The 57,671-nt window shown below is 42.3% G+C and carries 42 protein-coding genes (2 of these 42 cut by a window edge); 16 read left to right on the top strand and 26 right to left on the bottom strand.

Annotation, left to right across the window (positions count from 1 at the left end):
* From AB4128_RS09450 to AB4128_RS09440, 3 genes are all read right to left on the bottom strand, one after another.
* Positions 1-435 carry the 5' portion of an ABC transporter substrate-binding protein gene (locus AB4128_RS09450; protein ID WP_055025528.1) on the bottom strand. The gene continues 303 nt to the left of window position 1, outside the view, so 435 of the gene's 738 nt are visible here — the first part of the coding sequence; it begins with the start codon at positions 433-435; its stop codon lies beyond the left edge, outside the window.
* Positions 436-580: 145 nt separating this feature from the next.
* Positions 581-2,554: a methyl-accepting chemotaxis protein gene (locus AB4128_RS09445; RefSeq protein WP_372037537.1), complete on the bottom strand. Its 1,974-nt coding sequence runs from the start codon at positions 2,552-2,554 to the stop codon at positions 581-583.
* A 217-nt stretch (positions 2,555-2,771) separates the two neighbouring features.
* On the bottom strand, positions 2,772-6,605 hold the full coding sequence (locus AB4128_RS09440) for a S8 family serine peptidase (protein ID WP_372037536.1): 3,834 nt from the start codon (positions 6,603-6,605) through the stop codon (positions 2,772-2,774).
* Positions 6,606-7,168: 563 nt separating this feature from the next.
* Here AB4128_RS09440 and AB4128_RS09435 point away from each other — a divergent pair.
* From AB4128_RS09435 to AB4128_RS09425, 3 genes are all read left to right on the top strand, one after another.
* On the top strand, positions 7,169-10,816 hold the full coding sequence (locus tag AB4128_RS09435; protein ID WP_372037535.1) for a S8 family serine peptidase: 3,648 nt from the start codon (positions 7,169-7,171) through the stop codon (positions 10,814-10,816).
* Positions 10,817-11,158: 342 nt separating this feature from the next.
* Positions 11,159-13,273 carry a winged helix-turn-helix domain-containing protein gene (locus tag AB4128_RS09430; RefSeq protein ID WP_372037534.1) on the top strand — a complete coding sequence of 705 codons (2,115 nt, stop codon included), beginning with the start codon at positions 11,159-11,161 and terminating at the stop codon, positions 13,271-13,273.
* Positions 13,274-13,427: 154 nt separating this feature from the next.
* Complete coding sequence (locus AB4128_RS09425; RefSeq protein WP_372037533.1) at positions 13,428-15,887, top strand: alpha/beta hydrolase family protein; 2,460 nt, start codon at positions 13,428-13,430, stop codon at positions 15,885-15,887.
* Positions 15,888-15,963: 76 nt separating this feature from the next.
* On the opposite strand, the gene AB4128_RS09420 is transcribed toward AB4128_RS09425, so the two are convergent.
* Positions 15,964-16,911, bottom strand: coding sequence for a LysR family transcriptional regulator (locus tag AB4128_RS09420; protein ID WP_372037532.1), 948 nt, complete (start codon positions 16,909-16,911; stop codon positions 15,964-15,966).
* A gap of 196 nt (positions 16,912-17,107) precedes the next feature.
* Between AB4128_RS09420 and AB4128_RS09415 the strand changes: the two genes are divergently transcribed.
* Positions 17,108-17,530 carry a hypothetical protein gene (locus AB4128_RS09415; RefSeq protein WP_055025535.1) on the top strand — a complete coding sequence of 141 codons (423 nt, stop codon included), beginning with the start codon at positions 17,108-17,110 and terminating at the stop codon, positions 17,528-17,530.
* A gap of 7 nt (positions 17,531-17,537) precedes the next feature.
* On the opposite strand, the gene AB4128_RS09410 is transcribed toward AB4128_RS09415, so the two are convergent.
* Positions 17,538-17,897 carry an HMA2 domain-containing protein gene (locus AB4128_RS09410; RefSeq protein WP_065110374.1) on the bottom strand — a complete coding sequence of 120 codons (360 nt, stop codon included), beginning with the start codon at positions 17,895-17,897 and terminating at the stop codon, positions 17,538-17,540.
* A gap of 387 nt (positions 17,898-18,284) precedes the next feature.
* On the opposite strand from AB4128_RS09410, the gene AB4128_RS09405 reads away from it, so the two are divergent.
* From AB4128_RS09405 to AB4128_RS09385, 5 genes are read left to right on the top strand one after another with little or no spacing between them, the layout of a single operon-like run.
* Entirely contained in the window at positions 18,285-18,587 is a 303-nt protein-coding gene (locus tag AB4128_RS09405) for an HMA2 domain-containing protein (protein WP_144430204.1), read from the top strand.
* Positions 18,584-19,477, top strand: a complete 894-nt coding sequence (locus AB4128_RS09400) for a hypothetical protein (RefSeq protein ID WP_372037531.1) — start codon at positions 18,584-18,586, stop codon at positions 19,475-19,477. The genes AB4128_RS09405 and AB4128_RS09400 overlap by 4 nt, the downstream gene beginning before the upstream one ends.
* Complete coding sequence (locus AB4128_RS09395) at positions 19,474-19,779, top strand: magnetosome protein MamC (protein WP_055025538.1); 306 nt, start codon at positions 19,474-19,476, stop codon at positions 19,777-19,779. The genes AB4128_RS09400 and AB4128_RS09395 overlap by 4 nt, the downstream gene beginning before the upstream one ends.
* A complete protein-coding gene (locus AB4128_RS09390; RefSeq protein WP_055025539.1) occupies positions 19,772-20,086 on the top strand; it encodes a YtxH domain-containing protein in 315 nt (104 codons plus the stop codon). Before AB4128_RS09395 ends, AB4128_RS09390 begins: the two co-directional genes overlap by 8 nt.
* Positions 20,086-22,167, top strand: a complete 2,082-nt coding sequence (locus AB4128_RS09385) for a heavy metal translocating P-type ATPase (RefSeq protein WP_372037529.1) — start codon at positions 20,086-20,088, stop codon at positions 22,165-22,167. The genes AB4128_RS09390 and AB4128_RS09385 overlap by 1 nt, the downstream gene beginning before the upstream one ends.
* A gap of 117 nt (positions 22,168-22,284) precedes the next feature.
* Here AB4128_RS09385 and fhuB read toward each other — a convergent pair whose 3' ends face one another.
* The 6 genes from fhuB to AB4128_RS09355 all read right to left on the bottom strand — a co-directional run bounded on the left by fhuB (position 22,285) and on the right by AB4128_RS09355 (position 30,108).
* The gene (fhuB, locus tag AB4128_RS09380; protein WP_192021702.1) at positions 22,285-24,312 is read right to left on the bottom strand and encodes a Fe(3+)-hydroxamate ABC transporter permease FhuB; all 2,028 of its coding nucleotides are present in this window, start codon (positions 24,310-24,312) and stop codon (positions 22,285-22,287) included.
* Positions 24,305-25,291: an ABC transporter substrate-binding protein gene (locus AB4128_RS09375; protein ID WP_372037528.1), complete on the bottom strand. Its 987-nt coding sequence runs from the start codon at positions 25,289-25,291 to the stop codon at positions 24,305-24,307. The genes fhuB and AB4128_RS09375 overlap by 8 nt, the downstream gene beginning before the upstream one ends.
* Positions 25,285-26,082, bottom strand: coding sequence for an ABC transporter ATP-binding protein (locus AB4128_RS09370; RefSeq protein ID WP_225442122.1), 798 nt, complete (start codon positions 26,080-26,082; stop codon positions 25,285-25,287). Before AB4128_RS09370 ends, AB4128_RS09375 begins: the two co-directional genes overlap by 7 nt.
* Positions 26,052-26,774 carry a siderophore ferric iron reductase gene (locus tag AB4128_RS09365; RefSeq protein ID WP_372037526.1) on the bottom strand — a complete coding sequence of 241 codons (723 nt, stop codon included), beginning with the start codon at positions 26,772-26,774 and terminating at the stop codon, positions 26,052-26,054. Before AB4128_RS09365 ends, AB4128_RS09370 begins: the two co-directional genes overlap by 31 nt.
* A 72-nt stretch (positions 26,775-26,846) precedes the next feature.
* On the bottom strand, positions 26,847-29,021 hold the full coding sequence (locus tag AB4128_RS09360) for a TonB-dependent siderophore receptor (protein WP_055025544.1): 2,175 nt from the start codon (positions 29,019-29,021) through the stop codon (positions 26,847-26,849).
* A 184-nt stretch (positions 29,022-29,205) separates the two neighbouring features.
* A complete protein-coding gene (locus tag AB4128_RS09355; RefSeq protein WP_080917073.1) occupies positions 29,206-30,108 on the bottom strand; it encodes a helix-turn-helix domain-containing protein in 903 nt (300 codons plus the stop codon).
* A gap of 380 nt (positions 30,109-30,488) precedes the next feature.
* Here AB4128_RS09355 and AB4128_RS09350 point away from each other — a divergent pair, with 380 nt between their 5' ends.
* From AB4128_RS09350 to AB4128_RS09340, 3 genes are all read left to right on the top strand, one after another.
* Positions 30,489-31,043, top strand: a complete 555-nt coding sequence (locus tag AB4128_RS09350; protein WP_055025546.1) for a carboxymuconolactone decarboxylase family protein — start codon at positions 30,489-30,491, stop codon at positions 31,041-31,043.
* A 72-nt stretch (positions 31,044-31,115) separates the two neighbouring features.
* Positions 31,116-31,769, top strand: a complete 654-nt coding sequence (locus tag AB4128_RS09345; protein WP_372037523.1) for a DsbA family oxidoreductase — start codon at positions 31,116-31,118, stop codon at positions 31,767-31,769.
* 186 nt (positions 31,770-31,955) lie between these two features.
* Positions 31,956-32,936: a diguanylate cyclase gene (locus AB4128_RS09340; RefSeq protein ID WP_372037521.1), complete on the top strand. Its 981-nt coding sequence runs from the start codon at positions 31,956-31,958 to the stop codon at positions 32,934-32,936.
* A gap of 149 nt (positions 32,937-33,085) precedes the next feature.
* On the opposite strand, the gene AB4128_RS09335 is transcribed toward AB4128_RS09340, so the two are convergent.
* The 4 genes from AB4128_RS09335 to AB4128_RS09320 all read right to left on the bottom strand — a co-directional run bounded on the left by AB4128_RS09335 (position 33,086) and on the right by AB4128_RS09320 (position 38,864).
* Positions 33,086-33,787 carry a haloacid dehalogenase type II gene (locus AB4128_RS09335; protein ID WP_372037519.1) on the bottom strand — a complete coding sequence of 234 codons (702 nt, stop codon included), beginning with the start codon at positions 33,785-33,787 and terminating at the stop codon, positions 33,086-33,088.
* A gap of 100 nt (positions 33,788-33,887) precedes the next feature.
* Entirely contained in the window at positions 33,888-34,484 is a 597-nt protein-coding gene (locus AB4128_RS09330) for a TetR/AcrR family transcriptional regulator (protein ID WP_372037518.1), read from the bottom strand.
* A 207-nt stretch (positions 34,485-34,691) separates the two neighbouring features.
* Positions 34,692-37,778 (bottom strand): efflux RND transporter permease subunit, encoded by a 3,087-nt coding sequence (locus AB4128_RS09325; protein ID WP_372037516.1) that lies wholly within the window; start codon positions 37,776-37,778, stop codon positions 34,692-34,694.
* Positions 37,779-37,781: 3 nt separating this feature from the next.
* Positions 37,782-38,864, bottom strand: coding sequence for an efflux RND transporter periplasmic adaptor subunit (locus tag AB4128_RS09320; RefSeq protein ID WP_372037514.1), 1,083 nt, complete (start codon positions 38,862-38,864; stop codon positions 37,782-37,784).
* 229 nt (positions 38,865-39,093) lie between these two features.
* Here AB4128_RS09320 and AB4128_RS09315 point away from each other — a divergent pair, with 229 nt between their 5' ends.
* Positions 39,094-40,038: a LysR family transcriptional regulator gene (locus tag AB4128_RS09315; RefSeq protein WP_055025551.1), complete on the top strand. Its 945-nt coding sequence runs from the start codon at positions 39,094-39,096 to the stop codon at positions 40,036-40,038.
* Positions 40,039-40,110: 72 nt separating this feature from the next.
* On the opposite strand, the gene AB4128_RS09310 is transcribed toward AB4128_RS09315, so the two are convergent.
* Genes AB4128_RS09310 through AB4128_RS09290 form a run of 5 tightly spaced genes read right to left on the bottom strand, consistent with a single transcriptional unit; the run spans position 40,111 to position 44,324 of the window.
* On the bottom strand, positions 40,111-40,416 hold the full coding sequence (locus AB4128_RS09310) for a hypothetical protein (protein ID WP_055025552.1): 306 nt from the start codon (positions 40,414-40,416) through the stop codon (positions 40,111-40,113).
* Positions 40,417-40,420: 4 nt separating this feature from the next.
* A complete protein-coding gene (locus AB4128_RS09305; protein ID WP_282167170.1) occupies positions 40,421-40,612 on the bottom strand; it encodes a hypothetical protein in 192 nt (63 codons plus the stop codon).
* A complete protein-coding gene (locus tag AB4128_RS09300; RefSeq protein ID WP_282167171.1) occupies positions 40,605-40,733 on the bottom strand; it encodes a hypothetical protein in 129 nt (42 codons plus the stop codon). Before AB4128_RS09300 ends, AB4128_RS09305 begins: the two co-directional genes overlap by 8 nt.
* A complete protein-coding gene (locus AB4128_RS09295; protein ID WP_372037512.1) occupies positions 40,730-43,291 on the bottom strand; it encodes a hypothetical protein in 2,562 nt (853 codons plus the stop codon). The genes AB4128_RS09300 and AB4128_RS09295 overlap by 4 nt, the downstream gene beginning before the upstream one ends.
* Positions 43,281-44,324: a hypothetical protein gene (locus AB4128_RS09290; protein ID WP_055025555.1), complete on the bottom strand. Its 1,044-nt coding sequence runs from the start codon at positions 44,322-44,324 to the stop codon at positions 43,281-43,283. The genes AB4128_RS09295 and AB4128_RS09290 overlap by 11 nt, the downstream gene beginning before the upstream one ends.
* Positions 44,325-45,009: 685 nt before the next feature.
* Between AB4128_RS09290 and AB4128_RS09285 the strand changes: the two genes are divergently transcribed.
* A complete protein-coding gene (locus AB4128_RS09285; RefSeq protein ID WP_372037510.1) occupies positions 45,010-46,233 on the top strand; it encodes a family 16 glycosylhydrolase in 1,224 nt (407 codons plus the stop codon).
* A gap of 76 nt (positions 46,234-46,309) precedes the next feature.
* Positions 46,310-47,524, top strand: coding sequence for a hypothetical protein (locus tag AB4128_RS09280; protein WP_372037509.1), 1,215 nt, complete (start codon positions 46,310-46,312; stop codon positions 47,522-47,524).
* A 121-nt stretch (positions 47,525-47,645) separates the two neighbouring features.
* Here the strand turns inward: AB4128_RS09280 and AB4128_RS09275 are convergent, their stop codons facing one another.
* The 3 genes from AB4128_RS09275 to AB4128_RS09265 all read right to left on the bottom strand — a co-directional run bounded on the left by AB4128_RS09275 (position 47,646) and on the right by AB4128_RS09265 (position 52,605).
* Positions 47,646-47,945 (bottom strand): DUF3144 domain-containing protein, encoded by a 300-nt coding sequence (locus AB4128_RS09275; RefSeq protein WP_055025560.1) that lies wholly within the window; start codon positions 47,943-47,945, stop codon positions 47,646-47,648.
* Positions 47,946-48,200: 255 nt separating this feature from the next.
* Positions 48,201-50,351, bottom strand: a complete 2,151-nt coding sequence (locus AB4128_RS09270; protein WP_055025561.1) for a bifunctional 2',3'-cyclic-nucleotide 2'-phosphodiesterase/3'-nucleotidase — start codon at positions 50,349-50,351, stop codon at positions 48,201-48,203.
* A gap of 1,084 nt (positions 50,352-51,435) precedes the next feature.
* The gene (locus tag AB4128_RS09265) at positions 51,436-52,605 is read right to left on the bottom strand and encodes a BamA/TamA family outer membrane protein (RefSeq protein WP_372037508.1); all 1,170 of its coding nucleotides are present in this window, start codon (positions 52,603-52,605) and stop codon (positions 51,436-51,438) included.
* Between the two features lie 375 nt (positions 52,606-52,980).
* Here AB4128_RS09265 and AB4128_RS09260 point away from each other — a divergent pair, with 375 nt between their 5' ends.
* A complete protein-coding gene (locus AB4128_RS09260; RefSeq protein WP_372037507.1) occupies positions 52,981-54,270 on the top strand; it encodes a carbohydrate porin in 1,290 nt (429 codons plus the stop codon).
* A gap of 228 nt (positions 54,271-54,498) precedes the next feature.
* Here AB4128_RS09260 and AB4128_RS09255 read toward each other — a convergent pair whose 3' ends face one another.
* The 3 genes from AB4128_RS09255 to AB4128_RS09245 form a co-directional block, all read right to left on the bottom strand.
* The gene (locus AB4128_RS09255) at positions 54,499-55,746 is read right to left on the bottom strand and encodes an OprD family outer membrane porin (protein WP_192021713.1); all 1,248 of its coding nucleotides are present in this window, start codon (positions 55,744-55,746) and stop codon (positions 54,499-54,501) included.
* Positions 55,747-55,798: 52 nt separating this feature from the next.
* Positions 55,799-56,149, bottom strand: coding sequence for a cytochrome c3 family protein (locus AB4128_RS09250; RefSeq protein ID WP_055025564.1), 351 nt, complete (start codon positions 56,147-56,149; stop codon positions 55,799-55,801).
* 78 nt (positions 56,150-56,227) lie between these two features.
* Positions 56,228-57,671, bottom strand: partial view of an FAD-binding protein gene (locus tag AB4128_RS09245; protein ID WP_055025565.1) — the 3' portion only. Its footprint extends 218 nt past the window's final position; only the last 1,444 of its 1,662 coding nucleotides appear in the window; its start codon lies beyond the right edge, outside the window — the gene reads right to left on this strand; it ends in the stop codon at positions 56,228-56,230.

Here is a 57,671-nt window from a genome sequence, read left to right as displayed (position 1 = left end):
GTTTACGTCAATTTGTTCGGTATGTTTAACACCACGGATCACTCCCACATTGACATCGACGATATCTTTTAGCGAGTAAATATTGAGGCGATTATCACTGCGAACCAGTAATGCCGTTTTTAAGTGGTAATAAGGAGTGGGAACACGAATGAGATCGGGATTATCAATGCCATATTCCCATATGCGCATGATTTCACCGGCACTTTTAGCTTCGCACACATTAAGCTCAGCTCGGCTTGCTGGCAACATTTCAATTTCACAATTTAATTGGTACTTTTTGCAAAATCCATCAAATAATCTGGCACCGACTTCTTGCTCTGCTAGCCCTTGGATGCCTACAAAAGAATAGGGTTTTGCCATCGCACCAGCGACAGGTATTAGCCAAATGAACATACAAAGAAACTGAAATAAGAAAACATTAAGAAACACTTTCATGGCAATAAGTCCTTTTGCCGCGACCGATATACACCGGGATATGATTGTTGCTTTACCTGTACCTATGCCAATTTAACGAGCACTTTCATAGAGGTAGATTGTAGCCAGCCACAACCACATCACCTGAGTTATATCGATAACTCCATTAGTGAGTTTCTATTATAGTAAATTTATCACTCGCAGCTTTTAAATTGGTACTTAAGTGCGACAGTCCTTGAGACTGTTCAGAGACTTCATTAGCAATCATACCCACTTGTTGGCCAACTTCATCTATTTGCGCCAAGCCTTCTGTTAATTCCGACGTTGCTAACGCCTGCTCCTTACTTGCCTGAGCGATAAAATCTTGCTGCTCTGCTGAATAACTCATGTGAGCCACAATATCGTTGAATGCGAGGCCAGTTTGCTCTGCAACGAGATTACCTTCATCCATTTTAGTTAACGACACTTGCACTAACTTCACGGTTTTATCAGCCGCTTCAGCGCTGCGACTTGCTAAGTTTCTTACTTCATCTGCCACCACAGAAAACCCTCGACCAAACTCTCCTGCCCGTGCCGCTTCAATGGCTGCATTAAGTGCAATTAAGTTAGTTTGTTCAGCAATCTGGGTAATTTCTCGCATGATAGTGGCAATTTGTTCACCTGAAACATGAATATCTTGTAAAGCGACCCTCAAGGCTTGCATTCGATCATTACCTGCTTTAGCAGCTAAATAAGCGGATTGACCTTTTTGGTTCATTTCTTCTGTTGCGTTAGCTGTTAAATGGATCTGGCTGTCTATTTCTTGCAACGCTGCACTGATCGAGCCTACTGACGTTAGCTGCTCAGTGGCACTTTGTGCCAGACTGTTGCTGTGGTGATTCAGATCTTCTGTCTCACTGATAATTTGCTGGGTATTTTGCTTTACCGATACCGTCAACAAGGTGAGGTTATGCACCATTTCAACCAACGCATGCCCTAACAGATCTCGCTCACCGGCTACCGACGGCTGACAAGTTAAGTCACCAGATGCGATAATTTCAGCCGCTGCAACTTGGCGCTTTTGCATCTCAATTAATTGCTTCATTGACTGGCTCATATGGCCTAGCTCATCAGTGCGTTGTAATAGTGCTTGCCACTTTTTGGCATCAAGGTGGGTCAGATTGCTATCTCCTACCGATAAATCATCGACTGCGGTGACCATTGTCCCTAACCCTTTGGTTATTGCATTCACTAACCCTAAAATAAGCCCTGTGATCAATAATGATGAAACTAAGGCCACAATGCTGCTCAGCAGTATTAATTGAGACTGGCTTGCGGCCATAACTTTTTTATCGGTAGCACTGACAATGATCCACCCCGTACTGGCTTGTTGCCTGATTGAGCCAAGATACGCGACCCCATTCTCTTCAAAATCAACGATGCCACCTTGTTGTTTGCACAATGCTTGGTGTGACGCAAACGCTCGCTGACTGTCTATAAATGGGTGAGCAATAAGCTCACATTGCGCTGATAAAATAAACGCATAGCTATGCTCATCATGTTGGCTAATATCAACAAAGTCATGGTAAAAATTATCCAGTGGGATACTGGCAAATAACACCCCTTCACCTTGAACCCGTTTCGCAAAAGTGACCAATAACTTACCGTCTACTCGGCTTTTTCTCGGGTTAGAGATAACAATATCTACTTGGTTAAATGCAGCGTTAACATAAGGAAGCTGCTGATAGCTTTGGCCAATGCGCTGCTGATTACTTGCTGCAATGGCGACACCTTGTTTATTGAGTAAAGCGAGGTTTCTAAATTGAAATTCAGAAGCTAAGGCCGCAAAGTGCTTAGAGAGTTGCTCAGCAACCTGCGAGACGTTATTGCCTGTCGAGATGCGATTGTCTATGTGAGCATTATTAGCTTGTAACGTTTCACGTATATATGGGCTGCGAATGAGTGCGCTAATAATACCTTGGTTATGCTGATACCAACTATCAATGTTCTTTTGCAGCAATGCACTATTACCACTTACTGTATTTTCAGCTGTTTGTTTCATGGTGGCCAAACTAAAGTAAATAGTCAGTGTTGCCAATAACATAAAACCACACACAACCGCTGGCACAATAATGAGATTAAACTTATGTTTTAGCTTCATATTATTTTTCTTATTTATTCAGAACACGTTAAAACCAATAAGACATACAATATGATAAAAACCAGCTAAAAAAGATGATTAAGCTCAATTAATTTAGACTTAATCTGACAGTCCTTATAGATAAAATCACATTAAAGCGTACACAAATAAAAAGCCGCTTCACCATTGAAGCGGCTTAAATATAAAGTTTAGAATTTAGATTAAAGTTGCGCTGAGATTAACTTCTGCGTCTAAGGCCTAACAAGCCCAGCACAAATAACCATAACCCCATTGCACCACCGCTTGAATCAGACTTAGGTTCAGGCTCTGGTGCTATCACTTCAGCAGTCACAGCAATGGTTGCTGTGGCAGCTACCGCTGTTTTAACACCATTACTGACCGTTAGCTCAATCACGGCACTGGCATCAGCATCAACCGATGGCAGCGTTACATCGGTATTCATGGCCATTGCATCTGCGAAGGTCACCACAGGGCCTGACACTTGGTTCCAAGCATAAGTTAACTCATCATCACTATTAGGCGCGGTACTATCACTTGCTGATAAGCTCACTGTCGTGCCTTCATCAGCTGTCAGCGAAATGGATTGTTCACCATTAATTTTGGCAACAGGTACACCACTTAACATTACAGGCGCTAGCATTTCAGTATGACTCACTTCATTAAGAGTATGCGAGACACTGAATACCAAGTCTTGGCTCATCACCAATGCTTGTGTATCAAGTTCCACGACAATCTCTTGTCCAGCTTCATTGGCCGCTTGCACCACTTCCCAAGAAACCATTTCACCATCAACATTCCCTTGATGACTGTCGCTTTCGATAACCAAACCGACTGGCAACTGCGCAATGATTGATAAGGTGCGTTCCTCATCAGTGTCATTGTCTGCAAGCGCAATAGATAATGTGATCATATCGCCAGTATCTGCTGATTCGACATCCAGCTGACTTTGGGCATAGGTTGCTTTTCGGTATAACTCAATTGGCATTAATCCCACGTTATCTGCAGCATCTACACCGGTACCAATTTCAAGTACAGTCGTATAAAGCGTGTCAGATTTAAGTGTTTTATCCCAGTTAAGGACTAACCCAATATCCTCATCGGCTGCCACAGCAGATTTAAAGTCAACAGTGACACTTTCATCATCTTTGCCAATGACAGCGAGTTCAATCACCACATCATCTTCGACATCTGACGGCGCAGACGTATCACCATAGTTGTGCACTGTGACATAGTAAGAACCTGGATCTGGGTCATTGATTTCACATGACTCATAAGCCGTTTCTGTTGCGCTCATACACGTTAAAGGATCCATTTCCCGTGCATTATCAGGCTTACCGTTATAGTTACTATCACGGCCAATATATAAGTCTAAATCCGGTGAACTGGTATGTTTAACACGTGCAATAAGACGCTTAGTGTTCGGCGTAATGTTCACTAATTGCGAATAATACTTACTGCTATCGTTATACACATTCGTTGGCCAGTTCGATGTATCGCTGTCGTCTCGAGGTATGGTTGTTTCAATCACTTCAACTTCAGCTAACTCAAAGACCCCAACCTGAATATCACTTGAGCCGACGGTCTTAATGCCAGAAATCGCAGCACTGCCTTTATTCTGCCCTGTGGTTAACTGCGCTATTTCAGGCATACTACCAGCAACAAAGCTCCCCACTACCGGCATCTTGGTGGGAGTTAGCGCAGTATTTTCTGGCGTTAATACTAAATAACCCATGCCATATTCTGACGCATAGCCTTCACCAATGGTTGCAGTGATATCTAAGCTAATACTTTCGCCAGCTGCAAGGGTAAAACTTGAAGGGGTTGCAGAGATAGACAAACCAGGGGTTTGAGATAACTCGCCCACAGTCCATGTTGACGATGCTGTTGCTGTGAATGTTCTTGTCCACGAACACGCCATCATACAGTTATTCATTAATGCTGAAGGTAGGTTCAATGACTCGGGTGTGCCGTCTAAACTAGGATCTGCTAACGTATAGTCTTCATGCGATACATCCATCACCAAGCCAGCGTTTAACGCATCTGCGACACGTGCGCTGCCAGCTCCACCTGTAAATAAACTGGATGGCGTCACACCGTCTTCCATCCATGTGTTTGTTTCAGCACTGAGCATTAAAGCAGATTGAGCTTGAGCCGGTGTCCACTCCGGTTTTAAAGCAGCAATTAAGGTATACACACCTGCAATATGCGGACTCGCCATAGAAGTACCGCTCATAAAGGTCGTCGGAGATTCTGTTTTATCTCCAGTATCTCGCCACGGTTGGTACTCTGTATTCGCCCCGTAAATTTCAACGCCAGGAGCAGAAATATGCGGCGTAAGCCACCGGTTCATTATTGACTCAGGGCCTCGTGAGGTAAATTCCGCCGCAATATCTGCTTTAGCAGGATCGCTTTCAAGTACTGACGCATTAAAACTCACAGTATGATCAGAACCAGACGATAGCCAATCCGTCAGTAGTGCACCTTGATCAGCATCTAAATGTACTGCGGGTAAGACGTGTAAATCAGCATCGACTGTCTCAGCGCCACCCTCTAAGTTAATCAAGACTAAACCAGCAGCGCCACCAGCACGAACATTAGTCCCCTTAGCTACCCTTGCTATATCTCCTCGCTCGCATACAACAATTTTTCCGGTTACTGTGTCAGCGTCAAAAGGCTCAAGACAGCCTGCCATGCCTAAATCTGCAGCACTAATGATTTCGCCAGAGATACCGCTTGTTGCGCCTTTACCTGTTAATGGCTCAAGATCGTAATCTCCGCCTGTAAAGGTGACTTCCTTGTCTGTGAAGCTACGATCATGTGTATAAGCGGCGACGGTGGTAAGCCAAGGCGCATTACCCGGTGAACCAACGGTCTCAGCGCCTGGGCCGTCATTACCTGCTGCGACCGCAACATGGATACCCGCTTCTCGCGCAGCAAGAAATGCTAATGCATCTGTGTCATTCCATGGGTCACTTGCTCCACCACCGACTGAATAGTTGATAACTTGAACGCCATGTTCAATTGCGTGCTCAACCGCTAATGCAGTGACATCAGGCCAACATCCTGCATCGGCGGCGCACACTTGATAAGACACAATATTGGCATGAGGGGCAACACCACTAATTTGACCAAAGCTAAATTCAGCTTCTTCGCCAACGGCGTTATAAACCGTCACATCTTTAACGATGTTACCTGCTGTGGTTGAAGCCACATGAGAGCCATGACCATTATGGTCAATACCAATTCGGTCGTCCCCTTCTGGGGTATAGTCGTCTAAAAGAGCTTCATGCGCCCAAATACCAATCAATTTGTCATTACAATAATGCGCTAAATCAGAATCACTACAATGACCTAAGTAGGTACCTTCTCCGAGTGGGTTTGTGTGGTCATAACCATCACCACCAATATCAGCAAAAGAAGCACTTGTATGGTTAATCCCAGTATCCATGATTGCGACGATGACGCCTTCACCCATACTAGAAACGCCTGTTGCTGAGCCATCCCAAGCACTTGGCGCTTGGATATGCTTTGGCCCAGAGTCAGTATTCAAATGACGTAGTTCGACTTTTTGAACGCTTTTTACACCCGCAACAGAAGCCAGCATTTGCGCTTCTTTTTCTGATAACTCAGTACTGAAACCGTTTAAGGCAATTTGATAATCGTCATGCACAGTCAATTGGCGGTTCAATGTTGATTTCGCCAGAGACAATGTTTTACTACGCTGGGTATTAAGGTATTGAATATATTGCTGACTCACTGCACTGTTAACATTCAGCACGCCTGTTTTAGCTCGGGAATTTGATGGGTTAGCTAAAATGCTTGTGGCCTTAAGATCCCCTTTATCACCGTGATAAGTCGCTAGGGGCTGGTCATCTAATAACACTATATAAAGGTTATCAATTTGACGTGGATTCTTGGTCGTTGGTTGGTATCCTCGCTGACCACTATCGGTATCAATACCTCGGGTATCAACCACTTTCGCTTGCAAGCTTGGGCTAAATGCCAGCGTTAGCGCTGCTGCAATTAAGCTTTTCTTATATATCGATGTCACAATATCTTCCTCGTTCTAATTATTATCTATCGCGTCTTTATCTGTTTTCGTTAGCCATTGCTTGGCAATAAATCATGCTGTTAACGACAACATTTCGCAGCAATAACGATGTCTGTAACCTTGATACTCGAAGATAATAATCTGAGGCAAATATACAGCGACTATTCCATTTCATTTAAGCTTCACTTTTATTTCAATTCCTTTTTAATCATAAACTTACAAAAACAAACTGTATCTAAATGTATCCAATTTTAGCGATATATTCTCTTTTAACTCCATAACAGGGCTTCATGACAGTTTTATGGTGTACTCACCAAATTAAACAATATAAAACAGATGCTATCTTATTGTTTATTAAGTAAATGAAAAATTATTGAAAGATAAAAGAAACAAAATCAATGCCCATTTGCTTGAGCTTTGTGGTGGTTTCAATGAAAACCTATGTACGAGTATTGAGCAGAGGACTTCTGACTCAATGAGCCTAAGAGTGCGGCAACTCTATTTGAAATAAAAAGAAATGAAGTTAAGCAAAAATATAAAACAATAATTTGAAGGGAAACCCTATGTCATTTACCAAGTCAAAACTAGCGACGTGCATTGCAATCGCCTCAATGATGCCAGCAGCTAGCGTCGTTGCCAGTCAGTCTGATGTGTTGTCACCTTACTCAGCCTCAGCTCAACAAACCGAAAATGCGACCTTATATGTTTACTTATCTGATAAAGGGTCGTTAACTAAAGCAACTATCAACAACAAAAGTAAATTTGCCCAGCGCCTACAACAAATAGAAGCAAGCCAGCAGCAAGTGATTAATAACATCATGGCACTTGATGGCAATATCAAGACGCTTCCTGGTTCTAAACTCGTAGGTAACTTTATTCGAGTACAAGCCGACAGCAGCTATATTGAAAAAATTAAACAACTTGATGGTGTACAAGCCGTGGTTGTGGCTGCAGCACCTATTAGCGTGCCAACAAATGCACTTCGTACAGCAACAAGTCCTTCGATTAACTCTATCACTCCAGCTTCTGCGCCAGCATTTTCTGACGACATGACAGCGGGTGAAGGCGTTAAAGTTGCCATCATTGGTAGTGGTGTTGATTATACCCATACAGGACTTGGCGGCGATGGCAGCGATGAATCCTATGCAACAGCAATGGAGAATGCCGTTAATGCATTTGATGGTTTTCCAACAGATGTGGTTGTTGAAGGGATGGACTTAGCCAGTGATGCAGGCTGGGGATTAGATCCAAACCCAATCGACCAAAATGTGTATTTTACCCGTGATTACGACGGCGCGACACACAATACAGGTCACGGTACTCGACTTGCCAGCGTTGTTCACGCTTTAGCGCCTGCAGCCAAAATTGCAGCGTATAAAACCTCAAATGTGTCTGATCCATATGGCTACGGCTATAGCTTGTCATCAGAAACTTCAAGCACATTTATGTTGGCTCTAGAATACGCTCTTGACCCAAATCAAGATGGTAGTTTTGACGATCGAGCAGACATCATTGTCGTCGATGCATTAGGTGGTAATGCATTTTATGCTGAGCATGATGATGGCGTATCAGGTGCAGTGATTGAAGCTTATGCAATTGAAATGGCTTCGGCATTAGGTAGCTTAGTGGTAGTTAACGCTGGTAATGGCGGAGAATGGTACGACAATAGTTTTAATATGACATGGCGCGGCGCCGCGCCGAGTGCATTAACAGTTGGTGGCATGGTTGCTGACGAAGAAGGCAATATGATGGTCACAGAAAAGACCCCATATGGCCCAGTTCGTGGTGCATCAACATTCAGTAAACCTGATATGGTCAGCTACGCTGAAGATATCGAAGTTGCCGTTGTGGGTGGTGGCGATGAAATGGACACCCAATCTGACACTGTCATGGCAGCTGGCCGCATGGCTGCCGCCGCTGCGGTATTAAAATCAAAACGCCCTTCATTGTCTATGACTGAAATCAAAGCATTGCTTATGAATACAGCCAACAACAAAGTCATGGATCTAAACAACAAGCAAGGTGAATTAACGCTTATTGGTAGCGGCGCTGAAAACCTTGAAGACGCATTAGCTTCTGCAGCGGTTGTGTGGGAAAAAGGCTCATATCAGCCTAACCTCAGTTTTGGCTTTTCAGAAGGCACTGGCACGCAGCGTTATACCAAACAAGTGCAGCTTAAAAACCTTTCAGAAGAAACCGTCACATACGATGTTGCCCTAACAAGCATGGGCAAAGATGGCGACATGGCGCTGACTTGGGAGCACCCAGCCAATATCAGTGTCCCTGCAGGACAAACGGTCGTTTTCCCAGTCACTATGGTTGTTGATTACACCAAGCTGGCTAATTGGCCGATGAAAATGGGCAGTGATTTAACTATTGAAAATTGGCAAAAAATCGAGCTTTCAGGCCAGCTGCAATTAATGGCTGAAGAACGACCAACACTGAGTGTGAATTGGCTTGCCAAACCACGTGCGAAAACTTCTATCACCCGTCACTTTGATACGTATGAAGAAATATACGGTACTGAGTTTACTCAAAAATTTAGCGAAACAGCTGGTGCATATGCACAGCAATTTACCAATGACAGTGAAACAGAAACAACGTTTGCCGTGTTTCCTGCCATGAAACACCAACCCAACATCAATGTCGGCAAAGAGCATACCAAAGGTAACATGCTCAACACGGTTGCTGGTGGTATTTATGATGAAGCGATGTGTTCGTCAGGTAAAAAAATGGTTGTTGCTGGCCGCTTCTTTGAACCGAATGATGTCGGGATGGCGAACCATTTTGATAAAGCGGGTGCTGCACTTGTCTATTGGAGTACTTACCAAGAGCAGTTTGTTATCGACAACGAACTCGATAAAGCAGTTAATGGCGATCCTTATGCATGGGATGAAGCGACTCAAATGGTCATGAGTGGTTTTATTGAAGTTGATGAAAATGGTCAGCCACATTCCTACTACATTGATTTTAACAAAGAGTACGACTGGACCGATCATTATGGCCGCTACACAAAATCTAGCTTACCCACGTATGTTACAGGTCATGGCCAAAACTTTGTCGCACAATACTGTCTCGATGACTTATATCATGGCGAAAACATGGCGAGCTTAGAGGACTTTGACCAAAACCAAGGCTGGCTTTTTGGCACCGACCGCGACGCTTTAGCAAACCTTGGTGAACCCATTATTCTGTTTAATCCGGTCAAATATGGTAAGACAACCACAACTGAGTATTTCGACTGGTTTACCGGCGAAATGGTCGAAACACAAAGTAAAGATGGTGGACTACCATTAATCTCTCGCTTAGTGGAAGAAGGTGAAGCCAAACATTACAGCCCGATGGTCACTCTAGCCGCTGGCGAAACAGCCGAACTTTCGATGGCAAGTGAGTGTAACTTCTCTTTCGGGTTTGGTGGCGGTGGCTGTCAAAATTACGGGATGTTAATCATGAGCCTGGAAAATAACTGGGCAATGGCGACGCCTATGGGCCAAGGTGATTATGCCTTTATTCCACATCCCAAAGACGGCCAAAGTCACAGCATTAATGAAGATGCTGAAATGGGAGAAGTGGTTGCCCATGTTGAACTGGATGCAGAAACCTTCTTTGCTAATGGTCAATATGAAGCAGAATGGTCTCCATACACACTGGCATTAGCCAAAGCAATTCCTGGCGATCCTTTCTCGGTTGCAAACAACGGAGAAATCACCGTCAACAACCCTGATGCTATCGATTATGATGCAGGCCACATGAGCTATGACTTAGAAGTCATTGGCTATCAAGGTAACGCATACACTGCGGTATCGACAGTGACGATTAACATTAATAACGTTAATGATATTGCACCAGCAATTATCGCTGAAATGCCAGCTGTCACCATGGATGCTCAACAAGCGGCTGAAATTGATGCCTCAATGTATTTCAGCGACGCTGAAGGTGATGCACTGACATTTAGCGCGACGGGTCTACCTGAAGGCATCAGTATCGACAGTAAAACAGGTATGATTACTGGTACTGCAGCTGCTGGGACTTATGAGGTGGTAGTAACAGCTGATGACATGGTCAATAAAACCGAAACTAGCTTTACCATGACCATTAATGCACCTGTGGCTGAAGCGGCGCCAGAACCTAAAAGTGACGATGGTGGTAGCTTTGGCTGGTTAAGCTTAAGCTTGCTCGCTTTACTCGGGTTACGCCGCAGACAACACTAACCTTAGATATCATCTAAAATGAATAAAAAGCGCCTTAGGGCGCTTTTTTATTTCCCGAGATACAAATTGAAACATTAATTTAACATTTGAGCAATATAACTTAAGGCGCTGTAATTGTTATAAAAACACTCCTATCAGTAAACCTTATCCAAGATCCCAAAATTCATGGCGTATTTCAAAAAATAATAAATCAGTTATGTTACTCAAAGCTATTTGGTCATGCCTAAAACGCATTAATAAAATATACCAGCACCGTTAAATAATATTTTTAGGCACCATAACCAAATATTACTCTGAACATAATAACGAATAGAAACACGCTCAGGAGTTTATGCTGTTAATATGATTTCCCTTCCTTATCAGCGCTACCAGATTGGTCAATGCATTATCAACTGTTACGACATGACCATCACCTCAGAAAACAATACGGTTGCCTTACCTGCAAAAGTATTCGAATTTTTGAAATTATTGCTGCTTCATCCTCAACAGACAGTCACTAAAGAACAAGCAATTGAAAAAGTATGGCAAGGTAATATTGAAGTAGGAAAGCGTGGAACAGGGAATGCCATTTGGCAGTTACGAAAATCATTTTCTGAGCTTGGACAACAGCCTGAAGATTACTTCAAAACCGTCACAAAAGTGGGTTACCAGCTATTAATTGATCCGGTCCCCATTACTAAGGTGGTCACTCATCAACAGCAAAAATCTGATAATAAAAAGCCCATATTTATAGGGTTTTCTTTGGCGTTAATTGCATGTATTGCATTTTTTGTCAGCCAAACAGCAACCAAGTTAACCCAGCCTCCGATTAATGCTCAGGTTAAACCAGAGCGAATCACACATTTTGAAGGTGTAGAAGAGCGACCATCCATTTCACCTGATGGACGGTTTATGGCGTTTCAATGGCGTAAAAGTGGGACAAAAGGTCAGTTATACATTAAGAATTTACAAGACGAAGATGCCCCACTAAGACAAATTTCAATGAGTCACGATACCGAAGCAACGCCAAGCTGGTCGCCTGACGGACAATCATTGGCCTACCTAAGAACCACAGTCGATAATCAGTGTTTTGTGCATGTTCGTGATCTCATCACAAACCAAGATAAGCAGCTGGATAATGCCTGCGTTAGTAAGGGGTATTTACACAGTCTTGAATGGTCGCCAAACGGTAAAGCTCTTGCGTATGTCAAAGCGACCACAGATGCATCAGCTATTTTTAGCTATCAATTCGATACTCAGGAAGCGGCTCAGTTAACCACCCCATTAGCTGGTGAGCATGACCTAATGATGAGCTGGTCAGCAGACTCAACTCAGCTTGCTGTCATGCGAAGCCAAGATAACATGCAAGCAAAGATCATGCTGTATTCACTCGATAGCAACACCACAACCAACCTCATTTCAGATGAAACCCTTATCATTGGAATGGACTGGGAACATACACAAAATCAATTGTATTTTACTGCGCTAAGGGAAGCAGACTTTGTCATACAACGATACGATTTCGACACTCAAACATTAAGCGCTTTTCACCAAGATGAGACCATCAGCAGCATTACAATCAATGAAGCCAACCAGAGCCTGTATTATGCAAGGCATATTTCACAAGAACACATCACACATCGCTCGTTAAAAGATGGGCAAATCATCAAACAGCTTATCTCTTCATCTCGCGATTTATATGGGCAATACTTTACCGCAACCAACGAATTAATCTTTCTATCTAATCGCTCTGGGAACTGGGAATTATGGCTTAAGCGTCAAAATGAAAATATGATGCTAACCAATGATATCGGTATGATTTCAATCCCTTCCCCTTCTCCAACCAGTTCTCTGTATGCTGCGCCTATTCGCACCCATGGGATTGACTACAATGAACTGTACTTAGGTGATACTCAAAACCAAACCTTAGCAAAGATTGAACAAGTGAAAGGCAATGTGCGCTACGCATCTTTTTCTAATGATGGTAGCGCTATTTATTACTCGGCATTTGTTAACGAACATTGGGGATTTTATCACTTCGACCTTGCCACAAAAAAAGTCAGCCTACTCCTTGATAAAAATATAAAATTTGCCATCGAAGACGATAAAAATGGTATTTACTACACGTTAGATAATGAGCCTGGAATTTATTATTGGGCCATCAGCGATGGGTCAGTTATTCAAGCCGCTAATGATGAAACCCAAAGCACTCACACCAAAGTGAATGACTCACTGAGAGCCAAAGATTGGGGCAGTTTTTTCTATCAACAAAATGCCTTGTATTACCTTGAGCGAAGCGATGAGAATGACCTCATTCAAAAACGTGATGCCAATGGCCAAATCAGTACAGCGTTTACCTTACCAGCAATGAGTATTCGCAATGAACGCAGCCTTGCCAGTAGCACTGACGGTCACTTAATTGTCAGTATGCAGGGTATCAATGATGCTGATATTTATCGTATTCCACTATTAGACTAGCCATGAGATCTAAAAAATTGTGACATATTCTTTTACAAGCCAACTAACTTTAACGAATTAAAACATGGTGCATAAGCGCACAATTTTTGACACACTGTAGCGCTAATTTTGGGTTTAAATTCAAGCAAAGAATTAATAACAACAAGGATGCCCCATGAAAGCACTTTCACTGGTTTGTGCCAGTATCGCTTTGGCGTTTTCAGGATTCAGCCACAGCGCAGAAATCGACCATAGTCATATTCAACAATTTGGCCCTGTCGCCATTCCCACTTCACAATCTTTATCGGCTGGCAGTCACAGTGATGCTCTAAGAGCCAACCTTGCATCAAGCTTATCAGCTAATAGTGATATCGATATCTTTGGTAAAAGCTACCAATGGCAAGCTGTTGATACTAAAACAGCAGCCGGTTGGGTTGGCTATAAAGTCCAGCTTAGTGCAGAGCGATTTACCCAAGGTACATTAACGGTTTCAGGCCTTAATGAGCCGCAGATATACCTTAATGGTGTGCTACTTGAAGCATCTGCTAAAGCTGAAATCGCACTGCAAAGTGGCGATTACCAATTCATGATTTTAGCCGATGGCAGTGATGATGAATCTGAGTTCAGTATTGACTGGCAAGGTAAATCAGATGTTGATAATCCGAGTTTTACAGCAACTAAAACCCATCGAGTGTCTCCTGAGCAGTTGTTTGACTCTGAAGTCGTCACGAGTCTGAACCTATCGCCAAATGGCAAATATTTACTCCAAAGCAAAAGCCATTATCCGGCCAATAATGACAATAAGCCTGTCAGTGTCACCGAGTTAATCAGTACCTCAAGTAAAGATGTGCTTTATCGTTGGCAGCACAGTGCTCCAGCAAGCGCCGCTTGGACAAATAACAGCAAACAATTGGCTTTTGTTGCCGACAATCAAATACAACTGCTCACTGTAGATGGCATTAACCTTAATATCCTCGCTAATGACATGGAAAACGTCTCGGGCCTTCAATGGTACGGAGATAACTTACTATTTAGCTGGGAGAAGCCCTATAAAGCTGATGAGAAAGCCACAAATAAACGCTTCCAAGCCCTGCAAGATAGATGGAGTTACTGGCGTAACAACAGCCAAATTTATCAATTAGATGTTAAATCAGGCTTCATTCGCCAGTTAACCAATGACAAACTCAGCAGCTACTTGCTCGACAGTCATGCCGACAAAGAAACACTCCTGCTGACTCGTTCACCTGTTGATTATAAAGAGCCTGCTCATAGCTTAACTCAACTGGTTGAGCTCAATGTAAAAGACCTATCTGAAAAGCTCATTGGTGAATACCGTACTTTCAATTCAGCCACTTATACTGATGATGGAATGTACATCATGGCCGGGCCTGATTTTATGAACGGTCTAGGGATTCAAGACACTAGCGTGGTTGTCAATAACTATGATGGCCAGCTTTACTGGCGTAGTAACAAAGGTGAAGTCACCGCTCTCAGCAAAGACTTTGATCCTGCTATTGGCGGCGCAGCAAAACTGAGTAATGACGACTTAGTATTGCGCGTTGGCGAAGGCGACCGTGGCCAATTATATTTGTTCGATATTAGCAAAAAGCGCTTTAATAAAATTAATGCAGGCATGGATATGGTTAATCGCTTCAGCGTAGCCAGCGACTTATCAAAACCTGTTATTGCTTATGCTGGCACCTCTGCCACCGTGCCACAAAAAGCTTACTTGATGAAATCGGGTAAAAAGTCAATGCTATTTGATAGCCAAGCAGCCAGTTATGCTGATACACGCTTAGGTGATATTCAAGACTTCGATTTTACCAACAAACATGGCCACAACATTGATGGCCGTGTCTATCTGCCTGTTGATTTTGACGCCAATAAACAATACCCAGCACTTGTTTATTACTATGGCGGTACATCGCCAGTAACCCGTAACTTTACTGGTCGTTGGCCATTTAACCTATGGGCTGCCAAAGGTTATGTCGTGTATGTACTACAACCCAATGGTGCAACAGGTTATGGCCAAGCATTCAGTGGTCGTCACGTTAACGCTTGGGGCGACTACAGCGCTGATGACATTATCGAAGGTACACAAGCCTTCTTGAAGGCACATAACTTTGTCGACCCTAAACGTGTTGGTAACATGGGCGCCTCTTACGGCGGCTTTATGACCATGTATTTAGCCACTAAAACCGATATTTTTGCCGCTTCAATGGCACATGCTGGGATCAGTAATTTATCTGCTTACTGGGGTCATGGTTGGTGGGGTTACGGCTACTCAGGAATTGCGAGTAAAGGCAGTTTCCCATGGAATAACCGTGATTTGTATGTTGAACACAGCCCGCTTTATAACGCCGATAAGATTAACACCCCAATGTTATTGCTGCACGGTAATGCTGATACCAATGTACCTGTAGGTGAAAGCCACTACATGTACACCGCATTAAAGATGCTAGATAAACCAGTTGAACTCATTGAGTTTAACGGCCAAGACCATCATATAAATGGTCGCCAAGCTCGCTTTGATTGGTGGGATGCAACCTTGGCATGGTTCGACTTACATTTGAAAGACGAGCCACAATGGTGGAACACGCTTTATCCTGAAACTAAAGCAGCTGAGTCTGAGTAAGCTTTTATGACAGGACAAACCTAACCAATAAAAAGCCCTGATGATTCAGGGCTTTTTAATTATTCAGACACAAGGATTACTGATATAGCTGTTTGTAGTTGGGGATATGTTCGAGCCAAAATGGCGGTGTACCGATATATTCTTGCACCGCCTTAATGAACTCACTGACTAATAAAGTCTGTTTTCGATGTGGGTATACCGCATATATGCCTGTATCCACCGTTGATAAACCATAGTTAGTCAGTAATGGTACTAACTTAGATTGCGCGATAGGCTCTTCTAAATTAAACAAATCAATCAAGCTGTAACCGAGTCCAGACTTAACTGCATCGATTAACGTTCGCACATCACTGACTTTATAATTACCACGCATTTTATACATTTTATACAAATCGCCATGGGGTGTTTCAGTTAAGCACATCTGATCTAAATTCACGTTACCATTGCCGTAGACCACTGCGGGCAGTTGAATTAGCTCTTCTGGTGTCATAGGCATGCCATGTTCTTGAATAAAACATTCTGACGCCACAATGGCAAAGTGAGTTTTAGCAATTTTCCGTGCAATTAGATTCGACTCAGTGAGTTTGCCAACTCGAAATGCCACATCAAAATGATCAGAGATGATATCAGTGCGTTTATCATCTAAATTTAGGGTGACTTTTACCTCAGGGTATTGCTTCATAAAACGGGTGATCACTGGCTGCAAATATAATTGGCCAAAATACACCCCAGACGTAATGCGAATAATCCCCTTAGGCTTTGACTGGTATGAATCTGCAATATTTTGAACTTGGGATAAGGTATCAGTCAGCTGTAACGCTTGAGCTAAAATCTCTTCTCCAGCTGAGGTTAATGAAAACGAACGTGTTGAACGATTCAATAACTGCACACCAAGTTCCGTTTCTAATTTTTTAATCTGTTTAGACAGCAACGAATTGTCCATGTCATGCAAAGTTGCAGCCTTGGTAAACGAGCCTTGCTGAACGACATCAACAAATAGCGCCAATTGTTTGGTTAAAGACATGAAATTACCGTTAATTTAATTCGATATGTGACTAATAATGACCTAATTAGTCCAACTTAGGGAGTCAATTTATAAATTGTTCTGGGATGAATTACCTTAGCAAGTATAAAAAACCACAACTAAATGAGAATAATATTTATTTACGTTGTAAATTTTGCTATTTTATCATCAAGTCCATGACGTAGTAGGCATTACAGTGAGTTCAAAAAGCGCGCTAAAAAAGCTAAAGAAGAAGTCAAAAAAATTGACCAATAAGTCATTAAAGCAATTGAATGCGTTAACGGCAAACACCAGTAAAGTCACCTTGCTTAATCCGCAACTAAAGCAAGAGCTTAATCAGTTGTCAGGACAAGTTGTTGGTAATGTTGTATCGGAACTTATTCAGCCACTCAATCCAGTTTTATCATGGTTTAATGACAGTGGTCAGCCATCTCATATTGCGCCTGTTAGCCGCGTAAAAATGCCTATCTCTACAGCAAAACCTACAGCGACAAACGCCGTCCAAATTCAGCCACGTTCGATTGCGCAACTGCCGCTAAAAACGCCACCTTGTAAACGCTGTCCAGCACTCGCTGGGGGGAATTGTAAATGTGCGATGAAAAAATTTAATCTGAATTAATAACCCATTAAACGCTTAGAATAACGCGGCTGATTGATGGCCCAACGAGGCGAGATAATGCAATACCTGCCATTCCTTTTACTAGCGTTTTAGTACCCGCAATAACAGCACTCTCAACGAATGATGACTTACCGCTTTCAACTAGCCAATCATGACTTTCTAGAATTTCTAACAAGCTTTCACAATCAAGCTCATTATCATCAAAGGTAATTGCGACTGAACCTGCATGGCATTGGTGTTTAATATGTTTGATAGCATCAATTTCATTTAGCTGCTCAATAAGCTCAACAACTTGATCTTTATTATGGCGAATATATTCAGATCTCACTCTTAATCTTTGCTTTGTTTTATGAACATAAACACTCATCGCACACCTCTATAATTGATAATCATTATCATTACACTAATATTATCACTGACAGCAATTGTACGTAAAGCACTCGATCACATTTTTGACCTTCAAACATTATTTCTTTATCCCTGTTCTGCTTACTTCAATAACATATCCCTTTTCTGCACAATCTTTACAAAACTTACAAAGCCAAGTTTGTTTCAGCATAAATTGATTAAAGCATTAAATATCATTAACTTAATAAAATCAGCCAACCCATTTTGTCGCTCTACTTCAAATTTAAACGGATGATTAACGATCTCTGCCATAAAAATTCACTCAAACGTGATCTTAAACAAATAACTCAAGATTTTCGGTTCGTATAATGCTCGAATGGACAAATATCTAAACAAAGTTATCAAAATGAGACGCTGGGTCATGATAGCTCATCATATTCCCGGCCGAATTCGTCTCAAATACAAGCTTGGGATCATGTCACACCTGATGCAGTTTAATTTGCAAAATGTTGACGATGTGATTGCTCAAGTACCCGCTTTTGTCAGTTATAAGATCAATAAATCGACTGGTAGCATCGTCATTGAATACAACGCCAATCTCGTCAAACCTGAGCTGGTTGATGATCTTTTCGCAGGAACAGATGAGCAGGCAGAACACGCTTATTTCGCCCTTGCTCAGTACTTAAATGCCGAAGGAATTAGAACATGAGCCATAAATACACATCCGAGGGTTATGCCCCACAGTATGCTCAACAAGGCGACAATCAAAGCGTCCCTCAACAAGAGCAAAATCCGCAAGCTCAGCCACAGCAGGCTCAAGTACCACCAGAAATGAATCCTTACCAATCACATATGCCTCCAGGTTATGGTTACGGTATGCCGCCTAATGCAGCCTACCCTCACATGCAACACCCTCATGCTCATATGCATGCCTTGATGCATCCGGGCATGCATCAAGGCATGCAGCATAACCATCCGCATATGCACCCAGGATTTAATGGCCCACACGGGCATCCACACTATCACTCACCCTATGCGCAACATCATCCAATGTGGTCACAACCGCACATGATGCACCCCGCATATTATCCTCACCCTAACATGCCACCTCAGTCAGAACCTGACGCAAATGCAGAGCAAAACGATCCATTTATGGAACAGGCGCAAGCCATGCTCGAACAAGCATTAGGTGAAGACGCAGGCATGTTTAAAGACATATTAGGAAGCTTAGGTATGAACGATAAAGAATTTTGGAAAGGCGCAATGATTGGCGCTGCAGCCGCATTATTACTTAGCAATGATAAAGTCCGTGGCAAGTTAATGGACGTAGTATCTGGCGCAGGTGACATGCTCAAAACGGGTGGCGGTAAAGTAAAAGAAACCGCAAGCCAAACAGCGAGTAGCGTTAAAGAAAACGTGACTAACAGCAGTGAAATCTTTAAAGACACCTACAGTGCGGGTAAAGAAGGTTTTCAAGCATCGGTAGAGCGTCATTATCAAGCACCAGCTGAAGAAGCGACTGCTGAAGCAGAGCCAGCTCCAACTGAAGAAGCACCAGTGCTAGCAACGCAATCATCAGATGAAATGAAACCAGCATGAGTAATACATACAGCCAACTAAGCCCTGCCAGCCGTGCTTTGCTTGTCGGTGCCATGGTAGGCGGTGGCGCCTCGGTCGCCACCCAGTGGAAATCTTACAAACAAGGTGAGATAGAAGCAGAAATGATGGTGTCTAAGGCGACTAAATCAGCTATTCAAGCGGCGGCAATCAGTGGGCTCACCACTTATGCTGCTGGTAAAATGGCTGGCCGTCCAGTCTTGTCATTAATGACGATTTTGGCTGCAGGCGCAGCGGGACTTTACCTCGTCGATCAATTTTCAGGAAAAAATCACCATGAATAATTATCCTCCTTATGGCTATGGTTACGGTTATGGCCCAGCAGGTCAGGCTCAACAGGCACAGTCTGCTCCGACTGAAAACGCTGCACCATATAAAGCACAAAACACCAAAACCCACTTTATGATGGGATTAGCCGCAGGCGCTGCCGTGGCGTATTTGATCAGCAATAAAAAGGTGCAACAAAGTGTGGCATCAACCGGCGAAAAAGCCTGGTCTACAGTACGTGGTGAAGTAGAAGAGCTCAAAGAGCGCCTCGAAGACACACAAGCTGAGTTAGATTATTACCGTAATTTGCATAAAGGTGAATAATGATCCCGTTGCGAATTAAGCACCATATTCCGGGTCGTATACGCTTCAAGCTCAATCGAGCAACCGAGCTTGAAGATACTGGCGAGTGGATCAAAAAAAGCCTCATGGTGATCCAAGGCGTCAGTGCTGTGCGGGTCAATGAAACCGCTCACTCGATTGTGATTGATTACGATGACAACTTGCTTGAGCCTCACACTATCGAGGCTAGGCTAACCCAGATTGATCTTAGCGAAGCTGAGCTTGAAGAGTCTGAGCATCAATTTACCCGTGGCGATATCGCCATGAATGTCATTGGTACTTTATCAGCGGCTTTGCTGCCTAATAAATGGGGTGCTTTGACCACTGCCACTCTGATAGCACCGACCCTTGCTGAAGGCATTTCAGAGCTGAAACAAAAACGTGTATCGGTTGAAGTGCTTGACGCTATCGCCGTAGGTTTATCAGCCTATCGCGGAGATTATCGCACTGCGATGATGACCCAAACGCTCATTAGTCTTGGCGAATTCATGGAGCAAGAAACCTGTCGTAAAAGTGACAAGTTGCTCGCTGATTTGATGATCCCACAAGAGTCTATTGTTTGGCAGATCATGCCTGATGGCACTCGCTTGCAGGTAAGCTCAATTGAGCTTGCGGTGAACGACATTATCGAATTAGTTCCAGGTGACCCTGTTCCGATTGATGGCGTTGTCATTGATGGCGCTGCGCTAATTAATCAGTCAGCGTTGACGGGTGAAAGTGTTCCTATTCGACGAGAACTCGATGCCGTTGTGTATTCAGGTTCTAGCGTGCATGAAGGCACGATTAAGGTCAGAGTTGATAAGGTCGGTAGTGAAGCGACTACCGCTAAAATTGCCCAACTGATTTACGACTCTCTGAGCGAAAAAAGCGAGATCCAGCAAGTCACCCAAGACATGGCGAATCGCCGCGTAAAAATTACCTTAGGGATCGGTGCAGCAGTATTTGCACTGACTCAAGATATTAATCGTGTCGCATCTGTCTTTTTGGTCGATTACTCCTGTGCGCTAAAACTCAGTACTCCAGTGACGTTCAAGTCCATTATGTACCGCGCCGCTCAGCAAGGCATCTTACTCAAAGGCGGTAGCGCCATTGAAAAGCTAGCCGAAGTCGATGTGTGTGTATTCGATAAAACCGGCACCTTAACCCATGGCGATATGGAGGTCACCGACGTGGTGCCATTCAATTGCCAAGGTGAACACTGCGCTCGAGATTTATTGGCCATCGCAGCCTCAGTTGAAGAGCACAGCAACCATCCGCTTTCACAAGCGGTAGTGAATGCTGCTAAGCATCATCAACTGCCACACATTGATCATGGTGAAGTGGAATACGTCATTGCTCATGGGCTCAAAAGCACCGTCAATGACCATTGCCTTGTTATGGGTAGTCGTCACTTCCTAGAGTCACACGAATCTGTCGACTTTAGTGCCTATGAAGAGCAAATTCGTCAATATGAAGCCAAAGGGCGTCATCTGATTTTTATCTCTCATCAAGGCGAACTAATGGGCATGATTGGCCTTAGAGATCACCTACGTGAAGATGTCTATCAAACCCTAGAAGATCTAAAACAGTTGGGCATTAGCCAATTGATGATGATCTCTGGCGATAGTGTCTACAAAGCCAACATGCTTGGAGAAGATCTCAAACTCGATAGAGTGTTTGCAGAGGCGACACCAGAAACCAAATCAACCATCATTGAGTCATTGCAGCAGCAAGGCCATAAAGTGATGTTTGTGGGTGATGGCGTAAATGATGCACCAGCATTAACCAAAGCTAACGTTGGTGTAGCCATGTGCAAAGGCACAGAACTTGCCAGACAAGCTGCCGATGTCGTGTTACTGCAAGATAGGTTATACGGTGTTGCTGAAACCTATCAGCTGTCTCAAATCGCAATGAAGATGATCAACAGCAACATAAAAGTCGCTGAATACGTCAACAGTGGCATTATGCTCGCTGCTGCACTTGGCTGGCTTAATCCAACCATGAGTGCTTTATTGCATAACGGGACAACGTTAGGGATTCTGGCCCGTTCGGTCGCCATCAAGAATGGCCCGCGGATCGGCTAGTTCTCGCCAACCTGCGACCTAAAACATCTTGTTTTAACCACAAAAAAGCCCAGTGTAACTGGGCTTTTTTATTGGCACCTGTTGTCCAATACCAGTTAGTTTTTAACTGATATAAGACTAATTCATCGACCGCCGGCCTTGTAATAGCAGCAAGATAAAGTAAATTCCGCCAACGACAGATACGATAGTCCCAGCGGCAATTTGCGACGGATAAACTAGGTTTTGCCCTAACCAATCAGAAAACACCATCAAGCCTGCACCTAATACCGCAGCTGTTGGTAATTGCATTTCAACTTTTTTGGCACCTAAAATCACTGCCATATGCGGTGCAAGTAAACCAATAAATGCAACAGGTCCCATGGTGGCAGTGACAGCAGCGCAAAGTAATGCCACGCAGCTTAGCAACAAGACAAATGCTTTGGGCACGTTCAAGCCTCTGGCTTTAGCAAATTCTCGCCCCGTTGAAATCAATGTTAACCAGCGACATGTCACCAATGCAAAACCAATTAAACCAATCACCATGGCAACTAAGGTTAATGCCGAGGATGGTGTCACTCGATAGGTTGAGCCAGCCAACCAACTCAAAATGATATAAGACGTTTCATCACCTTTGGCTAACGCAAATTGCACTATGGCTTCAATCAATGCAGTCAGTGCGATACCAATTAAAATAAGCATTGAAGGCGCATACTGATGCCGTTTGCCTAAGACCAATAAAATAGCTAACACCGACATGCTACCTAAAAAGGCAATGGCAGGCGCAGTGCTAAAAATATTTAACCCAACAAAAATCGCACCGCCCACTAGGGCTAATGTCGCCCCGGCAGAAATACCTAGAATATCAGGACTTGCCAACGGGTTGTAAATCAACCGTTGTAGCAATACCCCAGCAACAGCAAGTCCAGCCCCAGCAGAGGCTGCGGTCAGCAACCTTGGCCACTGAATTTGCCAGCCAAAGGCGTCAGGTATTGCCCAAGTCCAGATGATGTCTTGCGCACTCGATACATCTTGAGCAACAGTGACTTGATTAAATACCGTCGTAAATAAGCCGAGTAACACTAAACCAGCAACTAACACCATTAATTTAGCTTGGCTCATCACATAATGACTTTTCGGCATTGAAAAAGACAACTGATCTTGAGCTGATAGTTTACGGCGAGTAAACCAAATCAAAGCGGGCGCACCGATAAAGGCAGCAGCGGTACCCGATGGCACTAAATCAAAGGTTAATACACTTAACCCCACAGCAAGTGCATCGGTTAACACTAGAATAAGACCGCCCAACAACATGCTGTAAAACAGTTCATCTTTTGGGGTTCTTGCTCCCAGCTGCCGAGCAATATTTGGCGCTAACAAGCCAATAAAACTTATCACACCAACGCTGGTAATACTGGCTGCAATAAGCCACAGGCCAATGGCAAATAAGCCTAAAATGGCAGGAATGATATTCAGCCCACGGGCAGATGCACTTGCTTGTCCCATGCGCAACAAGGCTAATATCCGTGGTGCGAATATGAAGATAAGTACTGCTACAGACAACTTAGGCAGTAGCCACTGTATTTGCGCCCAACCATTTTGTGCTAGATCCCCTGCTCCCCATATAAACAGGTTTTTAGCATATTGGTCATTAAGTAGAATAATCGCCGTTGCAATAGCACCCAGTAAGATATTAACCGCCATACCTGCCAACACCACAGGTAAACCAGCAAGGTTGCGAACTCCCGCAATTAGAATCACTAATCCCAATGTCAGCATGGCGCCAATTAATGCCGCTATCGGTGCATAGTCACCCACATACGACGGAAACCACACATTCATCACCACCAGTGCAAGCCAAGCCCCTGAAGCAGTACCCAGCGTCATGGGCGACACTAATGGGTTTTGTGTTAACTGCTGCATTAAACTGCCGACCAGGCCTAACATGGCGCCAACCATGATTGCCATAACAATCCGTGGCAGTTGAGATTCAACAAACATGATGGCATCAAAACTATCTGCCAAAGTGAGTCTGTCAGAAAAGTTCATCAACAATGACAACTGCTCGGAAACAAGGATTTGGGTATCAATCTGCGCCGACATCAATACCGCTAATACCAGTGCAACAAAGGTAAATACGTAGCGCTGCGACATCGCAAGGTTACTCATGCATCGCCCCCTTATGAATCTCAGAGGTTGGCGCAATCGCTAATAAGCTGCGAGTGAGAGCTTGAGCCATGTATTCAATTGAAATGGCCCCGCCATAATTCCATGCAGGTTCAATACTGTTCATCTTGTTGTGACGCACAAAAGGCATGGCATTCCACATGACACTTTCTTCAAGTTCAGCTTCTTGGGCAAAAGGCTCAAAATACAGTGCGACGCCATCACCCACATGTCGAAGTGATTTTAACCTCTGCTGCTTCACGCCCCATTGAGTGGCTTCCACTTCGATAGCAGGTTTGATCCCAAGTAACGATAAAGCATATTGAGCGGTAGAATTGTCACCATACAAATAAACCGAGGTCATACTGGCAAACCTAAAAGTGCTTACATTAGGTAGTTTGCCTTGATATGCCGTGAGTAATTGTTGTTTCTGCTCATCAATCACTGCATGCATTTTGTCAATTCTGGCTTGAGCTTGTGAGGTTTTGTCTAATACTTTTGCGATACTAAAAAAGTTATCTAACGCCGCCTTAGCATTGTCATGATGCTCGCTGTAGGTTTGAAAAAATAATACTGGCGCAATTTGCTCAAGTCGGGGTAATAAATCTAACTGTGGTGATGCAATGATTATCACATCAGGTTTTAATGCAGCTAAACGTTGAAAGTTAGGCTCCACACGAGTGCCAACATCCATCACCTCTTCGGGTACTAACGGGTTCATCACCCACTCTTTGTACCCTGCAACATCTGGCATGGCAATAGGTGTAACGCCCAGCTCTAATACTTGCTCTGCAATATCCCAATTGAGCGCTGCAACACGCTTAGGAGTGCGTGGTAAAACCTGAATACCACGACTATCCTCAATGGTAATTTGGGTGTTTGTTTTACCAGTATCGACAGCGACACTAGGCTCTGCAAACGCTGGCATAATCACAATAAATGCCAATAAATACGACCATAACAAGGCAGATGGTTTTAACATACAATCGCCACCTTATGTGGCTTGTTTGGATGATCAACTAAGGTTACTGGCGTTGCATATAAATCACTTAGCAAGGCTTCATCAAGTAAAATATCAGTATCCCCCTGAAACGCTATCTGGCCTTTCTTTAATGCCACTATTTGCGTGGCAAAACGCAGCGCTAAGTTAAGGTCATGCAAAATGACAATCACCCCAACACCGGTTTCTTTATTCAAGCGACTGAGTAGCTCCATCAATTGATATTGGTGCTGAATATCTAAAGCGGATGTGGGCTCATCAAGGATCATCATTTTGGCCTGTTGAGCTAATAACATTGCCACCCAAGTGCGTTGTCGCTCACCACCTGATAGTTGATCCGCTAACGCATCTTTAAACTCTGTAACCCCAGTTTCAGCCATCGCTTTTTCGATAATTTGTTGATCTTCATCACGCCAGCGCCCTAGCGTGCCACGCCAAGGGAAACGCCCCAAGCGAACAAGCTCTGACACATTTAACCCTGCCACCTCAGGTAGCTTTTGCGGCAAATAAGCAACGGTTCTAGCAAGCTCTTTGGCAGAATATTTTTTCAGCGGTTGGTTATCTAAGGTAATGTCACCCGCTTCTGGCTGAAACTGGTTAGCCAAAAGATTAACGAGTGTCGACTTACCAGAACCATTATGACCCAGCACGACGGTTAAGGCGTGGGGATCTATGTTCAGTTGTTCAATATCAAGAATGGTGCGCTCATCGCGGATAACTTTAACGTGACTCAGTTGGTACATTAAACACTCTTCTGTTTTAACTTGGGGCAATTAGCGCACTTTTGGCCAGTAACGGTTTTATACACGGAGCAACAGCTAGAACGTGTAAACACTAATTGGTTTGTTATAGGTGAAAGCTGAATCTTCGTGATGTGCTCATCAGATAATGACAAAGCATCGAGCCACAACACGGCCTGTTGACGAATAAAAGTAGCAGAGAATTCAGGATTAGTCTGTTGCAATAAGAGTAAGCGAGACAATAATGCATCTGCAATTAAGTGCTCAACAAATCGAGGGCGACAGCGAACAGATTGATCTAGCTCTTGGCGAAAATGCTCGAAAATAGTCAAAAGTTGCTGACCTGCGGCGCTGACTAACTGATGATACTCACCGGTATCGCAGTCAGTACATGAAAAACAAAAACCTGCCACGACACCATCTTGATGACGCTGAGACATATTGCATAAATCAGGCAAGACTTGGCAGTGATAAATCGCAGTAATGGCAACATACAATGGCTGCCATGTCAGTAAATCCCAGCTACGAGTGAGCCAATAAGCTTGACCAGCCTCAGGCGATTGCAGCTTGATACTTTGATACAGTGAGCGGATATTCGCTAGGTTAGAACCATGGTATGAAATCAAAGAAGAATCTGGACGGTCAGAAACCAAAATCTCCCCTTTAAGATAAGGAGAGATTTGTTCACATTGCTGATATATATCGTTAAAAACAGCTAAACTCATGGCCTGACCAATCGATAAATTAGGGCCATAAAGCGAAACGGTTCCGCTTTATGGCAAACACTTCACACTAGATTAGAAGTTATATTTGAAATTTAATTCAATGTTTCGCTCAGCACCGTACCAACAATTCACTGAGTCATAACAGGTGTAGTATTCTTCGTTGAATAGGTTATTAGCCACTAAGTTAACACTGGCACCTAGCAAGCTAGTACTGAACTCACCTAAGTCATAACCCACTGATAAATCAACTAAGGTGTAAGAATCAACTTGGTCTGTGTTCATGGCATCCATTTGCATTTCGCCCACGTAACGCACACCACCACCAATACGCATACCTGCTAACGCACCATCATCAATATGGTAGTTAGTCCATAACGATGCAGCATGTTTTGGCACATAGATAGGCTGTGTACCTTGTAAGCCATTACCACTGTCTTTGGTAATTTCCATGTCGATGTAAGTGTAGTTAACGGCAACATCAAAGCTGTCAGTCACATACCATTGACCTTCAAACTCTGCACCACGAGATTCGATTTCACCGATTTGCAGCTTATCGCCCCATGGGTCATCAGGGTTAGCCATTAGCGCGTCACTTTTCACGATGTTAAAGAATGACAATGCCGCTGTTTTACTTTGATCAGCCGAGCCATATTTTAAACCAAACTCAAACTGTTCACCCATTTCAGGCTTGTAGGTTGAACCATCGGTTTTAGTCCCTGCAACTGGCTCAAAGCTCGTTGCATAGCTAACAAATGGCGAAATACCATTGTCGAACTCGTACATAGCACCAACACGATAAGAGAACTCTTGATGATCAGCTGCTGATTTACTATCGCCGTAGTCATCTGAATATTCACTTGATGAACTGTAATCATCATAGCGACCACCTAAAATCATGATCAGGTTGTTGTAGCGCATTTGGTTTTGGAAATACAAACCCGTTTGCTCAACCATCACATCATCTTTTGCATCATAGGTTGATGACAACTGCGATGGGTCAATCATGTCATTATTTGGGTTGAAGATATTGAACGTACCAAACTGGCTCGTCGTGCCGTACTCTGAGTACGCTGACACACCATCAAGTTTTTGGTAATCCAAACCAAACAATAGGTTGTGCTCTAAGTTACCCGTATAGACTAAACCAGATAACTGGTTATCTATGGTGTAGCCCGTTGAGCTCTCTTCAGTGCTGTAGATGTTACGATCTAAGTCACCTGTCATAGGGTCAAAGTTGTCGCCTAAGTGGTAAGTGTTCTTTTGCGATAACGTCGCATCCATATAGCGGAAGTTTTGTAAGAACGACCAGTTATCGTTGAAATCGTGATTGATTTTATAACCAGCTAACACAAATTCACGCTCAAACTCAGACCAATTCTTATCACCCGCAAATGTCGATGGGCTCGTGCTGCCATTTGGATTGTCGTAAATCATGCCCGATGCAGGTAATGATGAATTCATCCCCATTGACGGGTCATTTTGATAGTACAAGTTAAAGTTAATGTAAGTGCTATCTGACACATTCCAATCGATCGAAGGCGCGAATACAAAACGCTCTTCTTCAGTATGGTCTACTTGACCATCTTTACTGCGTGCTAAAGCAATCACACGGTATGAGAAATCACTATCGCCAATTTGGCCAGTAGTATCAATCGATGCTTCGGTCAGGTTGTCAGAACCCACTGCAACATTCACATCAGTGCTGCGCATTTCTTGTGGCGTTTTGGCAATCATATTGACCATGCCACCAGGTGGCATTGAGCCATAAAGTACTGATGTCGGGCCTTTAAACACTTCAACTTGCTCAAGTGCAATAGGGTCAATTTGTGGTTGTAAGTTCCAGCCTGTTAATGATTGCAGCACCAAGCCGTCATAGTAGCTTTGGTTTACATCAAAACCACGGATATTGAAGGTGTCATACATGGTGACTGCGCCACCTTTTTGCTCAGTAGTGACACCAGGAACATAACGAAGCGCTTGGTTTAACGACTTAACACCTCGTTGATCTAACAACTCACTGTCAATAACCGTCACACCTTGTGGCGTCTCTAGTGGCGTTAAAGACGTTTTGGTTGCTGTGTTTCTGTAGGCTTGGCCGAGAACAGTAATTGTCTCAAACTTTGGCACTTCAATACTTAAGTCATTGCTTTCTTCAGCCAATACTTGCTGGCTATATGCCATTGAAGTAGTGATTGCTGCTGCAACCATGGTGATGTTAAATGACTTCTTATTCTTAGATGAGACCATACCGCCCTCTGCCTTATATCGTTCAATTTCATGTCAACAAACATGAATAGTAATGAGAATGATTATCAAGCGCGAATAATATAGTGTTTCATCCTATTACATTTAACAATTTGGTGCATGAAACGAGGAAATTTGAAATAAAGTATGATTTCGAGAGTAAAATCACAATTCCTAATTAACTGTATTAAGGCAAGGTTCGAATAGGTAACCAATATTCCATATCGGTGGGTGTATCAATATGGGACGTGAGTGGTCCATAATGTTCAAGTTCAAAACCATTCACGCTGTCAAAGCCTGATTGAGGTAACCAATCGCATATTAACCACTCAACCAATTGGCTAAAGCCACTCGCTAAACCATGGTAAGACACCACAGCATAATCTTGGGTAGGGATAACCAAACTGGATAACTTAGCTTGTGTAACATAGGACTGTAATGTTTCAGCAGAAGGTGCATCGATTTGCAATGCCGCCCAATAATGTAAATTGGCATGCTCTGGTGTTTGCTGTTGGGTATCTACAACCCCAACCAATTGCGCTTTACATTCCGTGCTCTCACCGAGTTGACTAAATAAGGTCTCCCATAAATTAGGCACAATTGTTGCCACGTTTGGCGAGGCTTCCAACAAACCGTTTAACGGACTTGAAATACCATAAACAGTAAACTCTGGTCGATGCTCAATACGGGTCTGCAAAGAAGTACTATCAATAAAATGCTCAGCTCGTTGAGTGATAGGGTTTCTTAGACCAACTTTGGTACCCCTTCTACGATATTGACTAGGGCTAAGACCAAACAGTTGTTTAAATGAACGACTAAAGCTGACCTCAGAAGTAAAACCAAATTGATACGCTATATCTAGCATACGATCATGGGTCGTCAGTACTTTTTCGGCTGCTAAACTTAACTTTAACTCCCTGACATATTGGGCCACATTTAAACCAGTTTGCTGCTGAAAAATACGCTGCAATTGCCATCTTGAAATGCCAAACACCTCCACTAAATCATCCAAACCTAAGGTTTGATCGATATGGCGATGGATATATTCAAGGATTCGCTCAACGCGAGAATAAGGCGACTGGCCTCTCATAGATGTCTTTCCAAATAATGATCAAAACTAACGATAAACGGCAAAAATTCTCGAAAATAAAGCAGCTATAGCTACAACTAGTTATAGCAAGCGAATAGCAAAACATAAAGCCCCTCGCCCAACAGCTCCATCAACCAATTCTGATAACGACTAATGTAACACTTTTATCAGCACAATTATTTTGCTGATAGTTTTCATCACCTTAGATAGATAATCAAACCATTTTGAACAATTGTTCAAAATAATACTTGAACGATCGTTCAATTCATTCTATATTTTAACCAAGCCAAGCAAATGTACGCCAACAACATGGTGTATTACTGCTAATAATATTTGAATTAATTAAACACATTTGAATGATATAAATTCTGGAGTACACCATGAGCAAATTTACTATTCACACCTTAGAGACTGCGCCTGCAGCAAGTAAAGATTTATTAGCGCAATCTAAAAAAGCTAACGGCATGATCCCCAACCTACATGGTGTGCTGGCTGAGTCTCCTGCGACATTTGAGGCATATCAAGACCTACATAAACTATTTACTAACTCATCATTTAACGCCGAAGAGCTTACCGTAGTATGGCAAACCATTAATGTTGAGCATGGCTGCACATATTGTGTCCCAGCACATACCGCTATTGCAGGAATGATGAAGGTTGATAGTGAATTAACCGAAGCACTAAGAAACCGCACTGCTATGCCAACTGACAAGTTACAAGCGCTGCACGACACCACATTACTCATGGTTCGTAAACGTGGTTTATTATCCGATGCAGAAATGGACGCCTTCTTTGCGGCAGGTTATGGTCAACAGCAGTTACTGGAAATTATTCTAGGTTTGTCGCAAAAAGTGATCAGCAACTACGTTAATCACATTGCACATACTCCAGTAGATGCGCCATTTCAGCCATTTGCATGGCAAGATAACAAGTAAAACATAGCACCAGCGAAAGCATTATCAGCTTTCGCTGGTTTTCGTTTCATCACCACAAAAACAAGGCTAAGCATGTCAGATAAAATTAAACTCGATATCGTGTCAGATGTTGTTTGTCCATGGTGTATTGTTGGTTATCAAAGCTTACAACAAGCGATTCGCGAGCTGGATATTGCAGATAAAGTCGATATTGAGTGGCAACCGTTTGAACTTAATCCAAACATGCCACCAGAAGGTGAAGAGTTACGCGCTCACGTGGCACGCAAATATGGTTCGAGCCGTGAAGATAGTGACAATGCCCGCGCCAATATTACCGCTCGTGGCGCCGAGTTAGGTTTTGAATTTAACTTTGGCGATAACATGCACATAGTGAATACCTTCGATGCACACATATTGTTAGATTATGCCAAACAATTCGATAAGCAAACCCAGCTCAAGCTAAGATTATTTTCTGCCTACTTCACTGAACATAAAGATATCTCAGACAGAGCAGTGTTGGCTAAAGAGTTAGCCGCAGTCGGTTTACAAGTTGATGAAGCCATGGCGTTACTGGATAACCCTGAAGTGCGAACGCGCATCAACATGGAAAAAGGCCAATGGACAGCGGCGGGTATTTCATCTGTTCCTACTGTGGTATTCAACCGCACCAGCGCGCTAAACGGTGCGCACCCTGTTGACTCTTATAAGCAAGTGCTGACTCAATTACTTGAAGAGTCCGCTAACTAACTTGTCATCGTTACCTAACATGACATCTGTGTTCGGCAAATCTATTGAGCGACAAAAAGCTATTTAGATTTGCCTTCACGGTTTATATTCAAATCCTTGTCTCAACGCTCGCGCTGACTGGCAATACCTCGAATCTGAAATCTTGAACTATAATTAATTCATTGAAAAAGCATGATGGGTTTATCAATGAATAAAAAAAAACCAATATTTGATCCCAAAACATTCCTTCTTGATAATCCTAATGAGCTAATATCATTAGATAAATGGCAGAAAACGGTGAACTTACTTGCTAAGGTATTTCATGCTCCTGCCGGTTTTTTAGTTCAATTTACCCCCGATGATGGCTTTCAAGTCACTATCTCAAGTCAGCAAGACAGTAATCCCTATGCAGCAGGCATTGTCATAGAACCCGAAGCCAATATTTTCTGTCGCCGTATCGTTGAAACTGGCAATCCGCTGTATGTACCCAATGCCCCGATAGACCCTTGTTGGGATACCAACCCAGAAGTCCACAACGATGGCTTTACGTCTTATTTGGGCGTCCCCGTTTTTTGGCCTGACGGGCACCCTTTCGGAACATTCTGTGTCATGGATTATAAGCAAACAGAATATGAGGACAGTTACTTAGAGCTTATTGAACAATTAAAAGACATTCTTGAATCTGATCTCGCCTTAATCGATTTATACGGCCAAATGCAGCAACTGGCGATTACAGATCCTTTATCAGGCATTAATAATCGCCGTGGCTTTGAAACCCTGAGTCAGCAACGTATTGCGCTAGCCAAACGTAACCAAGCTAAGCTGGGACTTTGCTACTTAGATGTCGATAACTTTAAGCTTATTAATGACCAATATGGCCATAAAACGGGTGATGATATGATTAAGCACATTGGCACAGTATTGCAGAATACCGTGCGTCAAAGTGATGTCATTGGTCGTATTGGTGGGGATGAATTTGTCGCACTGGTTATGTTAGAACATGAGTCCGATCTCGTTGCTTTTAAGCAACGCTTAGAGGGTGGTTTTTGCTGCGCGAAACGCGCGAAACATTTACCTGAGTATTCCGTCTCTATTGGTAGTATCGAAGTCGATTTACATACTAATTTTACTGATTTACTCGATAAAGCCGATCAAGAAATGCTTAAAAATAAAAAGCGAGTTGCTTAATTCTACTAAGGCTTCAATTACTATCAGTTATTTACTACCAGTTACTTATTATCAGCTACTTATTATCAGTGACTTTCTATCAGTGACTATCGGATATTACTCGTTAATAACAACCTAGTTATAAGCTCGCTTACGAGTGAGCTTTGCACCTATTTAACACACTCGTTAAGTGCAGAATCAAGCAGCTGTAAATCAGCAACAATCACGTTGGGCTGGATTTCCCACGGGTCATATACAGCACCTTCAGTTCGCTTAACCCAAGCCGCTTTAAGCCCTGTCGCTATTGCACCAATCACATCAAACGGATTACTTGATATCAGCCAAGTATCACTTGCCTTCGACTCAGTTGCCTGTAAAAAGTGTTGGTAAATATCTGGGTTAGGTTTAAACGTTTTTATCTCGTCAGCGCTGACGACCCCTTCAAACAATGCATCTATTCCCGCAGCATGCAGTAATGTTTCAACGGCACGCTTAGTGCCATTTGAAAAAGCAAACATACGATAACCCTGTGCATTCAATGCTATCAAGGCTGGCTTAACATCTTCAAAGCTGGGTAAGGTTTTATAACACTCCATCAGCGCATGTTTTTGTTCAGCAGATAAGGAAATTTGATAATAATCGCAGGTATATTCAAGTGCTTGGCGAGTACAGTCACTAAAAGGAATATAGTTTTTCATCAACCCGCGACGAAAGGAATACTCTAATTGCTTTTCACGCCAACGATTGGAAAAGGCTTTAGCCTTGTCGCCTATCATTGTCTCGAGCAGGATTAACACGCCATGAGTATTAATTAAGGTGCCATACACATCAAAAGCCAAGGTGATGTTTGGCCGCTTTAGATTTCCTTTCACCTTGTTCACTCCTTACCCTTTAATGACATGTACTCAGTAAATAGCAGAGCTTTTAATAACAGCACCTTCAATAACATCGCTTCAACGATGAAAAGTCTTATTAACTCTGCTTGGCTAAAGGTGGATTACTGAAAATTGCGTCGATAAAATCCTGAATCGTATTATCGTCGCTATTGGCATGAGCATACGTACGAATACCAATAATCTGTACTTGTAAAAAACGTGCCAGTGCTTGAGGTGTCTGCTGAGTGTCTACTTCACATTGTGCTTGCGCTTGCGCCAATAACTCAGCAAATGCTGTCTCAACCATCACTAATGACCGCTTTGCTTGTTCAAGTAAATCTGCATTTTCGTCAGTCAATTCCGCCACCGTTTTAACAAGCATACACATGCCACTCGGGGCACAATTACGATTAGCCAGCACAGCAGTTTCAACAAATTGTTTAAGCGCTGCAATAGGAGAATCATTATCGGCGATACACTGGTTTAACTGAACAATACCTGATGTTGCATAGTGCTGTAATGCTTCTTTAAATAGCCCTTCTTTGCTACCAAAGCTTGCATAGATACTGCCAGGACGCATATCAATCACTTCTTGAAGGTTACGCATCGATGTAGCGTGAAAGCCTTTTTCCCAATATAAATTGGCCGCTTTTTGAATGGTCTCTTCACGGTTAAATTTGGCAGGTTTACTCATAGCGGTCTCGATATATTAACTGAACAAAATAATACTCAAATTATATTGAGCACTCGTTCAATTATAGGGTTAACTACCCAAATCGTCCAGTGTAATTGCACATAAAAAAGCCTAACTTGAGATTCAAGTTAGGCTTTCTAGATATCGATGTATCCTATTGCTATCCGCTATAGAATAACTTGATACGTCCTGTTCATACTCAGTAAATTATGCCTTCACTGTCGCTTTTTGGTAAGGAATACGAAATGCCATAGTGTAAGTCACTGGCAATACGATAAGCGTTAGAATCGACGCAAATCCAAGACCAAAGATAATGGTAATCGCCATTGAGCCAAAAAAGGCATCACTTAATAGCGGCACCATACCTAACATAGTCGTAATTGCCGCCATCAATACAGGTCGTACACGGCTCACTGATGAATCAACAACCGCTTGATAAGGGTCTTTACCTTGAGCTAATTCAACGTTGATTTGGTCCACCAGCACGATACCATTTTTAATGATCATCCCAGTTAAACTGAGTAACCCAAGTAACGCCATAAAGCTAAACGGTGCATCAAATAACAATAGACCCGATACCACACCAATTAACGCCAGTGGTACAGTAAACCAGATAACCAATGGCTGTCTGACTGAGTTAAACAGTAATACCGTAATCAAAAACATGAATAAGTAACCCATAGGTAATGAGCTAAATACTGACACTTGAGCTTCAGTTGATAATTCATACTCTCCGCCCCATTCAAGCTCATAGCCTGCTGGCAGTTCGATGGCTTCTATTGCTGGGCGTAATTTACGGAATACGGAATCAGCCGTTTCATCGGTACCATTAATCGGGTCGGCAAGCACTGACAACACACGCTTACGATCACGACGCATAATGATTGGGTTTTCCCACTCAGTATCAAAACTTGAAACCACTTGTGTTGCAGGAACAAAGGTATTGCTTTCGCTACTCCATACTTGCAGTTTCCAAATACTTTCAGCATCTAAACGTTCTGATGCGGGTGCACGAGCAACAATAGGTAGCAGGTGACTATTTTCACGATACACACCCACTGACTTACCACTAAAGTTGGTCAGTAATGCATTATCTAAATCCGTTTTGCTGATACCGGTTTCTCTAGCTTGAGCAAACGCCAGTTGCGGGCGGATCATTTGAACTTGATTGCGCCAGTTATGTCTTACGCCAACGGCTGTAGGTTCAGCATTAAAAATCGCTTCAGCTTTAACCGCGATTTCACGCAGTACTTTTGGATCTTCGCCATAAAAACGCGCTTCAATTTTTGCGGCTGGGCTTGGACCATTTTCCATGTATTTAAAGCGATATTCAGCCTCTGGAAAACGCACACTCAGCTCTTTTTCCAGAATACGCATATAGCTGTTTACGGTAGTTAAATCGGTCATTTCAATCAATAACTGACCATAAGCACTGTAGCCTTTTTCTGGTACATAGGGCAGCACGTAACGTTGCGCGCCTTGACCTAGCACTGTGGTCAAGTTAACCATGCCGACATCTTTTTCAGCTTGCTCAGCTAATAGATTCTCTTCAATTTTATGTAAGAAAGACTCAGTCGCTTTGATATCAGTCCCTTCAGGCATCCACACATCAACATAAAATATTGGCGTGTTTGACGCAGGGAAGAACACGTTTTTCACGTGACCAAAACCAGCAAGTGAAGTGATTAATGCTGCAATAATTAACAGAACGGTAAGCACTCTAAAGCGTATCGCTAGGTTTAATGTGGTGCGATAAACCTGAAATAACCACCCTTTGTATGGGTCATCCTCAACATCTCCAGTTGGCGCGTCACCATCTTTGAACATCATATTGCAAAAGAAAGGTGTTAGCGTCATCGCAGTAATCCAGCTAATAAATAGCGAGATTAACAACACTTGGAATAGCGATACACAGAACTCGCCAGTAGCAGTGTCAGATAAACCAATAGGCGCAAAAGCAATAATGGCAATAATGGTGGCACCCAGTAGCGGCCATTGGGTTTGTGTGACGACTTCTTTGGCAGTTTCTAAACGGGTTTTACCACGTTTAATGCCAATTAATATCCCCTCAGTAACTACAATGGCGTTATCCACCAGCATACCAAGCGCGATGATCAAGGCACCGAGCGAGATTAACTGCAGCTCGATATTAAGCACTTTCATCACGATAAAGGTGCCAAGAATGGTCAGTAGCAACACCAAACCAATCAGGATGCCAGAGCGTACCCCCATAAACACCAACAGCACACCAATCACAATAGCGATAGATTGAGCAAGGCTGACTAAAAAGCCTTTTACTGTTTGATCGACCATCTTACTTTGGTCGTAAACCGTTTCTAGCTGCATGCCAATAGGCAGTTCGCCGTTAAGCTCTACCATTCTTGCATTGACACTTTCGCCAACCGTTACCACGTTCACACCACTTGAGAACGAAATACCAATCGATAATGCGTTTTTACCATTAGCATGATAGATATTGCTTGGGGTTTCTTCTGTGTCTTTGTAGATTTTGGCGATATCCCCTAGGTAGACTAATTTAGTGCTACCAGGTGCACTCACCAATAAGCGCTCCATTTCCGATACGCTATCAAATTCCCCTGTTGGATGAATACGAATACGGTTATCACCAACGCGGATAGTCCCAGCATTAGATACCACGTTCTGACTATTGATTAAGCTGTAGATATAATCTTGATCTAGGCCTAACGCATTGAGCTTTTGCTGAGACATCTCAACAATGACTTGCTCGTTAATTTTACCTGCAATCGTGACCTTTTTGATGCCATCAACAAGCACGAGTTCGCGACGTAAAAAGTCCGCATAATTTTGCAGTTCACGGTTGCTATAACCGTCACCACTGATATTGAGTAAGATTCCGTAAACATCACCAAAGTCATCAATTACAGATGGAGTATTCACCCCGGGTGGTAACTGAGGGATGGTGTCATTAACCTTACGGCGCACTTCATCCCACATTTGTGGTAGTGCGTCTTTGTCGTACTGCTCTACAATTTCAATTTCGATTTGCGATAAACCCGCACTGTTAATTGAAACTATGTGCTTTATGCCATCAAGTTGTTGTAGTGCATCTTCAAGCGGTAAAGTGACTTCCTCTTCCACTTGTTCAGGTGATGCGCCAGGGTAACTGGTCACCACTAATGCATTTTTAAGAGTGAACTCAGGAAATTCCAACTGACCTAAGCTAAAAAATGAAATACTACCGCCAACGAGTAACAATAGCGCGAACATCCAGCTGATCACCTTACGGGTGATTGATAACTCTGCAAAATTCATCGCTTATACACCTCGTTGCCAGCGCAACGGCTTCACTACTTGATCTTCAGATAAGTACTGCACACCAGCTACCACAACTTGATCGCCAATATTAATACCATCAATAATTTCAATACCATGAGTCGTTACATTACCGATAGTCACTATATGCTGATTCACCGTACCCGTTTCGTCACTGTATAACCAAACAACATCTTGACCATCTGCATCACGCTTAAACACTGCATTGGCAGGAACAATTGCAGTGATAGAGCTTGGCTCTGTCCCAGTCACATCCATACTCACCTCAGCGCTCATACCAGGTAAAACAGTTATAGATTGCGGCCGTGGCAAGGTAAATACCACTTCATAGGTTTGAGTGCCTTGAGTAATTTGCGTTGCATGTTCTTTCAATTTTACTGGGTATGCTTTTTGAGGATTATTAGCAAAGCGCACCTGAGGGACAAAACTAGAATTAGGATTAAATCGCGTTACCGTGCTCGCTAATGATTCAGGTACTTGAATCACCACATCAATGTTGCTGTCTTTTTGCAGCACTAAAATCGCTTGGTTCGCTTGTACCATCTGATAGTTGTCCATATCAATCTTGGCAATTGTGCCTGTATATGGCGCTTTCAAAACGGTATAACTTAATTGATCTTTTGCATTAGCAAGATTCGCTTCAGCTGATTTAAGCTGGGCCTTTGCTAAGTCATACTCAGCGGCAGAAATAAGCTCACGTCTTAATAGCTCACCTTTGCGCTTGAAGTCAGCTGCAGCAAGCTCATGATCGGCTTCGCGGTTTAATAACGTGTTACGTGCATCTCGATCATCAAGGCGTGCAAGCACAGTACCCTTTCGCACTTGCTGCCCTTCAAATAACGACAACTCAACTAAATGACCTGAGACTCGAAAAGCAAGGTTAGCTTGTTTAGTCGCTGCGACTTTTGCTGGAAAAGCACGAATGGAGCCAGCATTAACATCTGTCACTGTTAGCAATTTCACTGGCCGAGTTGTCGGTGGAGGCGTTTCAATAGACTCAGCAGTACAACCCGATGTCATCAGAATGAACAATAAAAGTGAAAATGGTAGTAGGAGGTGTTTCATTTTCGAATTCCCAATAGCGAAACAAAGTCATGTAACCTTGATGTAAACAAGGCGCAAAGATACCAGTGATTATGGTTGAATAAAATGGAATGATCTGGAACTATAGGTTCCATTAAATGAAACTACATTTGCTTGCTATATACAGAATTGTGTGTGCAAACTGATAATAGATAGTCAGGACTTTGTTAACGCTATGGATCAGTCAAATACAATTTAAAGAGTCATCTAGATGAAAACTGAAGATATTTCGCTGTTCCATAGAATCGTTGAAACCGGCAGCCTTGTTGAGGCTGCAGACATTTTGAACTTACCAAAATCAACCTTGAGTCGACGCTTACAGGCATTAGAAGATGAATTATCGGTAAAGCTTTTTCACCGCCAAAGCCGCTCAATGACATTAACAGCATCGGGCAGTCACTTTTACGATAAAACCACTTCAATGATGTCTTCATTAGAAGAAACCTTGTCAGAACTGACTAATGAGAAAACCGATGTCGGTGGTCATTTACGAATTCTTGTCTTCCCTATTCCTGAGTTATTGCAAATAACCCAAGGCATTTTACATTTTATGGATCTGCATCCTTCCATCACAGTTGAAATTATTGTCAGTGCCGAACCTCAAGATATGATCCGCAACAATATTGATTTGGCGTTTATGTTGGAAGATTCATTTAATGAAAATGAAATGGTTGCTAGGCACATCATGAGCGAGACAGTACATTTTTTTGCAAGCCCTGAATACCTTGCCCGAGCTGGAACGCCGCAAACCCCTGAAGAAATCAGCGATCACAATTCAATTTTATTTCGATACCCAAATGGACGAATATTTAATGAAGTCCCATTCGGCCAAGACATGGTTTTATCAGTAAAAGGGAATTTATGTGTCAACAACCTATCTGTTTGCTTAGAAGCCACTTTAGCTGGAGCTGGTATCGCCATGATGCCATTACCTTTTTGCCAAGATTATGTCAAAACAGGTCAACTAGAAATGCTGTTCAAAGACTCAGCCCCTTATGAAGGAAAGTGCTATTTAGTCTACCCATCGAGACGATACATTAGCCTTGCCAGCCAACGTTTTATTGATCATATGCTCATCGAACTAGAAAACTGTTCACAAACGGGAACCTGTAACCAAATAGCTAAGATTCGTGGTGCGATTAAACCACTGATTTAGGCCCGTTCAACACCTATAATATTGAAATATTTTAATAGAAAAGGATGCCCTTTCTGGCATCCTTAATTTCATTTATAGCGGCTTTTTATTGTCGATTTCGAGTAAAGCCAACAATAATTTTTTCTCTTTAGGTGACAACGACGCCACCGCTTTTTTTACATTTTTCTGATATTGGGCAAGCGTCACCTTATCGCCAGCGATTGCTGCATCTAGGGTTTGTTCATACTTAACCAATAAATTATTCATTTTATCGGCATTATCCATGTTCTTTTTGTGCGCGGTATAAGCGAAAAACAACACAATTAACAAGGTAAGCAAGCTAAAAAAATTGAAGTCTAAGGTGAAAGTAACCTTGGATTTTTTGGCAGTTTCAGTCATAGGGTTACTCCGTTATCATTGAAATTTTAAGTTTTATTAATTCAGCCTGTTTACCAAGCTCTGCAATGGCGGCTTGTTCTTGTAGATTAAAGTAATAAATACACCCCACTACAATTAAGGCTACAAGTAAGGTTGATATGTTTTCAGCTAGCCATCCGACAACTAGCTCTACAATCCATGAGAGTGCGTTAGACATTATTTTTCATCTCGTATACTTTCCTTGCCCTGTCTTTCATTCGATAAAAACAAAGCGTTTCAACACCAACAACTTGCTGGTTACTGACATCGTTAACAGTGATAATTATTACTTGCCTCATATTGTCGCCTTACATTTTGGCAGCTCTTGGTAATCAAAGGTATTCAGGCTGATTGATTGACTAATGGCCGCAGCATCAAGGCTTTTTAACATAAAGCAGCGGTAGCTCTTACTGTTCTCAAGCTCTAACAAAATAAGGTTATTATGACCTTTACTCTTTAAGCTATTAAGTAAAGCCAAGGTCTCTTCATTATTATTTAAATAGCTGACCATATTGGTTTCAAGCTTATCAATAACTGACTTCTTCCCAACCGAGCCTTGGCTTAAATTAAACCAATAAATCGGGTCGTCATAATTAGAAATAAAGTTAGTGGCTAACTCGCTAACCTTAGGTTTATAGAAGTACTTTTGCTCTGCAAGCACGCCGATATTCGTATGCTCTAAAAAGTTTGGCATGCTGACTGATTTCACTTTATTGTCCGCTAACCTGACACCCATGTAAGCCCCCACATTGAGGTCTTGTTTTAGTACAGTAATATTCGTGTCAAATGGCGAGACAACCTCTTGAAACCCTAGTAACTTAGGGATAAATTGCAGTTGTTTATGAGCAAAATCATCGTAAATTCGAAATGGATTTTCCCTTGAAATAATCTCACCTGTCGCCGCATCCTGAGTATCTGTATTGGCATACAGCAGTTCAGCAACAACATCAATAACAGCTAAACGGCGATAGGTACTGTGGATACCATTCTCAATATCCATCACGTAACCAAAGCCCATAGTAAAGCCTTGGTCAAGCAATGACTCTGTACTGTATGTATCAGCAAAATTAGCCATCATTTGGTTGTAAGCACTTTTGCTGTTCAGGCTAGCACCAACCGGCAACGCAAAGGCCATGACACCGCCTACAATCGCGACAGATAAATACCCTTTATGGCGTGGATATAGGTAAAGACCAATTTTTAAAAATAACCCGCCAATCGCAAACAAGCTGGCGACAATACTAAAGGGAGGAATAACCGCTAAGGTGACCGCATCTTTACCCAGTTTATGCATACTGCCGCCAGGCGAAAATGCGGCTGTGGCAGCCGTCGATGTGACCATTTTAATGAACGAAATATTGTCTTGTTGATCCAGCCATTTTTTCTTGTAATTTTGTTCAGAAATGCCTGGTGTAAAGCTCGACAAATAAAATGGCCCTAAGCTATCACTTGCAAACTGCTTAACAACATCAGAACGAGCAAATGCCACACGGTCAAGCCTTGGCTTTGGTAGCTTAAATTGAGATGACGCAAGATATTCATTCCAAATGGCTTTGGCTCGGCCTTTATATTTAGCTTCAATCGCATTTCGCAGTTGTTGATGATCATCAAATGTCCAATCATTACTGACGTTGACGCTCCCACTTTTAAATGTACTAATCGCTATTTGGGTCGCGATTGTCGAGCTAAGGTACTGCTCATACTCCATGTCTTCTGGAATGCCATAATGGCGATGTAAGTAGTTCACTCGCCCTCTATCAAACATTCCCAGTAAATTATATTTAGACTTGAACACTTTAGAAGCGTTGATCTCATCAGGTGCTAAGTAAATACCGAACGGTTCTCCATCTTCAAATTTGAGGTTGTTGATGTAATCTGCAAAGAGTTGTCTATTTCTATCTCGGCAATCTCTTTTACAATCTGAGTCCCAGTATCTTCTTTTAAATTCACTAAATTCTTTACGAAGCACACTTTCATCATCAGTGGCATAGCTTTCTCTAAACTCACCTGCAGTAAGCAAGGCTTCAGAGTATTCTTTCCAGTGGTCACTGATATTAGTATTAGCTTGCTTTAGTAACGCAACACGCTCAGCTTCAATCAATGCATAATTATTTTCTCTTTTAAATGCAGTGACATACTCTTTACTGGCTTGCTTATATTGCGAAAACTCTTGCTCATAAACGCGATCAAACTGACGAATACGCGGTAACGCTTCTGCTATAAACACATCTTCTTGGCGGCTTAACAAAAACTGATTGGCCATGCTTTCTAAATTACTGCCAATCAGGCTATTAAAGCCCGTTGATAAGTAAGCTAAAGACGGGATCATTGCGACCATCAATTGCTTTCGATTTGGGTCACTGGCAATGTTATCTAACTCTGGAAATCCTTCAATACTGACCACTTCAGCCAAGTAAGCTTCTTTATAAACAATAGCTCTTACGGCACCTAGCTTACCTTCATTACTGGTAATGTTAACCGCGGTATCGACTGCCACGCGAAGCGAAGGAATGATAAGCGCCCAAGCAACCAGTAATACTAACGGCCTAATTTTCCAATTTAGCTGCTTATTAACATATTTATCGTCTTTATCAGCCAATGAAGGCAAGAGCGTTTTAACTCGTTTACTGTTAACGAAAAAGGTTGTGATACATAAAGCCAAACCAAAACCAGACAAGACTCGACCAAAAAGTTCGAGCCGCTCGGCGTTTAGACTAAATTCACCAAAAACCTGTTGAATAGGCTGAGCATATAAGTCAATCAATAGCACATTGAGCGATAACTCTAAACAAACATACACACTGAACAAAGCCAGTATGAACACAATAATGAAGTGCTCAAAAAGTTTACTTTTCATTATTTACGCGCCTTAAAATTGCTCTGCCATTTACGGTTTTAGTGTTACCGTCGCCAATTCTGCTACTGCACTCTGCAAGTAAGTGACTTTCTGGCTTAATGCATCGATCGGCAATTAACTTGTTGTTATCGCCATAAGGCTTTTTATCACCCCATATGTTGAGATAAACCCCTTCGCTAAATAGCGCTTCTTGCTCAGCTAACTGATTAAAGTCAGCATCTTTAGGCAATGTAGCTACCAGTAGTTGTTGGTCGATTTTTAATGGTGGTTTTAGCTCATCGTTTACTGGATCATTAACCAAATTAGTATTGGTTTTCATGCACGCAGTTAATGGATCCGACTCGAAAATAATGGCTAAGGTTTCACTATCACCAAAGCTATCGTTTACTTGTATTTGGGTGACCCCGTGAGATGACGAACGAATAAATCTTTGCTGGCTATTTGCTTTGGTGGTGATGGCCTGAAACCCTGCGGTCTTAACCGACGCAGCCTGACTCGCAGACACAATAAATGAATTGGCATGTTGTTCAAACACCTGACTCACAACTTGCATAAGCTGCTTCAATTGGGCGTTTGTTGTGTTAGCAGATGGCTGAAATATTAACTGGTCTTGTGCTGAGAATGTAGCAGAAAAGTCTTCATAAAAATCGTTAAGTGGCATCAATTCACGCTCGGGATTAACGACTTTCCACTGTTCATCGCTATAAATGACTTTTAAAACAAAGCCACTAAGTAAATCTTGATGCTGACCAATATAACTCGGCAACGGTCTATCGCTAATTTGATAATAAAGCGCAGATTGACACACATTTTGATTTAACGGCAATACTTCACCAGTGCGACTGATGACCAGATTACGACGTTCTAATGCATGTTGTAAGGCTTGATCTTTTGAAAGTAAACTTGCGTGGGCTGCGATAGATGGGCTGATATTGATAGCAGGTTTATAGCTATCTGGTCTTTTATCCACTGCACATCCGGTAAACATAAGCGCTACCAGTAAACCAATACAGACATTTCTCAATAACGACACAAAAATCCCTCTTCTTTATCATTGCGAACTGAAAGTAAAGCAGAAAATTAACAAATGCAACGAAAGTGGAACCTTATTCGTTCAATAAGTGATCTAAAGTCGCTTTTTATAACGTTTACTGTCATTTCTGCCTATTTTTCAAACAGTAATATTGAAGCGCTCCAACTGACTTTATCCTTTATCACTCAGGTCACCTTTAAGGTATTTCTGCAATTCCGCCACCCAAGCTGTGATATCTCCAGTGGTGTCATTCACAATAAACTTAAATTTTTAAGATCGACTCTCCAACTAATGGCTTCTGTTTATCTTGCATCATGCGGTTTGGTTTTTAATCGATAATTCAGAACCTTAATTCACAAGTTGCTAATGTTAATGACCATCAAAATATGTACTCATCCCCCCAGCTATGATCGCTTTGTACGAAAATAGCTCAATGCACTATTGCGATCGCATACATCATATGTTTACACTAATTATATCAATTTGCTTGTATATCTGTTTGTAAACATAGGTCGCCAAATCGATGACCCATTTATTTGCACTGTTGTCAGTTAGCCCTGCCTCAATTGATACAGAGGAGAAAGCAGCCTGACGTTGACTGTTTCCTCTTATAAAAAATAAGCCCTTATAGCCCGAAAATGTAAGAGCTGACATTATTTTCCCCTAGTAAATAAATGGACTATTTATGAACAAACTTAGAAAGTTAACGGTACTCACATGCAGTATTGCCAGTCTTTTCTCTCTACATAGCTTTGCCGCAGCGCCTAGCGCACCACCTATTGCTAAACCTGGTGAAACTTGGGTATTACAAGCCAAGCGTTCTGATGAATTTAATAATAAAGACTCTGCTAAATGGAACTTTCAGCCTGAAAACTTTGGCGTTTGGTCTTGGCGCGACAGTAATGCTGTTGTTTCTGGCGGCAAGCTGACTCTAACCACTCGACGTGAAAATCACACTCGTACTTTCTGGGATGGTTGTAATAAAAAACAAGTGCCAAACTACCCTTTGTACTACACCTCAGGCATAGCTAAATCACGTGCAACGGGTAATTACGGTTATTACGAAGCAAGAATTAAAGGCGCAAGTACTTACCCTGGAGTATCACCTGCATTTTGGATGTATAGCACGATTGATCGCACCCTGACTGAAGACGGCGATGTGCAATACAGCGAAATTGATGTGGTTGAATTAACGCAAAAAAATGAAGTTAGAAAATCAGATCATGACCTACACAACATTGTAGTCATTAATGGTGAGCCCACTTGGCAACGCCCGTTAAAAGTGCCATTTAATCACAATCAAATAATTCTGCCTTATGATCCTCGCAACGACTTTCATACCTATGGTGTAAACGTCACTAAAGACAGCATCACTTGGTATGTCGATGGTAAAGAAATCGCCACTAAGGAAAATAAATATTGGCATCGTCAGATGAACTTAACGCTGTCACAGGGATTACGTGCCCCATTAACTGAATTTAGATGTAACCAGTTCTATCCATCAGATCAACGACCATCTGCCGGTTACCCAACCTCAATGGAAGTTGACTACGTTAGAACATGGTTTAAAACCAACGGTGGTACTGGGCCAACCGATCCTACTGACCCAACCGATCCGACCGATCCTGGTAATGGTAATGACTGCCCTACTACTTGGGTTCCGGTAACAGGGGTGACAGTCACGCCAGCTTCTAAGGTGCTTGCTAAAAACCAAACTGTTAGCCTGAATACTACGGTATTGCCGCAATGCGCCACCAATAAAAAAGTCACATATTCATCAAGTAATGCCACTGTTGCCGTGGTTAACTCAAATGGCGTTGTTACCGCGCGTAAACGGGGTAGTGCTGTCATTACAGTAAAAACCAAAAATAAGGGTAAGGTAGATACGGTCAATATTACGGTTAATTAACCGACTAATATTGCATTAAACTCACCTATCCAAACCGTTACAAGCTTATTGTTACATAAACTCGATCAGTCTATGTATGCAGTCAATAAGCTTGTTTATTGGCGCCCCCTTCAATGACGATGAAGGTTTTTATGGTGTAACTAAAAAAGGTGACAAAGTGACAATAAACATAAGCACTCACAACATCATCATCTTGGCTCTAATGGCGACGGCTCTGAGCTTGTTCGGTCGCCTTTTACTACAACAACAGCCGCCAAAAGGCTTCCATGAATTGCGACTAGATGAGCCAAAAACAGGCGTATTACAATCCTATAAACCTGTAGCAACTGCAAATAACCGCTTGTTGGCACAAGCTGAACGAGCAAGTGAACAAGCCAGCACAAACCAACAGACAAGCAATTTTATTGCTAGGCTTGAGCAAGCAAACCAAATTGCCTCATTTGAACAACGTGCACCGATTATCAAAAATCTACTACAACAGTGGAGTAATCACGATATTCACGCCGTTTTACACTGGCTGCAACAGCAACCAATTACCAACGAACTCGGTGAATACTACTCTCCGGTGTTGCAGCGTTATATGCAAGAAGATGAGCTAGGCGCAGGCGAAATGATCCTCAGCTTGCCCGCTTTTGATGTGATGCCAAGTATTATTGCTCATTATATTAATCACCTTACCCATAAAGATGTTGAAGCTGCACTACTTTGGGTTGATAGCATCCATGACGACTTATCAAAACAACAGGCAACTCAGTCATTACTCAATGCTTGGTCACAACAGGCTCCCCTTGAGGTAATGCAATACCTCTCCGATAACAGCCAAATATCTGAAAATGTTAGCCAAAATGCCATGATATCGATTGCCAATCAGCTGAGTAAACAGCAGCACCAAGCGAGCATAGACGCCATTCATCAATATCCAGAAGTGCTGCAAACCAAGTTGGTTTATAGCTTACTGACACATTGGCCCATTTCTGATGCAGCCAATGCTATTGAGTGGATTAATACCTTGGACGGTGGATTAAAAAATGAGGCTATCCGCAGTTATATTGACTACTTTGGTGTGAGCCAACAGCCTGAAGTCAGTTTTGAACTTGCCACAAATATGGTCAATCACCCATTAAAGTCAGCTTTACTGCTTAGGGTGTTAACCCACTGGTATCGAATCGATCCGAGTTATGCAAGCCAACGTGTGCGAACGACAATGAAGCTAACTGAACTTGAAAAACAGCAACTTATTGCACAGGTTAATCAGGCTATTGAACGATCAAACCATCAACCAACTCGCTGACAAAGACTGAGTGACAGGCAAAGCACATTAGCAAATGCACTTAGGTTATAACCGGCGATAAAAAACCACACTCAATAACATTGAGTGTGGTTAATGACTAAACTACGAATGGCATTAATCACTACTTTTGAGTTTTACGGTACTCGTCAAAGTTAGTGATGTAATCTTCCATATTACCTTCTAGCAGCTTGCGATATTCTTCAACGTAGTATGCAACCATTTCTGCTTTTTTCTGCTTCATTTGCTCTGCATTATCAAAGCTTGTTGATGCAAACCAAGCGTTATAACGAGCAAGTGAGTACATGAAAGAGGCACTGATCTCTCCCGTTTTCACCTGAGGATCTTGATTATTCTCGTTAGCAACATTAATGAATTGATTAGCACGCTCGAAAAACGCTTTATCTGGATTTGTTTCAAACATTATAAGACCCTTGAAATAAAAGCAGCCAAACGGACATGGCTGAATAGTAATACCTATTAACGTACGTGCTTTTAAGGCGATAAACCGTAAGATTGTTCACATTCTAGGTGACTGATATGTCATATCTGTGAGCCGTGTCAGCTTAGTCAATCCGCACGTTCAAACAGGCATAAAAAAGCCCTACTTATGACTTGATTACAAGTATTAAGTAGGGCGACATATTACTTAAAATATGTGGTCTATCTATCAAGCATCTTACTTAGCTTTACAGTTGAACTCGCCGCTGTAGTCAAAGTTGAAGTTGTAGATAGTGAAGCCTTCAGTGCCTTCTTTAGTGCCATCTTCACCTTCAGTAGACAGGCCTGTGATTTCATTTGTTGCACAGCGTAAGCCTTCGTCAAGCTTAGCCGAAGCAAATGAAACGCTAGTTGTGTTTGGCGCTTCAAGTTGGAACACTTTAGCATTCGGGAATTCAAGTGTAGTGCCTTCTTGCATCTCTAAACGATCTGCTAAGTAGAACTGAACTAATTCACGGTTGTTAAATGCGAACTCTTCTTTAACCATCACAGCGTTATCAACACCAGGCATACTTGAGTTAGACGCACGGTAGTTGTTGGTAATCACATAGATTTCAGCATTGTCAGCAATTTCAACACCATTGTAAGTCAGGCTCGTTAGCTGCTCATTTTCAGTTTCAGTGTACTGGTGACCATTGATGTCAGTGAATCTTGATTCGTTTTCAACATTCACAGTGTACTTAAGTAGCCCTTCGCCATCAGCATTGAAGCCACCGTAGAACGCATCGAAGTTATAACCAGGGAACTCTTCTACTAAGAAAGTTTCACCCGCTGATAACGGTAAGCTGCGGTATGCATTTGAGTTAACCCACTCAATCCAACGCTTCATGTCGGTACCAGTCATTTTCAATACTGCTGGCGTGTTGTTATCAAATACATAGATATCAGCAACAGATGCGTTAGTTAACTCACCTTCTTGAATGTTGGTGTAATCAGTACCGCCATTACGACCAGACTTGAATGGCGCAGATACAGATAAGAAAATCGCATCTTCTGAAGCATCAGCGAACTCGCCTTCTGCTTTCCATTTATTTAACTGGTGAAGTTGCGCTTCATTAACGACTTGAATAGATAAATCAGGTACCACTTGCGGGAAGAAGCTGTTCATGTTGACGTCGATATCAGCAATTGAGTCAGCCATGTATTCCACTGTGCCTTCATGCTCAGTTTCAACTAAATCTTCGATTGCACCGTCAGAGCCTTCAACTAATGAGCGAAGTTCTGCAGTCGAGAAACTATGGTCAACCGCCCAAGTTTCACCTTTATCTTTAGAGAAAAGTCGTAAATCAATCACACCTAACTTAGCACCCCAGTAACCAGGCATCACTGCTGGAATACCGTTGATTAACCCTTTCTCTGCATCAACATTTGGAATGTCACCATACTCGCCAGTCGAGTTAGGGAAGTCACGGTGATCGTGGCCAAACATGATGGCATCAATGCCTTCAACGTAACCTAAATGCAGTGATGCATTTTCAGCAAATTCGTCATCGTTATTGTTTAAGCCTGAATGCGGGATAGCAACAATCACGTCTGCGCCTTCAGCTTTCATGATTGGTACGTAATGTTCAGCCGTTTTCTTGATGTCTGAAACCACAACGTTACACACTAAGTGAGCAGCATCCCAACCCATGATGTCTGGTGGAGTAAAACCAATCACACCCACTTTTACCGTGTATGTCTCACCATCTGCAGCAGTAAATTCACGGTCTAAAATCACATATGGGTCATACATGTGCTCAGCAGTTTCGTAGAAATCTTCAGTAATGCGAACTTCACATTCATCAGCAGCTGCGCTCACTTTTTCTAGTGAATCATCAGCTTTCCACACGTTTGCACCAACGTAAGGGAAATCTGAACCTTTAAGTGCTTCATCTAAGTACTCTAGACCATAGTTGAATTCATGGTTACCTAAGTTAGCAGCATCATATTCTAAATGATTCATCGCTTTGTAAACTGGGTGCTTCTCACCTTTTAAGTGCTCTGCGCCAAGTGCTGCCATGTAGTCGCCCATTGGACTACCTTGAATCAAGTCACCATTGTCAAACAACATGCTATTAGCGACTTCTTTACGAGTTTCTGCAATCACTAAAGAAGTACGTGCTAAGCCCCACTCTGGTAGGTTAGCTTCATTGTGTTCAGCACTTTCAAAGTAGTTGTATGGCATAACGTTAGTATGGATATCTGTTGTCTCCATAAGACGGATATCCATTGAAACGATCGTATTTTCAGGCGGGGTTTCTGGTTTATCGTTATCAGATGAATTACAACCCGCTAGTGCAGCTGCAACACTTGAAACAAGAAGCAGTTTCTTAGCATTAAATTTCATGTTCACTCCAAAGGAATTAAAGTATTTCTTTCATTTGAACCATTACCGCCATGTTTCTATTAATCACATTAACTGAACATAAGCCGTAAAGTATTTATTAGTCACGGTCATTAAAGACGGCGACAAATTAAATAAAATTAATATCTAAGTAAAGTGAAGAATAAATGATACACCGAAACAAATTAACAACTCGGAATACACCACAATAGAAAAACAGAAAGTAAATTAAATAATAAAATTACAGTTTGAATGGAAAACAAGATAATCAGCATGGAAGGTTTATGACATGGGTATTAAAGTTGAAAAACAAATGCGTTTTTAGATGGAAGAACTCATACATCGCGCACAAAGACCCCAATGGCTTATCAAACTGGATAAAAATATTAATCACTGCCGATTAACAATAATATAGCTCACCAATAATCCGCCAGTCTGAACAATAAAATTATAATTAAGATCTATATATTACCATTCAACCACTTAGAGCAAAACGAGCCGCAAGAGTAAAAATACAAAATATCACAAATAACAACAAGACCAGCATAAAACACTTCAAAAACAAAAGTGCACAAACAAAACAACCCAAGATTAAAGTCAAAACAAAATATGATCTAAAAATTACAAACCTGATAGAAACATAAATAATATTGATTAAAAAACCAACAGCAAATACAACTAAACACTGCAAAAACAAAATTTATCTTTGAATAACAGCAATCAATCCGCAAACAAACAAGCTCAAATGCTGACGCAATAATTAAACAGTTACAAAACAAGCATAACAAGTTAACCACAAAACTTATTGGTAGGGTGTATTGTTTGCTCTTTATTATTAACTCAGCAACTAAGTTCATATAAAATTAAGTTCATATAAAACTAAGTAGTAATATCAGTAATAAATAAATTACACTCAACTAAAGAGAAAAAATACAATAGCAAAGTATAACCAATAAATATAATTTTAACGCCAACCAAATTGCAAATAAATATTACAACAACAAGACATACATATTAATTATTTAATATACCGTTATGGCAGCTCGCATATTTAACCGACTAGAGGATTAAATTATCTATTAATCAGTTAAAAACCGGATCCCACTTTAAAATAAAGCGCATTTTCTTCATCACTGGCTGCAATATCTATCCCCATGTGAATACCATAGCGGCGTGCGATTTGGTAGCGAAAGCCAACACCGTAAGCATTAACGCTTTCAAGACCATCTTTGAATGATTCATTTTGCGTGACGCCATAGCCGTAAAAACTTGAGACTGTCCAGCGGTGATCAATGTGATACATCAATTGCGCCTGTAACGTTCCTACCTGCTCCCCTTGATAGCGAAACGCCGATACGCCTCGCATATCAACATATGGTTTAGCGGTGGGCGATAATTCAGTGTCTTTCTCATAAATTTCGTCATAGCTGCCCGCCACCGCAAATGTCCACTTATCAGCGATAGGAAAGTAAGCTTCAGCACTGGCATTCAAGGTCGCATAATGACTATCCGATCCAAAAGCTTCATCAAAAGCCATATATTCAGCCGACAAAATATAGCCGTTTTTAGGAAAGAATATATTGTCACGGGTATCAAACTCTGCCACGAGCCCTAAGCCAGATGTCGTATGCTTATCACCTAATGCTTTTTGCAGTAACCAATCAATAATTTGATTTGACGATGATACGCTCGACTCTGACCATATCTGTTTAACGCCAAGCATTAATGGCGTATCTGCAACTCTAAATTGTAATTTTTGCAGTGCAAAAAAAGCCTCTGTCGATGTATCAAACTTAATACTTTGATTTGGAGGCAATATCCCACCCAAATCGGTATAAATGTTTAAATTCGCTTTGGCTGCACCAGCACCGCCTGTGTAGCGGATCCGATCATTAAGCCAAGAGTGGCGATGACCAGCCAGCGCAAACCAAGTACCATTTTCTGTACCACCTGCGCCCACTAAAGTCATTGCTGCAGGAATAAGTTGCGCTCCACCGTCTACAGACTCAAGTGCCTTTTGTTTCCTTAATGCTTTCTCTTCTTCTGTTTCATGTAAGAACAGTCCCATTAACCCACCACCAAAGCCCACTGCGGGTTCACTAATAATCACTGGGACGGGTAAAAAACCGTAGGCATTTTCCGCCAAATGATGCCCTAAATCGAGCTGACCATCTTGCTCATCAAAAAAGTATGATGACTCTGCCATTGCATGTGATGAAGCCACCAACATGGCAAATAGTGAAAGATTTTTGAACATGGAAATGCCTATTTAACAATGCAATAAATACAACTGGAACGCGCTTCTGAATATTCCGTTGTCAAAGAGGAGCCAACAAGAATTAAGGTCTATTTTGAAGGAAACATAAAAGGTCAACGAATCGCTGATGAAGGATCGCATCATACCAATGCAGGCAGCATTGCGTTCATCAGCCCCAAACTGATACGGCTAACACTGCGGTAAAATTAAGATAAAAACGATAATAAAAACATAAGCAGACCTTATATTAGCAATTAAGCGTTAACATTCAGGCCTTTTACCCTGCCACCTCACACTTTACGCATTTCATCAACAGCAAGATAACGTTAATAACATATACTAAACACTCCTTCACTTTATCCCATAGGAAAAATGATGACTCGTTATTCACTTGCCGCTACCTGCATTGCTTTAGCGTTATCCACGACTGCCAATGCAAGCTCGATTGAAGAAGAGCTAAAAGCGTTAAAAGAACGAATTGAACAGCTAGAAGCACAACAAGAGGCTGCCAATAAAACGCAGCAAACCGTACAACAGGATGTTGTCGTCATCAATGAAGTTGAAGTCGTCGAAGCTGTGGAAACGGTTGAGAAAACCGAAGCCAAGGTCAACTTTGGTGGCGCAGTACGAGTCAATTACTCCTATGAAGACTTTAATGATGCTAATGCCGATCGTGGTGGTGATTTTGACTTCGACCTATTTAGAATCGACGTTTCGGGCAGTTACGGCGACTTAATCTACTCAGCACAATACCGTTGGTTTGAGTACATGAATGTGGTGCAACATGCCTGGATTGGCTATAACTTTGACGAGCATCAACAAGGTAAAATCGGGGTCACTCAGGTGCCGTTCGGCATGCTCACCTACGCATCGAATAACTACTTTTTCAGTTCTAACTTTTATCTTGGTCTAGAAGATGACCATGATATGGGCCTAAATTACACATACAAAAGCGACGTAAACCGTTTTGATGTCGCCTTTTATAAGAATGATGAACAAGGTGGTATTGATGGGTTTGTGTCAGATCGTACTGACCGCTATGCCTACGATGTCGTGGGAATTCGCTTAGATGGCGAGGATGCTTATGATGCACCAACAGCAGGTTATGAAGCCGGTGAAGTCAACACCTTTAATCTGCGTTACGCCCACAATTTTACTTTTGACAAACTGGGCGTTGAATTAGGCGGCTCAGTACAAGCTGGCCAATTAGAAATTGCTAACGGCACTGATGGTGACAATTTTGCGGCAGCGATTCACGGTATTCTCGATTATGATCGCTGGAACGTGAAATTACAGGTCACTGATTATGAGTACAATGTCGATGGTATGGACGTTGACCGTATAGTGGTTGCAGCTTATCACTTCTATGACTCCATCCCAGCCGAAGCGACTACTTACATCGCAAATGTCGCATACAGCTTGCCGGTTGATTTTGGCCCAGTATCTAACTTAACTTTTTATAACGATTATTCATTGGTTACAGGTAAGTCTGCATCACTTGAAGACACCTTTATGAATGTTACGGGTATGGCAGTGTCAGCAGGAGGTCTTTACACCTACTTCGATTATGTTGTTGCCGAAAACCAACCTTTTATTGGCGGCACTATGGTCGGTAATGGCGATACTAACAAGCGCTTTAACATTAACTTTGGCTACTATTTCTAATCGCTTATTGCGTTATTAAAGAAGACAACATGCCCGATTATCACTCGATAAACGGGCATATTTTTATCATGTTGCGCGCTCTGGCCTTTCTTTGATTTCTTCACTTTCACTTCATCTTTGCAGCTTTTTCCCCACTTGCTGCAAGCTAATTACTGACAAAAAAAAGCCCATCAATCAAAGAGAGATGGGCAAAAAAGGTAAATGATGAAATATGAAAAAAAGCGTTAATTACACCTCGAATTTGTAGTAAATGTAGAATCGAGTATCCGTTAGGTCGTCGCCTGTCGCGTAATTAACAATGGCATGGCGAGCACGAACACTTAAGCCTTCCACGTATTCAGTTAAGTCATAACGGACTGACAAATCGGTTTCGTCGATATCTTGGCTTGAATCACCATCAACTTGATAATTTGCATAATTCAAATAAGCACTCACCCCATTCAAGGCAGAGCTAGGGGCAAATCGATAAGCTAACTGTGCACCATAGGCATCTTCATTCGCTCGACTCGATTGAACAACTTGCTGAATGATTACTTTTTCATCACCAAATGGCGCAATGATATTCCCGTCACCAGTAGTGACGTATTTCACTGTTGCATCAAAGCCATTCCACTTCATACCGAGGTGGAAACCTGCTTGATAAGTGTCAAACTGCGCTGCGGTGTTATCTAAATTACCAATTGAATCTTGCTTCAAATACGACGGTTTGAAGTACCAATTAGTCGCCCCTAACTCACCGCTCAAATCAAACTTGATGTGATATTGGTCGTACACATCTTGCATTGAGTAGTACCAAACACTCGTTTTAGCCTTAATAGCATCGATTGGTAAAGTGTAATTTGCGCCTAATGCCAACATAGGATTGTCATCAACATCAACGATAATACCGCTGCGTGCTAACTCTCCTTGAATCCCCTCTGACACACTTACAAAAGACTCTTCAGTCCATCCCATGTAGTCAGTGATATACAAAGCCGAAATGGCTAAGTTATCGATAGAGGTATTTTTAACACTCGCACCACGGTAGGTGAATGGAATCGCACGCAATGGGAACGGATTCATCATAGGTGTACGCAGTTCTTGTGCACCGACGGTAATTTTAGTGTCAAACCAATTACCCGACACAAAGTACTCTTGTAAACGATTAACCGATTCACGTTCAGCGATACTACCTGGTGCTCCACCACCAACAAGGCCATAAATACCTTCACTGTTCGCATCCCAAATGGGGTTAGCTGAAGCAAAAGAACCGCCGAAGCTCACACCATTTGCCTCGCCTGAACGTAAGTAAAATAATCCGCCTAACGATGTATCACGACGATCAGTCGTCTCGCCATCAAAATCACGTTGAAAATCGAATAATTGAAATTGACCTTTAAAGCTACCGTCATCAAACAAGTTTGAAATGGGATCGGCAGCGAACGCTGGGCTTGCGGTCATGCAGGCCACCACTAAAGGGAGTAGTTTTGTTTTCATTTTGTCATCCTTGTAAATCAAAAATTAGTTAATTGCTGGACTCGCTCATTGGCTAAGGCACAACAAAATCAAATCGAAGATGACAACTACCACAGTAGTTTTCAGATGCTTTATGCTGATTGTGGCAGTAAGTACAGTCAGTCTCAGTGCTAAAGTGACGGTTTTCATGTGGGTTTGTTGGCATGACATTTTTAGTCGTTTCAGCCAATTCTTTAGTGTCATGACACTCTAAACACTTAAACATTGGCACCGCTTGAGGAGGCTTAGTTTCATGACAATCGCTACATTCAACACCAGCAGCTTTATGGGTGTTACCTAACGACTTATCAGCAGCGATTGCGCCATTAGCAAACACAGTCAATGCCATTGCAAGCAAGATATTTTGTAAGATAAATTTGTTCATTGTTTTATTCCATTTCCATCAAGTCATTTGGAATGGATGCCTGATGCTCAGGCCTCCATATCAGATATTCTTTGCAACTTATAAGTTAGCGACGTGCTTACCTGCTAAGTAACCGAAGGTGTAACAACGCCCTAGCGATAGACCGAATACCGTTAGTGGGTAATCAACGCCGCCATAGAATCCGCCGCCAAGATTTCCGATAACAAATAGGCCGCCAATCGGCTTACCATCGGCATCCAAAGCTTGATGGTTTTTATTCACCAACATGCCAGAACAAATAGTAGAGATACGCATACGACGATGAATACCGTAGAAAGGCGCTTTTACAACTGGCAGCATTTTGCTTGAAGGCTTGCCAAAATCATCATCCATGCCTTTTGCGCAAAGCTCGTTATAACGCTTCACATTCGCAGCTAAAGTCTTAGGGTCACACTCTAATTTCTCAGCTAACTCTTCGATTGTGTTAGCCACATAGGTGTTGGTTTGCGAAGCATAAACACCCGTTTTAGGTGTTGGATCTTCAGGCATGTACTTTTTCAACTGCTCAGGAGAGTAAAGCTTGCCTGGCCAGTCTGCTGCTTCTGTCATGTAATTTGAGTCGAAGATTTGGCTGTAATGACCTGCATTTTCTTCGTCACGGAGATAGTTATTCATTAATGACATCGCAACGGTTTCGTTAACGAAGCGATTACCTTTGCGATTAACAGCAAGGAATGGCATATCACACATAGAAGCAGGGCCTGCATCAAAATCGTGCAACATCTTAGTGTGGCCAACAGGTTCAATGACACCACCTGCCCAATAAGCCATGCTGAAACCGTCACCTGTACGTTCCATTTGCTTACGTTCGAAGTTCTTCAAATCAGGGATGAAGAAATTACACATCGCTTCATTATTTTGGTAATCACCAGATGATAAAATGACGCCTTTTTTGGCCATGTATTTGTGATATTTACCATCACGGCTTTTTGCGATAACACCAATCACTTTGCCTGATGCATCTTGAATAAGTTGTTGCGCTGGCGTATTGAAGAAGAATTTCACACCCGCTTTTTCTGCTGTTTTAGCCAAGTCACGCATACCGTCACCAGCGGTATAAGGCTTAGGTCCGAAATATGACGTCACAAAGTTAAGCTTATGCTCGGTGACGCCATGAATACCATGTTGAGGACCAGTACCTTGGTCAACCACTGACGCGCCACCTTTTTTAGCACGGTCAATCACCCAAGAAATGGCTTCACCAGAGTTGTATGCCCACTCTCGGACAAGCTCAGGATGACAACGGTGAGCACTGTCGCTCATTAAACGTGACACCATGGCTTCAACGCCTGCTTTGTCACAGTTTTTTAAGTCTAAACCTGAACCGGTATTACCTTGTGAAACCACAATGGCTTGCTTTTGCAATACAGCAACTTTGGCACCGTTTTCAGCAGCAGAAAGTGCAGCAGGAACGCCCGCAGCACCAGCACCCACTACTACCACGTCAAATGTTTGCGTCGAAGCAATGTCTTTATCAGCGATT

The sequence above is a fragment of the Shewanella sp. 10N.286.52.A9 genome, assembly GCF_041468985.1.
In the GTDB taxonomy this organism is placed as follows: Bacteria; Pseudomonadota; Gammaproteobacteria; order Enterobacterales; family Shewanellaceae; genus Shewanella; species Shewanella japonica.
This window is presented reverse-complemented; position numbering and strand designations above follow the sequence as displayed.

Coding starts and splice junctions, on each gene's coding strand:
- AB4128_RS09375 (WP_372037528.1), bottom strand. CDS start 25,291: ATGTTAAAACCATCTGCCTTGTTATGGTCGTATTTATTGGCATTTATT.
- AB4128_RS09260 (WP_372037507.1), top strand. CDS start 52,981: ATGACTCGTTATTCACTTGCCGCTACCTGCATTGCTTTAGCGTTATCC.
- AB4128_RS09360 (WP_055025544.1), bottom strand. CDS start 29,021: ATGGTCTCATCTAAGAATAAGAAGTCATTTAACATCACCATGGTTGCA.
- AB4128_RS09330 (WP_372037518.1), bottom strand. CDS start 34,484: ATGAGTAAACCTGCCAAATTTAACCGTGAAGAGACCATTCAAAAAGCG.
- AB4128_RS09420 (WP_372037532.1), bottom strand. CDS start 16,911: ATGTCTTTAACCAAACAATTGGCGCTATTTGTTGATGTCGTTCAGCAA.
- AB4128_RS09255 (WP_192021713.1), bottom strand. CDS start 55,746: ATGAAAACAAAACTACTCCCTTTAGTGGTGGCCTGCATGACCGCAAGC.
- AB4128_RS09405 (WP_144430204.1), top strand. CDS start 18,285: ATGAGACGCTGGGTCATGATAGCTCATCATATTCCCGGCCGAATTCGT.
- AB4128_RS09435 (WP_372037535.1), top strand. CDS start 7,169: ATGTCATTTACCAAGTCAAAACTAGCGACGTGCATTGCAATCGCCTCA.
- AB4128_RS09270 (WP_055025561.1), bottom strand. CDS start 50,351: ATGAAATTTAATGCTAAGAAACTGCTTCTTGTTTCAAGTGTTGCAGCT.
- AB4128_RS09410 (WP_065110374.1), bottom strand. CDS start 17,897: ATGAGTGTTTATGTTCATAAAACAAAGCAAAGATTAAGAGTGAGATCT.
- AB4128_RS09300 (WP_282167171.1), bottom strand. CDS start 40,733: ATGAGGCAAGTAATAATTATCACTGTTAACGATGTCAGTAACCAGCAA.
- AB4128_RS09250 (WP_055025564.1), bottom strand. CDS start 56,149: ATGAACAAATTTATCTTACAAAATATCTTGCTTGCAATGGCATTGACT.
- fhuB (WP_192021702.1), bottom strand. CDS start 24,312: ATGAGTAACCTTGCGATGTCGCAGCGCTACGTATTTACCTTTGTTGCA.
- AB4128_RS09350 (WP_055025546.1), top strand. CDS start 30,489: ATGAGCAAATTTACTATTCACACCTTAGAGACTGCGCCTGCAGCAAGT.
- AB4128_RS09390 (WP_055025539.1), top strand. CDS start 19,772: ATGAATAATTATCCTCCTTATGGCTATGGTTACGGTTATGGCCCAGCA.
- AB4128_RS09285 (WP_372037510.1), top strand. CDS start 45,010: ATGAACAAACTTAGAAAGTTAACGGTACTCACATGCAGTATTGCCAGT.
- AB4128_RS09355 (WP_080917073.1), bottom strand. CDS start 30,108: ATGAGAGGCCAGTCGCCTTATTCTCGCGTTGAGCGAATCCTTGAATAT.
- AB4128_RS09395 (WP_055025538.1), top strand. CDS start 19,474: ATGAGTAATACATACAGCCAACTAAGCCCTGCCAGCCGTGCTTTGCTT.
- AB4128_RS09310 (WP_055025552.1), bottom strand. CDS start 40,416: ATGACTGAAACTGCCAAAAAATCCAAGGTTACTTTCACCTTAGACTTC.
- AB4128_RS09400 (WP_372037531.1), top strand. CDS start 18,584: ATGAGCCATAAATACACATCCGAGGGTTATGCCCCACAGTATGCTCAA.
- AB4128_RS09295 (WP_372037512.1), bottom strand. CDS start 43,291: ATGAAAAGTAAACTTTTTGAGCACTTCATTATTGTGTTCATACTGGCT.
- AB4128_RS09340 (WP_372037521.1), top strand. CDS start 31,956: ATGAATAAAAAAAAACCAATATTTGATCCCAAAACATTCCTTCTTGAT.
- AB4128_RS09275 (WP_055025560.1), bottom strand. CDS start 47,945: ATGTTTGAAACAAATCCAGATAAAGCGTTTTTCGAGCGTGCTAATCAA.
- AB4128_RS09445 (WP_372037537.1), bottom strand. CDS start 2,554: ATGAAGCTAAAACATAAGTTTAATCTCATTATTGTGCCAGCGGTTGTG.
- AB4128_RS09385 (WP_372037529.1), top strand. CDS start 20,086: ATGATCCCGTTGCGAATTAAGCACCATATTCCGGGTCGTATACGCTTC.
- AB4128_RS09345 (WP_372037523.1), top strand. CDS start 31,116: ATGTCAGATAAAATTAAACTCGATATCGTGTCAGATGTTGTTTGTCCA.
- AB4128_RS09305 (WP_282167170.1), bottom strand. CDS start 40,612: ATGTCTAACGCACTCTCATGGATTGTAGAGCTAGTTGTCGGATGGCTA.
- AB4128_RS09280 (WP_372037509.1), top strand. CDS start 46,310: ATGCAGTCAATAAGCTTGTTTATTGGCGCCCCCTTCAATGACGATGAA.
- AB4128_RS09315 (WP_055025551.1), top strand. CDS start 39,094: ATGAAAACTGAAGATATTTCGCTGTTCCATAGAATCGTTGAAACCGGC.
- AB4128_RS09320 (WP_372037514.1), bottom strand. CDS start 38,864: ATGAAACACCTCCTACTACCATTTTCACTTTTATTGTTCATTCTGATG.
- AB4128_RS09430 (WP_372037534.1), top strand. CDS start 11,159: ATGATTTCCCTTCCTTATCAGCGCTACCAGATTGGTCAATGCATTATC.
- AB4128_RS09325 (WP_372037516.1), bottom strand. CDS start 37,778: ATGAATTTTGCAGAGTTATCAATCACCCGTAAGGTGATCAGCTGGATG.
- AB4128_RS09365 (WP_372037526.1), bottom strand. CDS start 26,774: ATGAGTTTAGCTGTTTTTAACGATATATATCAGCAATGTGAACAAATC.
- AB4128_RS09265 (WP_372037508.1), bottom strand. CDS start 52,605: ATGTTCAAAAATCTTTCACTATTTGCCATGTTGGTGGCTTCATCACAT.
- AB4128_RS09425 (WP_372037533.1), top strand. CDS start 13,428: ATGAAAGCACTTTCACTGGTTTGTGCCAGTATCGCTTTGGCGTTTTCA.